We start from the raw sequence: 57671 nt of genomic DNA on the forward strand, positions 1-57671 counted from the left end.
GTCGGTGCCCGGCGCGGCTGTGCCTGCCGGGCAGCACGAGCGGCACGCCGCGGCAGGCGGCCCCGCGGCGGCGGTAAGCCCGGCGGCCGCAGGCCCTGCGGCGCTGCCGGATGTGCCCACGGCGGCTGCAGAGCCTGCCGCCGCGATTAAGGAGACGCTCAAGAGCATGCTCATGCAGGTGCTTGATTCAAGTGACCTGCCACCGCAGCTGCAGGATACCGCGAAGCAGCTGGTGAACCAGCTTACCGGACAGCAGCTATTGATGAACACCGATCGCACGGCTCCTTTTGCCCAGATGACGATGTTCCTGCCGTTTACCGGCCCGGACGGGGATCAGACGGCTTCCGTGCATATCCAGTCCAGACGCGGCAAGCGTGGGGAACTGGACGCCTCGAACTGCCGGCTATGGTTCGATCTGCAAATGAAGCACCTTGGCCAGGTCATGGTGGATGTTCAGGTTGCTGACAAGAAGGTCATCCTGAAGATACACAGTGAGCAGGAGATGGTAGGTGCTTTTATTGAAAACAGGCAGGAAGAGATCAAAGACGCCATCGAATCGGCTGGGTATAGGTTGTTGTCCTTGAAAGCAGAACCGATGGATACCTCATCCAAGAGGCCAGGGGCGGACAGCGTACCGCCACTTTATGTTCCCCCGGCTTATAAAGGAGTAGATTTCCGGATATGAAGGAGAAGTTTGAAGAACGGAATCTTTCTATGAAACGGGCCGTGGCTTTGAAATATGAGCCTTCGGAGCATGAAGCACCGGTCATTGCGGCCAAAGGGACGGGCCATCTGGCGGAACGGATTTTGGAGAAAGCGAAAGAGCACGGTATCCCGGTTCAGGAGGATGCTGCCCTGGTGGAGGTGCTATCTAAGCTAGATCTGGATCAGCAGATCCCGCCGGAGCTGTATGCTTTGGTAGCTGAAATACTCAGCTTCATCTACCGGTCGGACCGGGCTGCAGAGAAGGGACTCAGCCGTGGAGAATGAACTGAGGAGCAAAGGCAAATATAAGGATTTGCGGAAGGAAAGGGGGAGCTTTGCTGAGAATGAGGCGGCTTCCTATTTAATGAATAAGGGTTACCGGATTATTCAGCGGAACTGGCGCTGTCGAAGCGGCGAGATTGATATCATCGCCGAACTTGGCCGGGTAATCGTCTTTGTGGAGGTTCGCAGCCGCAGCAGCAGATCGCTGTCTTATGGGACTGCAATGGAATCGGTCACTCCCCGTAAAGTAAGCCAGGTTAGATCAACAGCTGCCGTGTATCTTCATAGCAGGAATTGTTCTGATGCGATCGTGAGGTTCGATGTTATCGCTGTTCTGCTGGGACATGACGGACGAGTTGAATCCATGGAGCATGTGGAAAATGCCTTTTAACAAAATATATTTTTATTAAGGAGCTGGTTGCTATGTTCACAACGCTTAAATCGTTTGAGGAATCTTGGAAACATGAAAGTGCAATGACTGAGAGCATTCTGGATGTGTTGACAGATGAATCCTTGTCCCAGGCTATTGTCCCAAATCATCGGACTTTAGGGCGGATTGCATGGCATATCGTCACTACGCTGCACGAGATGTTATCACGGACAGGTCTTGTGTTCGAAGCCCCGCATGAGGATGCACCTGTTCCAGCCACAGCGAGCGCTATTGCTGAAAGCTACCGTCAAGCCAGCAAGGCATTGAGTGAAGCCATTAGGCAGCAGTGGACCGACAGCACCCTGGCAGAGACGAACGAGATGTATGGCGACACATGGCCTAAAGGGCTCACACTTACGGTGCTGATCCGCCATCAGATCCATCACCGGGGACAGATGACGGTATTGATGCGTCAGGCAGGCCTTCCGGTTCCAGGCGTTTACGGGCCTTCCCTGGAAGAATGGAGTTCCATTGGAATGGAACCACCTGTGGTGTGATCTTTTATTAAGCAGGTTACATAACGAGGTACCTAAGAGACTCTAAAGAAGCTTATAGCTTTAGGGTCTCTTTTTTTGCTTATAACCTTCTTTCACTGGATAAGCCTGCTTTATCCCGGAATCCCAAGAGAGGTGTTATGAAAGGCATCGTTTATTTAATAAGAGCATCATAATTAATAGTATTTTGTTTCTTATAGTCTGCCAAAAGGGAATCTCCAAATGCATTCATTTCAGAAGATTCATTAATTTTCTTTTCCTCGATTAACTTTATACCGAGCTTACCGAGGAAGATTTCTTTTTCATATTCATATCTAGTTTCTTTGCTTTTCCAAAATTGTTCTTTTGTCAAACCTGTTATTTTTATTCGGTTTTTCATAAGTTCTTTGATTAGTTCGTTTCCTTTATCTGTGTCTGGATTGTCTATAGCCTCCTGATTTCGAGAAACTTCCTCACTGATCTCTTCTTCTGAAACAGTTATACCTAGTGTTTTAGCATAATTTACTGCAAGCTCTTCTTTAACCAGATTGTCTATAAGATCACTATCATTTAACTTAGACTGGGAGGTAATTCCTTGCTGGTTACTTGTGAGTTCACCTGTTAATTCATAATTTCTCTTATAAAACTTAAATTGTTTTTGACTGATTTCGATGTTCTTACCTATAACTAATTTAGGCATTGAGTCTTGTGGTTCATCAAGGCTCTTTTTTAAGTCGGCAAATTCTCGTTTTATCGTTTCCTTAGGAACCCACACATCATTTGAACCGGAGTAAATGATTGAAGAGGTGATTGCAGTAATAATTAGGGATGCGGTAAGTGCAAAGATGTATCTTATCTTCATATAACTCATCTCCTATTTGTTATGTATTTCTTGTACACCGTGCTTCCATTAGTTCAGTTGGCAATATGAGAGGGAACAAACCTTGGAATTTCAACACTTATCGAAAATGGAACTTTGCTATATATCCAATCATGCAAGTTGCTAGTAATCCAATTTTATCAATTATTCTCATTTATTGGTATATGTTGTGGTTAAATAATTTAGAGAGCCTTCGATTAACAAGTTAGTATGCCTGATGACAAATTCTGAATGCTATTGTCAGTAAGGGATTAAGGTTACTAGGTGGGCGAAAGAGCGATTTTGGGTACTGACGTCCTCTCTTCTTTTACATCACCGATCTTCCGACTTAATGCAGGCCTGCTACCCGAGCTACCCCATCAAATCCCGGCTGCGGCGGTCCAACTGCCTATACTGTATCGCCTCCGCCACATGAGAGGAAGTGATCTCATCAGAATCGTCTATATCTGCAATAGTCCGCGCCAATTTCAAAATACGGTCATAGGCTCTCATGCTCAATCCAAGAGCTTCGAAGGTGGCCCTCATCAATGTCTCGGCTTCCCCATTCAGCTGCGTGAACCGGCGCAGGGTTCTTCCTGACAACTCACTGTTCCAGGAGATGTTATAACTCTTGTAGCGCTCCTGCTGCCGCACCTGTGCCGCCTGGACTTTCTCACTCATGGCTGCCGATGTGAGAGGAGCTGGGTCATGAGGCCAATCCGCGGGCCGGGGGACTTCAACCTGCAGGTCAATCCGGTCAAGCAGGGGACCGGATATTTTGTCACGGTAGCGCATAATGCGGCCTGGACCGCAGGTGCACAGCGGGAGCGGAGGCTCGGCACCCAAGTATCCGCACGGACATGGATTCATCGAGGCCGCCAGAATGAAATGAGCCGGGAAGGTAAATGCCGCCCTAGTTCGGCTTATGGTTACAGCGCGATCTTCAAGTGGCTGCCTCAGTACTTCTAGGGCCCCGCGTGAGAACTCAGGCAGCTCGTCTAGAAATAGGATTCCCTTATGAGCAAGGCTGACCTCACCGGGTTTAGGAATGGTTCCTCCGCCAACGATGCCTGCTGCTGAGATTGTATGGTGTGGTGACCGAAAGGGTCTGGCACGAATAAGGCCGGCCTCCGGCTCCTTTAGTTTACCGGCAGCACTGAAGATCTTTGTAACTTCAAGAGATTCATCCTGGGACAGAGGTGGGAGAATAGTGGGTAGACGGCGGATAAGCATAGTTTTGCCGGTTCCCGGAGGGCCAATCAAAATGATGTTGTGCATGCCAGCGGCAGCGATCGTGAGAGCACGCTTTACATGCAACTGGCCGAGGACATCGCTGTAATCTTCTTGTGCGGCGGAGAAGTGATTCACCAATTTCTCCTTGGCAGTGGGCTCTATTTTCAAGTGGTGGAATGAACCGATATGAAGGGGACCTCCTTGAGAACCCTTTGACAGTTCGGCTTCAGGTGCAAGCTCTTTCAGATGGCTCAGTCCATATACTTTCACTCCATCAAGGAGGAGAGCTTCTTCCGCATTGCACTTTGGAAGCAGAACGGAGGTGAAGCCTTGTCTTCTCGCTAAATCTACCATGGATAGTACGCCAGACACGGGGCGCAGCCCGCCTTCGAGGGACAGCTCTCCTATGATCAGCATTTTCTCCTCATCAGGCAAAGTAATCTGTCCACTAGCGGTCAGAAGTCCCAGGGCAATAGCCAGGTCAAAGGCAGAGCCTTCCTTCCTTAAGTCTGCGGGAGCCAGATTAATCGTGATTCTCTGAATGGGGAAGGTATACCCGCAGTTTTTGATGGCTGAGCGCACTCGCTCTATGGACTCCCTGACGGCTGAGTCGGGCAGACCAATAATCGAAGTCTGCGGAATTCCGCTGGACAGATCCACTTCTACCTCGATCATTACACCGTCTATCCCATACAAGCACGAGCTGAACAATTTTCCATACATAACAAAAAAACACCCTTTCACTTTGGATTATTGGCATGCTAGCCAGGTACCGTGAGGAAAAAGGTGCTTCCTTATACATTCCTTCATATTCAAGACAGTATGATTAATTATTGGATGATTCTTCTAATAAGTCAAGCTGGGCATGATGTTTTTTGATAACTAACGTTCCCGCTGCTTTATCGTGAAGAGCTGAGTCTATTGTACTATGGATTAGAGAGGCGGGGTAGAAAAGTTTTCCAAATCCTAGTGAGAAGAAATGAATCATTCTCATCCCGCGATGAAAACGATATCAAAAAAAGTGTAGAATTACCGAACTTTTTAAGGAAAGCGTTTTAAAAACATGATACAATATTGTGGGTTTGAAATTATATGGAATTTCTTATACCCTTAATAACCGCCCGTTGATAGGAGGATTCTAGAATGAATATCCATGAATATCAAGGAAAAGAAGTCCTGAAGCAATATGGAGTGACCGTTCCGCAAGGACGGGTGGCATTTACGGTGGATGAAGCCGTGGAAGCAGCCGAAGCACTGGGCAGCCCAGTGGTCGTGGTGAAGGCTCAAATACATGCTGGTGGCCGCGGTAAGGCTGGCGGCGTCAAAGTAGCGAAGAATTTGGATGAAGTTCGTAACTATGCAAATGAAATCCTTGGCAAAGTACTGGTAACGCACCAGACTGGGCCAGAAGGCAAAGAAGTGAAACGCCTGCTGATCGAGCAGGGTTGTGACATCCGTAAGGAATATTACGTCGGTGTGGTTGTTGATCGTGCAACCGGACGTGTCGTGCTTATGGCTTCTGAGGAAGGCGGCACGGAGATTGAAGAAGTTGCGGCAGCAACGCCAGAGAAAATTTTCAAAGAAGTGGTGGATCCGGCTGTTGGGCTTCAAGTATTTCAGGCCCGCAGATTAGCATACGCGATCAACATTCCGAACGAACTGGTGAACAAAGCTGTAAAATTCATGCTGGCCCTATATACCGCTTTCATTGAGAAGGACTGCTCTATTGCAGAGATTAATCCGCTTGTAGTTACAGGAGATGGCGAAGTTATGGCGCTGGATGCCAAGCTTAACTTTGACTCCAATGCACTGTTCCGCCATAAGGATATTCTTGAACTTCGCGATCTGGAAGAAGAGGATGCGAAGGAGATTGAAGCGTCCAAATTTGATCTCAGCTACATCGCTCTTGATGGGAATATCGGCTGTATGGTTAACGGAGCTGGCCTTGCCATGGCTACAATGGATATTATCAAATACTATGGCGGCGACCCTGCCAACTTCCTCGACGTAGGGGGCGGTGCAACAGCAGAGAAAGTAACCGAAGCGTTCAAGATTATTCTGTCCGACAGCAAAGTTAAGGGTATCTTCGTTAATATATTCGGTGGAATCATGCGTTGTGATGTTATCGCTGAAGGGATTGTTGAAGCGGCTAAACAGGTTTCACTGGATCGTCCGCTCGTGGTTCGACTTGAAGGAACAAATGTCGAACTAGGTAAGAATATCTTGGCTGAATCGGGACTTGCTATTGTCTCTGCGGATTCCATGGCTGATGGTGCCCGCAAGATCGTAGAGCTCGTATCATAATACGGAATTTAGAAGGAGGCTTTGGATATGAGTATTTTGGTCGATAAAAATACGAAAGTCACCACCTCAGGTATTACGGGAGCAACCGGACTGTATCATACAAGAGGCGGGCTTGAATATGGCACGCAAATGGTCGGAGGTGTGACTCCGGGCAAAGGCGGTACAAGTATTGACATTACACTTGAGAACGGCGAGACCGTAACTCTGCCGATCTTCAACTCGATTCGTGAAGCCAAAGAAGCAACGGGTGCCACTGCACACGTCATCTATGTTCCGCCAGCTTATGCTGCGGACTCCATTATGGAAGCTGTGGATGCAGAGATGGAGCTTGTTATCTGTATTACAGAAGGTATTCCTGTACTGGATATGGTGAAAGTGAAACGCTACATGGAAGGCAAGAACACCGTACTGATCGGACCGAACTGTCCAGGAGTAATCACACCAGGCGAATGCAAAATCGGGATCATGCCAGGGTATATCCATACCCCAGGTCATGTGGGAGTTGTCTCCCGTAGTGGTACGCTTACCTATGAAGCGGTTCATCAATTGACGACTCGCGGTATTGGCCAGTCTTCTGCCGTGGGTATCGGCGGTGACCCGGTGAAAGGCTCCGAATTCATCGACATTCTATCTAGATTTAACGAAGATCCGGATACTCATGCCGTAATTATGATCGGTGAAATTGGCGGGACGGCCGAAGAAGAAGCGGCAGAATGGGTACGTGATAACATGAAAAAGCCAGTCGTTGGCTTTATTGGCGGCGTAACTGCTCCTCCAGGCAAACGTATGGGTCATGCGGGTGCGATTATTTCCGGTGGTAAAGGTACAGCCAAAGAAAAGATCGCCAAGCTTGAATCCTGCGGCATTAAAGTAGCTCCAACTCCAGCCGAAATGGGCTCAACGCTGGTGACTGTACTTGAAGAGCGCGGCATTCTTAGCCAGTGTACGACACATTAAGACAATCCTGTCCAATGTGTAATTTGAATTAGAATTGAACTTCCAATATATGCTATACTTTGTCTAAAGGTAAGCAACCTTCTTTCTCGATGACGGGAAGAAGGTTGCTTTTTTTGTTGCCCATATTTGGTGAACCAATGCTTATAGCTGTTTTAGTTCGGGAGCGAATCAATAGGTCTGGTGTGTTAATTAAAAAGGAGGAGTAAAAATTGGATATGATGAAGAGGAGAGTACTGATTGGACTTCACGAGAGCCCTGGGATCGGGTGGAAGAGCATAGAGCGAATTCTTGAAACGGGCAGCTGGGAGAATGCTGCCGAGTTTACAGCTTCAGACTGGGTGGACTGTGGCCTAACCGAGTCGCAAGCGATCAAAATGGCAGGTCCATTCACCGAGACCTGGCTGGAGCAAAGAGAGGAATTAATTCATAGAAAAGGGATACAAGTGATAACCCGTCTGGACGAGGATTATCCTCTATTAATGAAGGAAACCGTTCGCCCTCCCTGGGTAATGTACCTAATTGGACACAGGAGTCTGCTGACTTCGTTCTCGATTGCAATGGTTGGCACAAGAGTGCCTACAGCCTATGGGCGGAAAGTTGCAGAGCTGCTAACCGCTGAATTGTGCAGGCACAATGTGACTATTGTGAGCGGGATGGCTAGAGGGATTGATGGGGTCTGTCATGAAGCAGCCCTCCGCTGTGGTGGAGCAACGATCGCAGTACTTGGCACCGCAATTGATACAGCGTATCCTTCTGAGCATACGGCGTTATACCGTCAGATTTCTGCTGATGGGCTTATAGTGTCAGAATACCCTATCGGAACACCTGCACATCCGGGGCTATTTCCTCAGCGTAACCGGATTATTGCCGGACTTACCCGAGGGACACTGGTGGTTGAAGCTGATGTCCGGAGCGGCTCGCTAATTACTGCGGATTCAGCCATGGAAGCCAACCGGGATGTGTTCGCCGTTCCTGGACAGATAACCTCTCCAAAGAGCAGCGGCACCCTTGGCTTAATTAAGCAGGGGGCTAAGCTTGTGACCTCGGCAGAGGATATTTTAGAAGAGTACGGGGTTGCGATGGTTCAAGACACATCCATGAAAGAAATATCGTCAGAAGGAAACAAGTTGACAGAACAGGAGCAGCACATATACCATATGTTGGAGCAGAGCACCCTAAGCTTTGATGGACTGCTCTCAAGAACCGGATGGGATTTTGGACTTTTGCATTCAGTTCTGTTATCTTTAATCATAAAAAAGCAGGTCGTGCAATTACCTGGTTCTATTTACAAAATAATATAGTTCAGACACTGGCTAGATGAGTGACAAATCAAACTATAAATGCATTGCTAAAGTATACTGTAAAGTGTTTTGAGAGGAGGATGAACCTATGGCGGATTCACTAGTTATTGTCGAGTCTCCAGCGAAAGCGAAGACGATCGGCAAATATCTGGGCAGTAAATATATCGTGAAAGCGTCTATGGGTCACATTCGCGATTTGCCCAAGAGTCAAATTGGCGTTGAGGTTGAGAATGACTTCAATCCCAAATATATAACCATCCGCGGCAAGGGTTCTATATTGAAGGAACTGAAAAGTGCGAGCAAAAAAGTGAAGAATATTTATCTGGCGGCTGACCCCGATCGTGAAGGAGAGGCGATTGCCTGGCATCTGGCCCATCTGCTCGATGTAGATGCCAGCAAGAGCTGCCGAGTTGTGTTTAACGAGATTACCAAGGATGCGGTTAAGGATGCCTTCAAGACGCCCCGCAAAATTAATATGGATCTGGTTAATGCCCAGCAGGCTAGGCGTATACTAGACCGGTTGGTAGGATACAAAATCAGTCCTCTTTTATGGAAAAAGGTCAAGAAAGGATTGTCCGCCGGGCGTGTTCAATCTGTGGCGGTCAAGATTATACTCGACCGGGAGAACGAAATTTCTGAGTTTGTTCCGGAAGAATATTGGAGCATTACAGCTGCATTAAAGATTGAAGATACCTCATTCGAGGCTAAATTCCATAGGCTTAAGGGCGAGAAGATGGAGCTGCCAAATGAAGGCGCAGTCAAGCAGGTATTACAGGCGATAGAAGGAGCTTCATTCAAGGTCAGTGAGGTAAAGGAGAAGGAACGTCTTCGCCATCCTTCGGCTCCGTTCACAACGAGCTCGATGCAGCAGGAAGCTGCGAGAAAGCTAAATTTCCGAGCGGCCAAGACCATGTCAGTGGCTCAGCAGTTATACGAGGGCGTAGAACTTGGCAAGGAAGGTACCGTGGGTCTGATCACCTACATGCGTACAGACTCTACACGAATTGCTGTTTCTGCACAAGAAGAGGCAAAGGCCTACATTCTTGATAAATATGGCGATAAATTTGTGCCTGAATCACCGCGCCAATACTCCAAGAAAGCAGCCAATGCCCAGGAGGCTCACGAAGCCATTCGTCCAACTTCTGCGCTGCGCGATCCTGATTCTATTAAATCTTTCCTGAGCAGGGACCAATATAGACTCTATAAGCTGGTATGGGAACGGTTCATGGCCAGCCAGATGGCTTCTGCCGTTCTGGATACGCTTTCTGTGGATATTGCTGCTGGAGATGCGACTTTCCGGGCAGTAGGATCCAAGGTAAGATTTCATGGTTTCATGAAGGTCTACGTGGAAGGAAATGACGATGGAACAACAGATGACGACAAATTCCTCCCTCCACTGAAGACAGGGAATGTGCTGGAGACTGATCATATTGATCCGAAGCAGCATTTTACCCAGCCGCCTCCAAGGTACACAGAGGCCCGTCTGGTCAAGACGTTGGAAGAGCTTGGAATAGGACGCCCGAGTACGTATGCGCCAACTCTGGAGACCATCCAAAAACGTGGTTACGTAGCTATCGAAGAGAAGAAATTCATGCCTACGGAGCTTGGCGAACTGGTAATTGAACAAATGGAGCAGTTCTTCCCTGAAATTCTTGATGTGGAATTTACCGCACATATGGAAGGTGATCTTGACCATGTCGAGGAAGGCGAGGAAGACTGGGTCAAAGTGCTGAGTGAATTTTACGAGTCCTTCGAGAAGCGCCTTGAGGTAGCGGAAGAAGAGATGAAAGAAATTGAGATCGAGGATGAAGTCTCTGATGAGATTTGTGAGAAATGCGGCAAGCCGCTTGTCTACAAGCTCGGAAGATTTGGTAAATTCCTGGCTTGTTCGGGCTTCCCGGACTGCCGAAATACGAAGCCGATTATCAAGGATATTGGTGTGACCTGTCCGAAATGTAAAGAAGGGCATGTGGTGGAACGCCGCAGCAAAAAAGGGCGGGTATTCTACGGATGTGATCGTTATCCGGAATGCGATTTTGTATCTTGGGATAAGCCATCACCCAAGCCTTGTCCACAGTGTGGTTCTCTGCTGATTGAGAAACGCAATAAGCAAGGGACGAAGCTTCAGTGCACGGGGTGCGACTATACAGAAGCAGTTGAAGAAAATGACGACGATGCATCCGAGTGAACATTCATTTCTGAATGGCTTGGCAATATTGTAGGAGGTTATGAAATTGACAGATCAGGCAAGGGTTACCGTAATCGGAGCAGGTCTGGCAGGCAGTGAAGCAGCCTGGCAGATTGCAAGCCGCGGTATCCCGGTGACTTTATATGAAATGCGGCCGGTTGTGAAGACACCTGCGCACCATACCGACAAGTTCGCTGAATTGGTGTGCAGCAACTCACTTCGGGCGAACGGTCTTACCAATGCGGTGGGTGTTCTGAAAGAAGAAATGCGTAGGCTTAACTCCCTCGTACTTAGTTCAGCAGATAAGAACGCAGTTCCGGCTGGAGGAGCTCTCGCGGTAGACCGTGACGGGTTCTCCGGAGATATTACGCGAACACTTCACGAGCACCCTTTGGTTACCGTAGTTAATGAAGAATTAACGGAGATCCCTACTGAGGGGATCGTTGTCATTGCTACCGGCCCTCTAACCTCACCAGCGCTATCCGAACAAATTAAAGGGCTGACGGGTGAAGAATACTTCTACTTCTATGATGCGGCTGCTCCCATTGTTGAGAAAGACTCCATAGACATGGAGAAAGTGTATCTGGCTTCCCGGTATGACAAAGGTGAGGCCGCTTACCTTAACTGTCCGATGACCGAGCAAGAATTCGATGCCTTCTATGAGGCTCTGATTACTGCAGAAGTTGCCCAGGTAAAAGAGTTTGAGAAGGAAATCTATTTCGAGGGCTGCATGCCGATCGAAATTATGATGAGACGCGGCAAGCAGACTGCCTTGTTCGGACCGATGAAGCCGGTTGGTCTGAAGAATCCGCACACCGGAACACTGCCGCATGCGGTAGTTCAGCTGCGCCAGGATAATGCTGCTGGAACCTTGTATAACCTGGTCGGCTTCCAGACCCATTTGAAATGGGGAGAGCAGAAGCGGGTCTTCTCCATGATTCCGGGCCTGGAGAACGCAGAATTTGTTCGTTACGGAGTAATGCATCGTAATACGTTCATTAATTCTCCTACTCTGCTTGAGCCTACATATCAGACCAAGAAGCGTCCGAAGCTGTTTTTTGCAGGTCAAATGACTGGGGTAGAAGGCTATGTAGAGTCGGCGGCCTCAGGGCTGATTGCCGGAATTAATGCTGCGAGAGCAGCTAGGGAGCAGGAAGGCATTGTGTTCCCGGAGGATACCACCCTTGGAAGTATGGCCCGTTATATTACAACGGCTGATTTCAAACATTTTCAACCTATGAATGCGAACTTTGGACTTTTCCCTAAGCTAGAAGAGAGGTACAGGAAGAAAAGTGAGAAGAATGAGGCCCTTGCCCGGCGTGCGCTGAGCAGTCTCGAGAAGTTCATAAACAGTGAGTCTATATAACAACAACCAGTTGCCGTCCTAACTCATAGGGCGGTGTATCTGTTTTCAGTCTTGAAAATATATGTTCAATCATAAAGTAAGATGAGGTGATATCCATGGAAATGTCTTTTCATGCAACAACAATTTGTGCAGTTCGCCATAATGGCAAGGGAGCTATCGCAGGGGATGGTCAGGTAACCTTTGGTGAGAGTGTCATCATGAAGCAGACGGCTAAGAAGGTAAGAAGATTGTACAGAGGTCAGGTAGTTGCTGGATTTGCCGGATCCGTAGCGGATGCTATTACTTTGTTTGAGAAATTTGAGGGCAAGCTTGAAGAGCATCATGGGAATCTTCAGCGGGCAGCTGTTGAACTGGCTAAGGATTGGCGCCAAGACAGGGTGCTGCGCAAATTGGAAGCCCTGATGATTGTTATGGATAAGACGGGCATGCTGCTCATTTCGGGCCGAGGAGAGATTATTGAACCGGATGACGATGTCCTGGCCATTGGCTCAGGTGGTAACTTTGCCTTGTCGGCAGCCAGAGCACTCAAGCGTCATGCTTCCAACCTGGATGCGAAGGATATGGCCAGAGAGTCGCTGAAGGTAGCCTCTGAGATCTGTGTATACACGAACGGGAATATTATCGTAGAAGAACTGTAAGTAGATATAGAGAGCCAAGGAGGGACTTTAGATGACGAATCAGGCATTAACCCCCAGACAGATTGTTGCTGAGCTGGACAAATACATTGTGGGACAAAAGCAGGCAAAGAAATCGGTAGCTGTCGCGCTGCGTAATCGTTACCGCCGTAATCTTCTTGGCGACGAGGTCCGCGATGAAATTGTACCAAAGAATATCTTGATGATGGGTCCAACGGGTGTGGGAAAGACTGAAATTGCACGCAGGTTAGCCAAGCTGGTTGGTGCCCCTTTTGTCAAAGTCGAGGCTACAAAGTTCACAGAAGTAGGATATGTGGGTCGAGATGTAGAATCTATGGTTCGCGATCTGGTAGAGACTGCTATCCGCATGGTGAAGCAGGAACGTACAGAGAAAGTGAAGGATAAAGCCGAGGAGCTTGCCAATGAGCGTCTTGTTCACATTCTTGTCCCTTCTCCTAGCAAGAACAAGAGTCAGCGCAATCCTTTTGAAATGCTGTTCGGAAATCAGAATCAGGGCGCAAACCAGGTAAATGAAGATAACGCAGAGCAGGACAGCGAAATTACAGAGAAACGCCGGAAAGTAAGATTCAATCTGCTTGCCGGGCAGCTTGAGAATGAGACTGTAGAAATCGATGTAGAGGACAACGCGCCGAATATGCTCGACATGTTCGCCGGGCAGGGGAACGATCAGCTTGGGATGAATATGCAGGAGATGTTCGGAAGCTTCATGCCTAAGCGGACGAAGAGACGGAAGCTTACCGTAAAGGAAGCGCGTAAAGTGCTAATTCAGGAAGAGGCTAACAAGCTGATTGATCACGATGATGTCGTGCAGGAGTCAATCAGCAGAGCGGAGCAGTCCGGAATTATCTTTATCGATGAGATTGATAAAGTAGCGAGCCGGGGTCAAGGCTCCGGTCCCGATGTATCAAGAGAAGGGGTACAGCGCGATATCCTTCCGATTGTTGAAGGTTCAACCATAATGACCAAATATGGTCCGGTGAAGACCGACTATGTTCTGTTTATTGCCGCAGGGGCTTTTCATGTGGCTAAGCCATCGGATTTGATCCCTGAGCTGCAAGGCCGTTTTCCCATCCGCGTTGAACTCAGCAGTCTGACTTTAGAGGATTTTGTGTCGATATTAACGGAACCGCAGAATGCCTTAACCAAACAGTATATCGATCTTCTGCGTACAGAAGATATTGAAATTGAATTCTCAAGCGAAGCCATTCGAGAGATTGCCAATATTGCCGCAGCTGTGAATGCGAACACAGAGAACATAGGTGCCAGAAGACTGCACACTATACTCGAGAAACTGCTTGAGGATTTGTCTTTTGAGGCTCCCGAGCTCACGCTTGATAAAATGGTGATCACCCCACAATATGTAATCGAAAAGCTGGGTGATATTGCCAAGAACCGGGACTTAAGCCAATATATCTTATAGAATGAAGTAAATGAAGTTAGTTACCGACCAAGGTCCTGCTTTCCGGGACTTAAGGGTCGGTTTTTCTTTTGCCGAAATACCAAGGAATCTGAATGTCGATTTTTAGCGGTTTTGAAAGAAAGAAATTAGATTTTAGCTATAATTATAATAAATTACCAAATTTTTTAAAAAAATAGGGCTTTTTTCTCATTGTATTATAGGCCATTCTCTACGAAACTTAGGATATATGACATTATTAGTGTTTTTGCTATAATAGGCCAATGGAAAGAGATAGAAAGTAGAAAAAAATGTCGAAATTAGAGGATTTTTAGCGTAAGATATGGAAAGATGTATTACAGAATAATTAGGTCATATTTCATCTTTTTGGGGGGCATGGATGTGCAGTTATTAAATGGGGTAGGGTTTGATAGATTGGAAGGCGCATTGAAGGCTGCAAACACCAGACAAAGCGTCATTGCCAACAATATCGCGAATGTGGACACTCCATATTTTAAAAGATCAGAAGTTTCTTTCGAGAGCTTGCTGCAAAGTCAGGTAGAAGACGGTACAATAGTACTCCGGGGCAGGCAAACAGACCCCAAGCACTTTGCTATTGGGCCCGTTAATAACGTTCCAGATACATTGATAACCACAGATCAATCTACTGCCATGAACAACAATATGAACAATGTTGATATAGACTCCGAGATGTCGTCACTAGCAGAGAATCAACTTAGATATAACGCCTATATTGAGCAGATGAACAGCCGTATCAAAATGATGCGGACTGCAGTAGAAGGGAGAGCTTAAATTTGAGACTTAACAGCAGCTTTGATATTAGTTCTTCAGCACTAACTGCTCAAAGGCTTCGGATGGATGTGATCTCTTCTAACATTGCCAATGCAGAAACAACACGGGCTAAAGTGGAGAACGGACAGGCCGTTCCGTATCGACGGAAAATGGTAGTATTGAGTCCAAACGAAACCGAGTTCGGCAAGATGCTGAATTCAGCAGTAAGCGGGCAACCATCGGCTGGCCAGGGAGTGAAGGTTAGTGCGATCCAAGAAGATCAGACGGCTTTCAAGCCAGTATATAATCCTACGAGTCCTGATGCTGATAAAGACGGCTATGTATATATGCCAAATGTAGATGTGCTTAAAGAAATGGTGGACATGATCTCGGCAACCCGTTCTTATGAAGCTAACGTTACAGCATTGAACGCATCTAAATCTATGGAATCCAAAGCGCTGCAAATAGGGAAATAGACCAAATAGAACAGGTAAGGAGAGTGTCTTATGATTCAAAGTACAGTCGCAAGTGCGATAAAACCACTTGAATTGGTTCAAAACCAAGTCAAATCAACACCAGCCACCCCGTCAGAGACGGTCAAAGACTTTGGCTCTTTCCTCAAGGACGCTATTGACGGTGTCGCAAACCAGGAACAGAACGCCCAAAAAATGGGAGAAAAGTATTTAACCGGTCAGGTTGATATGGATCAAGTCATGGTCGCTTCTGAACAGGCTTTATTGAGTTTGCAGCTCACTTCGCAAGTCCGGAACAAGGTAATCGAAGCTTACCAGGAGATTATGCGAACGCAAATGTAATTCAATTTAGCAAAAGTTTCGGATGAGGTGACGATGTGAATGAGAGAATTGCCCAGTACAGAGAAAGAATAAGCCAGTACTGGAACCATTTTACGAAAAAACAAAAAACTTTATTAATATCCACCGTATCTATCATTCTGCTTGCCATCATTCTCTTAACAATGCAGTTCTCCAAGACACAATACGAAGTAGCTTTTACTAATCTGGATTCTACGGATGCTGCCGGAATTATTAACTATCTGGAAACGGGTAATATTCCATACCAATTAAGTGCAGATGGAAAAAGCATCTCGGTACCAAGTACACAGGCTGCCAGAGCAAAAGTAGATGTGGGTTCCCAGGGGATTGTTAAGAATGGCTCAATTGGTTTCGCGGGAACGTTCGGTACAACGTCTTCTCCAATTGGAATGACAGATAACGAATTTAATGTGAAGTACAAGACAGCCCTCAACGGGGAAGTAGAGCAGCTGCTTACAAATATGCAGGGTGTCAGTGGAGCGAAGGTGCTCATTAATCTGCCTGCTGAGAATGTATTTGCAAGTCCAGATGAGCAGGAGAAGGCTTCGGCCTCCGTGGTTCTGAGCTTCAAACCGGGATTTCGTCCTGATCAAGGCGCGATTGATGGATACTATAATCTGATTAAAACTGCTGTGCCAAATCTTCCAGTCGAGAATATTACGATCCAAAGCAGTGATGACAGTGAGTTACTTGCAACGGGAAAGAACGGAGGAAAGGCGGGAAGTCTAACCGGTGCTGTATCGGAGAATATGACACTTCAGAAGAAGTTCGAGAACGATGTGCGTCAGAGTGTCCAACAATTTCTCTCCAGGCTGACTGGCCCGGACAAGATAAATGTACTGGTAGCCTCCAAACTCAATTTCGATCAGGTAAGCCAGAAAGAAAACCTGGTAACGCCGGTTGATACTGAGAACATGAAAGGGATTGAGATCAGCGCTCAAAAGATCCAAAAAAGCTATACAGGTAAAGGAACACCTGCCAGCGGTGGAGTATCAGGTACAGGTCAAACGGATGTGCCTGGTTATCCGGGATCTACTTCTTCTTCGGACACCTCATCGGATGAAAGTACTTCTACAATCAACTACGAGGTCAACCGAATTAGCAAGGAAATTGTGCAAAGTCCCTATACAGTAAAAGATTTAACCATAAACGTGATGGTTGAACCACCTGCGGGAAAAAATTCTTTGGATCAGCCTACACAGGATGCTATCCAGAATGTGTTGAAGAACATTGTAGCTTCATATCTAGCGGATTCTGGCACTACTTATACGGATACTGACTTGGCTAAGAAAGTTTCGGTATTCTCCCAAGCCTTCCAGACAGACAGTGCATCACAAAGTGGTCTGAGCTTAGCCAGTCCGATGGTCTGGGGAATCGGTGCAGCGCTTCTGCTGGCCGGAGCGGGTATCGGATACTTAATTTATCGGCGCCGCCGCAATCAAGATGAAGAGATCGAAGAAGATGTTCCTCTGGCCATGCCAACAGAGTTTCCATCCATTAACCTGGATTCGATTACTAATGAAAATCAAGTACGCAAGCAGCTGGAAACGTTGGCTAAGAAAAAACCGGATGAGTTCGTTAACCTTCTTCGGACTTGGCTGGCTGATGAATAGAGGTGAACGTAGTGTCTAAAGGACTTAATCAAGGATTGAGCGGCCGGCAAAAAGCAGCACTCCTGCTAATCTCGCTTGGACCAGAGGTCTCAGCTCAAATATTCAAGCATCTTCGTGATGACGAGATCGAACAGCTTACATTAGAAATTGCCAACGTTCGCAATGTAAATAGTTCTGAGAAAGAAATGATTCTGGCCGAGTTTCATCAAATTTGTATGGCTCAGGAGTATATTTCTCAAGGCGGTATCAACTACGCCAAAGAAATATTGGAGAAAGCCCTGGGTACACAGAAGGCATTCGATATTATCAACAGACTGACGGCTACGCTGCAGGTGAGACCTTTCGATTTTGCCCGCAAGGCTGATCCGAATCAGATTCTAAACTTTATTCAGAACGAGAACGCCCAAACCATAGCGTTAGTGCTGTCTTACCTTCAATTTGAACAAGCGGCAGTCATTCTGTCTTCCCTGCCTCAAGAGAAGCAGGCGGAAGTTGCTAGAAGAATTGCAGTCATGGACAGCACTTCTCCTGAGGTTATCTCTCAGGTAGAGAGAGTACTAGAGCAGAAGCTATCCGCTACAGTAACTCAGGACTACACAAGTGCTGGTGGTATCGAGTCGATTGTGCAAATCCTGAACGGTGTAGACCGGGGAACAGAGCGCACCATTCTCGATTCACTCGAAATTCAGGATCCGGAGCTTGCCGAAGAGATCAAGAAGCGGATGTTTGTGTTCGAGGATATTGTCAATGTGGACAATCGTTCGATCCAACGTATCATCCGGGATATCGAGAATGCGGACCTCCAGCTTGCGCTTAAGGTGGCGAGTGAAGAAGTTCGTGAAGCTGTTTTCCGCAACATGTCAAAGCGGATGTCCGATACCTTCAAAGAAGAAATGGAATACATGGGTCCTGTAAGGCTTCGTGATGTAGAGGAAGCTCAGACCCGAATTGTTGCAACGATCCGCAGACTGGAAGAATCCGGTGAAATTATAATTGCCCGCGGCGGAGGAGATGACATCATTGTCTAATCTGATCAAATCTACTCAATACGTTCCTGTTGAGATGCTGAAACAACTGGATTTGTCCAAACACTATCCTTCTAACGCAGATCATGAATCTGGAGATCAGCAGCCATATTCCTATGCAGCTGAGCAAAACCGCTTGAAGAGCGAAGAGGCTGAAGAGACCAGACGTCAGATGCTTAGCGATGCGAAAGATTTTGCTGAGAGGCAGGTTAGGGAAGCTTCGGAAGAAGCGGAACGAATCCTAGCTGATGCCAGAGAGCAAATCGAACAGTGGTGGCAGGAGCGAAGAGAGCAGGATGAACATCTGATCGAGGCTGTGAAATCCGAAGGGTTCAATCAGGGTTACGAGGAAGGCAAGGATGAAGCACTTCGTACGCTTCAGACTGAGATTGATGAGATGATGCAGGAAGCCACTGCAGTACTTGAACAAGCATATAAGGCTAAAGACCAGATTATACAGGAGGCTGAACCATTTCTGGTGGATCTAAGTACTTCTATAGCTGAGAAAGTAATAGAACGTCAGCTTAGTCTGGAGCCCGAGTACACGCTTGATTTAATTAAACGCAACTTGGCGAGAAAGCGAGACCAAAGCATTTTAACGCTTTGTGTGGCTCCATCCCAATTCAACTTTGTGCAGGGAGCAAGAGAAGAACTGAGTCTAGTGATTGATTCACAGGCAGAGCTTCAGATTATTCCCGATTCAACCGTGAAGGATCGTGGGTGTGTGATTCGTTCTTCTTTTGGCAGTGTTGATGCAAGAATTGACACTCAGCTTACTGAGATTAAAAAGGAATTAATGCGGATTTCACTGCAGGGCGAAGAACGGGGACAGCACTATGAAGAAGCTTGATTCTGAACGATATGTGGAGCATCTGCGGCATCTTGATCCTGTCAGAGTCAATGGAAAGGTTACGCAGGTCATTGGCCTGATGGTGGAATCCGAAGGACCGGATGCAAGCATAGGAGATGTCTGCTATATCTATCCAACAAAGTCCTCGGTTCCTCTGCAAGCTGAAGTCGTTGGATTTAGAGATAACAAAGTTCTGCTGATGCCTCTCGGAGAGCTTCACTCCATAGGACCAGGCTGTGATGTAGTCGGAACCGGAAAGCCGCTTAGTGTGCAGGTGGGCTCAGAGCTTTTGGGTAAGGTTCTGGATGGACTCGGCCAGCCTCTGGACGGATCCATGCTGCCATCCCGGATGGGTCATTACTCAACTTACAGTAAGCCGGTGAATCCGCTAAGCAAACCGAGGGTCAAAGATCCAATAAGTATTGGCGTACGGGCTATAGACGGGCTTCTGACTATAGGTAAGGGACAGCGTGTGGGTATTTTTGCCGGATCAGGCGTAGGGAAAAGTACCTTGATGGGGATGATCGCTAGAAATACCTCTGCGGACGTGAACGTTATTGCCTTGATCGGAGAGCGCGGACGCGAAGTGCTGGACTTCATCGAAAGGGATCTGGGTCCTGAAGGCTTGGAGAGATCGGTAGTCATCGTTGCCACGTCTGACCAGCCGGCACTCATTCGGATGAAAGGGGCACTGATAGCCACTACGATCGCGGAGTATTTCCGGGACAGAGGCATGAATGTCATGCTGATGATGGACTCGGTAACCCGGTATGCCATGGCTCTACGTGAGGTTGGACTTGCAGTAGGCGAGCCCCCTGCTATGAGAGGATATACGCCTTCCGTGTTCGCGGCGCTGCCTAAGCTGCTGGAACGGGCTGGGACAGGCCCGGTGGGTTCGATCACCGCCTTTTATACCGTTCTGGTCGATGGTGACGATATGAATGAGCCGATTGCGGATGCGGTTAGAGGGATTCTGGACGGTCACATTGTACTTAACCGGAATATTGCGAACAAGGGGCATTTTCCTGCGATTGATATTCTTGCGAGTATCAGCCGGGTTATGAAAGATATTGCTCCGGAGGATCAAATAGAAGCTGCAGATAACTTGAAACGCTTAATGTCCGTATATAAGGATTCCGAGGATTTGATTAATATTGGAGCCTACCAAAGAGGGTCGAATCCAGAGATCGATGAGTCCATTGAGGCGATCCAGCGGATATGGAATTTCACCAAACAGAAGGTTCACGAGAAAGTGACGCTTGAGGAATCTAAAGAGTATTTGATTTCAGAGTTTATGGGGAGCTGACCTTAGAGAATGAAATTCAAGTATATGTATCAAAAAGTGGTCGATTTGAAATCGAATGAGAAGACTCAAGCGGAATGGATGCTTTCTGCAGCAATAGGTGAACTGCAAGCCGAGCAGCGCACGCTCGAGAACTTGATTGAAGACAAAGCCAGAGCGAGTGCAGCGATGCTCTCTGAGGGTGCCTCATCCATGCTTAGACTTCAAGAGCTTCAACGCTATGTTGATCATTTGGATCGCTGCATCAAAAGCAAGCTTGGAGATATTGAAAGTGCTGAGATGAATGTGGAACACAAGCAATCCCAGCTGAGTACAAGAATGCTGGATGAGAAGGTTTGGTTGAAAGCGAAAGAAAAAGCAAAAGCAGGCTTTGAGCAGCAAATACTTCTCCGCGAACAAAATGAACTGGATGAGATGGCTACGATCCGGTTTGCCATGAAGGCCCAAAGAGCATAGAAGGGCAGGCAGTTTTGAGGTAAAGGAGGGTTAGAATTGGCAAAAGTGATCATCGAGGAAGAGGAAAAAGAATCCGGGGGCAAGGGATTTGCACGTTTCTTGTTCATAGTTACACCCATCCTGTTCACGGTAGTACTCGTTGGCGTACTGCTCACGCTGTTTAATGTGAACTTCAAGAATGAGTTTCTAAAGATCGGTAATAACATTCCGATTGTGAAAGATTGGCTTCCTGATCCGGCAGCTTCAACCAAGCAGGCAGAAAGTTCAGAAGCGACAATCAAAGGCTTGAAGGATCAAGTCTCTGAGCAGGATGCAAACCTTAAGAAAGCTAATGAAGCAGCCAAGGCTCAAGCTGATAAAGTTAAGGAGCTTCAAGCCAAGCTGGATGAAGCGAACAAAGCTGTTAGTGATCAGAAATCTCAAGATGCAGTGAAGCAGGAAAGTGATTATCAAAAAGAAGTGAAGAAATTAGCTAACCTGTACGGCTCCATGAACCCGGGTAAGGCAGCAGCAATCTTGGGTAACTTGACCACCGAAGAAACGGTCCAGATGTTGAATGCGATGAGCAATGAGAGCAAGGCGGCAATTCTGGAGAAAATGGACCCCAAGAAAGCAGCTGATGTGTCTATCCTGCTTAAAGATGCCAAACCTTCAGAGGATATGGCTATCGCAGCCCTGCAATCCCGGTTGAACAAAGGTGCAACGACAACACCGGCAGCAACAAGTTCATCAACAGGACTAAGCGATCAGGAGATCGGTCAGACATTTGCGGCAATGACTCCTGAAAATGCGGCCAAGCTGCTGCTTGAGACTAATAAGACGAGTCCGGACAAAACGTTGAAAATATTGAAATCGGTAGATGATACATCAAGATCGGAAATCCTATCAGCGATGAACGATAAGGAGCCTGCGACAGCGGCTAAAATCCTTAATAAAATGCTCAGTAAATAAAATTACGATGTTGACTCTATTGAAAGGAGGTGAAAAAGAAAATGAGCTTAATTGTGAACTCATCAGCAGGAAATGGAACATCAGCTGTGTCTGTGAACCCGAGTGGAGCCAAAACTGCACAAGCAACAACTACCCAGACGGCCCAAGGAGTACCTACTTTCAATCAGACCTTGGTCCAAATGCTGTTAAGTACTTTAGGCGGTCAAGCTACTCCTGCTCAGGCAACTGCGTCAAACGGTCAGACTACTGTAGCTGGAACAGGAACACAACCAACTATAGATCAGTCTTCAGGTGACACAACAGACCCACAAACATCCACTGTACTGGAGGATTTGGTGCAGGGAGTGAACTCACTGGATAATGCTATCGCAGCTGATCCATCCTTAATTGCAGTTTTGCAGAATTGGCTTCAGCAAATGCAGGCTTTTTTGAATCAAGCTCAGTCTGCGGATGGAAGTGAAGCAAGCGAAGGTGCTGAGGGTAATAGCCAGGAACTTCCGCTTATTGCTCAGAATGCCGACACACTTAGATTTGCGGTACAAGATGGAGTGCAGCAGCTGCTCAGCCAGCTACAAGCTCAACCTGCTCAAGTCGCTCAAACCCTGCCGCAGATTGCAGAGCTTCTTCAGTCCTTACAAACTGTAATTGCACCGGCAACTGACCTAGGCAAACAGGTTGGTAAAATGGCTGAAGATATAACTGCAATTCCAACCTCTATGGATACGGGTGCGAAATCAGGACTTCTCAAAGACCTTCTGAAATTAGCAGGTAGTCAAGCACAAACTCAAACACAGCAAGAAGATAATTCAACAGCAGCTCCGATTCTAGTATCCAAAACGTTTAAAGGGCAGCATACTCCGGCTGAAGGTGTGAAGTCTGTAAGTAGTCTATTGCAGACAGGTGAGGCGGCAGAAGAAATTACGGGACAGGATAACGGGGTTAAACCTGCGGATTCATCCTCAATCGTGACTGCTGGGCAGCTTCAAATCAGAGATTCAGGTCTGGTTCCTGCCAAGCCTCTGTCGACAGCAGTGCCTGTAGAGAAGTTTGCCAAGGAAATGAGTGGTTTTGTCGTAAGCAAGCTGGACATTGTCAAGCTTCAGGGAATGACAGAAGCTACAATCTCGCTATTCCCGGAGCATTTGGGACAGGTTGATGTCAAAATTACGATGCAAAACGGACATCTGGTCGCTCAATTTGCTACAGAACATGCTTTTGCGAAGGATTCACTTGAACAACAAATGAATCAGCTTCGGTCAGCGCTTCAATCCCAAGGCATCCAAGTTGAAAGACTCGAAGTGACGCAGAATACTTCGTTGTCCTCACATATGTACCATGATGGACGCCAACCAGGAAGCGGAGCAGGCCAAGGTGAGCAAAAGAAAAATGGCAGACAGCGTAATCTCAGTAGTGAAGATGCGGTTGCCGCAGCGGATATGACTGAGGAATGGAATGAATGGATACGTGAAGTCCGCTCGAAAGAGGAGGATTACGGAAGTTCCTTTGTAGCCAAAGCTTAGTGAAACAAACAATTCTTTTTATAAATATAAAAGGAAGGAGGCATAAACATGGCGGATATTACACCAACGAATGTAGCCTGGCCCAATTACTCTACACAGAATGTGGCCAAAGCATCATCAAAAGATAACCAGACGATGGGTAAGGATCAGTTTCTCAAAATCCTAGTTACCCAGCTCGGTAATCAAGACCCAATGCAGCCGCTTGAGGATAAGGAATTCATCGCCCAGATGGCGCAGTTCACTTCTGTAGAGCAGTTAATGAACATTTCTGGCCAATTGACAGCGATGAATCAGAATCTCGGTAACCTCTCGGGCCTTATCGGTAAGCAGGTATCCTGGATCGATACAACAGAAACCAGCGGATTTGATTTTAATACCGGAAAGCCTGTTACAACGACTACGACAGCTAATGGAATCGTGGATTCCATCGTCATCCGCGGAGGTGTTCAATACGCCAAAGTGGGCAGCAGGGAAGTTGCAATCGATAAGATTACCCAGATTAACAATGTACAAGATACCAAGGCAGCAGATGCCAATGGGGCTGGAACCATATGAGTGATCCCATCTCAGTAGGCCGCTTATATCCTGGTAAAATTCCCCCGGCTGCATCGCAGCGAAGCGTAACTGCCCCTCAAGGCGGACAGCAGGGAGCATCCTTTCAGAATATTCTGAATAACCAAATGGTGAAATTCAGTAACCACGCGGTGAAAAGGCTAGAGCAACGAGGCATTCAGCTAATGCCAGAGCAGCTGAAGAAAATCGGTTCGGCCATAGACAGTGCAGCTGCCAAAGGCTCCAAGGATTCATTAATCCTAATGAAGGACATGGCGCTCATAGTTAATGTAAATAACAGAACTGTAGTCACCGCAATGGATGGCAGCAGTATGAAGAACAATGTCTTCACTCAAATTGATAGTGCCGTAGTCATTCAATAATTCGATTATCTTGGCTGGCCCGGATTCGGAAGCCAAGCACAGCTGTGGATCGACTGAAGCAGCTTACGAGGTTCAACACTTAAGGAGGAATTTATTCATGTTAAAGTCCATGTATTCGGGTGTATCAGGTATGCGCGGTTTCCAAACCAAGCTGGATGTAATTGGTAACAACATTGCTAACGTTAATACTGTAGGTTTTAAGTCTGGACGCGTTATGTTTAAGGATATTATGAGCCAGACGGTTTCTGGGGTTACTACACCGGTTGAAGGGACCAATGGCGGAGTTAACTCCAAACAAATCGGTCTGGGAACTTCGATTGGCTCTGTAGATACACTGCACACGGGCGGAAGCGCAATGACAACGAACAATCCGCTTGATCTGCGGATTGATGGCGACGGATTCTTTGCCGTCAAGTTATCTCCAGACCAAGAGGCTCCGTTCCTTACACGTGCCGGCGACTTCCATATGGATGCAGCGCGCAACCTGGTTACTTCCGACGGTATGCTCGTACTGAGTTCCGAAGGAGCTCCTATTACGCTGGATCCTGCAACTACGGCATTTACCATCTCACAAGATGGCACGATCATTCAGAAACTGGGCGATGGAACCACGAACTCAGATATCAAAATTGGAGTAGTTAAGGTAACTAACCCTGAAGGCCTTGAGAAAGTTGGAGGCAGCTTGTACCGCTCGACGCCTAATGCCAACTTGGATGATCTTGTATACACAACAGCGAACAATGTGACTGATGGTACAGGCGCCATGGTCGCTGGACAGCTAGAAATGTCAAATGTTGATTTGACAGGAGAATTTACAGAGATGATCGTGGCTCAGCGTGGTTTCCAAGCTAACTCACGGATTATTACAACTTCTGACGAAGTTCTGCAGGAAGTTGTTAACTTGAAACGTTAATTTTAAGAACCGGGGGAGGTGAGCCCTCCTCCGGAACTTTTACTGGAGGGTCGCCATGATTGCTGTCACGCGTTTAAACGGTTCACCGATGTGGCTTAACGCACTACTGATCGAGACCGTTGAGGAAACCCCGGATACTTATGTAACTTTGGTTACAGGGAAACGGTTCATCGTATTGGAAAAGTCTGCCGAGATCATGATGCGGGTGAAGCAATATTACACTGAAATCGGCATTCATGCGGCAACTATTAAAGTGCAACAAACGGAGGAATTATTATGAAGAAAATGGCGCCATGGATAATCACGATTCTGTTGGCATTAATCCTGGTCGTGATGGCCGCCTACCTGGTAATGACAATGAATAACAAGAGTAGTTCAACAACGAGCGAGAAGCCAAAGGTAGAAGAGAAAAAGCTGAGTGCGGATGAACTCGTGAAAGTGACAAGCACCATGGAACAGGTAAAGACAAACCTGTCGGATCCGAATTATGTCGTGATTATGGACTTTGCCTTTCAATTGAATGACTCCTCGTCCAAAGAGGCATTTGATAAGATCATGAATTTCAACGCAAAATCGATCATTATCAAAACCCTTGCCGATACGAAGCCTAACGATTTAACTGGAGCTAAAGGCAAGGACCAGCTGGCCAACAAGCTGAAGAACCTGATTAATCAGACACTCCCGGAAGGGAATATTGTTCAGATCGATATTACTAACTTTATCATGTCTACTATTTAGCATATCGTGAAAGAATATAGATCCTTTTAAGGGGGTGAGATAGTTGGTAGATGTACTATCGCAGAATGAGATTGATGCCCTTCTTGCGGCACTCTCGTCCGGTGAGATGGATGCTGAAGAACTTAAAAAAGAAGACACACAGAAGAAGATCAGGGCCTATGATTTCAAAAGAGCCGTCCGGTTCTCTAAAGATCACATTCGGAGTTTGACAAGAATTCATGAGAACTTTGCCAGGTACCTTACCACCTATTTCTCCGCTCAGCTAAGAACCTTTGTCCAAATTAATGTCGTGCAGGTCGAGCAGCTGCCTTATGACGAATTCATTCGTTCCATTCCGAAAATGACAATTCTGAACATTTTCGAGGCAGAGCCGCTTGAAGGCAGAATGGTTCTGGAGGTTCATCCTAACGTGGCATATGCCATGCTGGACAGGCTGCTTGGTGGAATTGGCACCGCTCCTTCCAAGATCGCAAACCTGACAGAAATTGAGACGATCATTATGGAGCGTATTTTCAGCAGAGCTTTTGAAAGTCTGCAGGAAGCTTGGAAGACGGTCATAGATATTTCTCCGCGAATGGAAGCTCTTGAGACCAACCCGCAGTTTATGCAGATTGTGTCACCCAATGAGACAATAGCTCTTATTTCGCTCAGTACCAAAATCGGGGATACCTCGGGAATGATTAACCTTTGTATTCCTCATGTAGTAATTGAGCCAATTATGCCTAAGCTTTCCGTTCATCACTGGTTTGTCTCCCAGAAGAAATCCCGTGCACCTGAAGAAGTGGAAGCGCTGAAGCATCGAGTTAACAAAGCGAAACTGCCAATCATTGCAGAACTTGGGGAATCTCAATTGTCTATCCGCGAGTTCCTGGGACTTACGGTAGGTGACGTTATCGCACTGAACAAGCCGGTGCAGGAGGGACTTTCCATCCGGGTTGGTGAGAGATTGAAGTATATCGGCAGTCCGGGTACGATGAAAGACCGTGTCGCCATTCAAATTGATGAAATTGTCAATGAAGGAGTTGAAGGATTTGACGAGTAAAGACTATTTGTCCCAGGAAGAAATTGATGCCCTGCTGAAACAGGCTGGACAGAGTGGATCTGAATCTGATGAAAAGACGGTTGATGATTATCTGTCCGCACTGGAACAAGACGCCTTGGGTGAGATCGGGAATATCACCTTTGGAAGTGCCGCAACCGCATTGTCCACACTGCTCAGCATGAAAGTGGATATCACGACTCCGAAAGTTTCAATTATTACCAGAGAACGTTTTGAAGCTGAGTTTCCCAAGCCTCATGTAGCAGTTCATGTCACTTATGTGGCTGGATTTGAAGGGATCAACTCTTTGGTTATCAAGACTAGAGATGCCCAAGTTATTGCGGATCTGATGCTTGGAGGCAATGGAAATCCTGCCGACGAGGAACTCAACGAGATTCATGTCAGTGCCGTGCAAGAAGCGATGAATCAAATGATGGGATCCTCCGCGACATCCATGTCGACGATCTTCAACCGGTTCGTTAATATTTCGCCTCCGGGAATCGACATTCTGAACACGTCAAGTGGAGATGGGGTAAGCAACCTTCCGCCCGATGAAACGCTTATAAAAATATCATTTAGGCTAACCATCGGAGATTTGATTGATTCGACGATCATGCAGCTTCTTCCGGTACAATTTGCTAAAGATATGGTCAACAGCCTTATTGGTGGTGGAGCGCAAGAACCTGCACCTGCTCAAAAGGAAAGTGCACCTGCCGCGGAAGCAGCACCTGCGCCTGTACATCAGCCGCCTGTCCAACAGCAGCCGCCAGCACCTATGCATCCGCCTGCCCAGCAGCAGCCTATGCATCAGCAGCAGCCGCCAGTTCAGCCGCCTTACCAGGCTCCATATCAGCAGGGAATGCCGCCTCAGCAGGATTACTACCCAGGGCCGCATTACCCGCAGGAAAGGCCTTATGCAGAGCCTCAGCATTATGGAGGTGTACCGAACCGGAATTATAATGTGCAGCCAGTTCAATTCTCAAACCTACAAGCCCCTTCAATGGCGCATGTAGATGAAAATAATTTGAACTTACTGATGGACATTCCCCTTAAAGTCACCGTAGAATTAGGTAGGACCCAAAAACAAATAAAGGATATCCTAGAACTCTCACAAGGATCCATTATAGAACTAGACAAACTAGCTGGTGAACCTGTCGACATCCTGGTAAACAACAAACTAATTGCCAAAGGTGAAGTAGTCGTAATTGATGAGAATTTCGGCGTACGCGTCACAGATATAGTAAGCCAGTGGGACCGCATTCAAAAATTACAATAGAGAAGGTTAGGGAGGATTTAAATCAATGGCAAATCGAATTCTTATCGTGGACGATGCTGCATTTATGCGTATGATGATCAGAGACATTCTGACTAAAAATGGTTTTGAGGTAGTGGGTGAAGCACAAGATGGAGCACAAGCGATTGAAAAATATAAAGAGCTTCGTCCTGATCTAATTACTATGGACATCACCATGCCTGAAATGGATGGAATTGCTGCTCTTAAAGAAATCAAAAAAATGGACGCCGGAGCTAAGGTTATTATGTGTTCCGCAATGGGCCAGCAGGCAATGGTTATTGACGCTATCCAAGCGGGTGCAAAAGACTTTATCGTTAAGCCGTTCCAATCGGACCGTGTTGTTGAAGCAATCAACAAAACGCTGGGTGTGTAGGATAGGCCTATGAACCTGGCCATTTCAGACCAGAAAGGCTTCGACAGCAGTAATTTCTATTCCAGCCTAATTACGGTTATTGTTGTTCTGGCTGTCATTATTGTTCTGATTGTTCTTTTAATCCGCTTTTTAGGAAGACGCAACCGATTTTTCTCCAAGACCCGCTCTATAAGAACGGTGGGAGCCGTTGGACTTGGTCCCAATAAATCTCTTCAGGTAATTGAGATCGGAAACACCGTTTATCTGATCGGCGTGGGCGAAGATATTTCCCTGCTGGATAAGATTTCTGATCCTGATGAGGTTGAAGTTCTGCTTAGCTCCTTTGAAGAGGAGACGCCGGAATTCGGAAACCTCACATCCGCCCTGTCCGGCTTAGTATCCCGGTTCCGCAAGGAGCCTCCATCCGAGGGTGAGGAACTGGTAGAGACGCCTTTTCATGAGGTGTTCGAATCCAAGCTTCGCAAGCTGCCCAATCGGAAGCAGCAAATGGAAGAATTGCTGCAGGACGAACAAACTAAAGATCGGTAGAGGGTTCAATGAAGAAAAAGGTCATTATTGTCGCTTTACTTATGATGCTTCTAAGTATCTTTTCCACTACGATAGCTTCTGCAGCTGATCCGATACCTAATATCAGTGTCCAAGTCGGAAATTCAGACGGGAGCAAACCTAGCACAAGTTCTCTATCTATCTTATTGCTCATTACTATACTCAGTGTGGCTCCGGCCATACTGGTATTAATGACAAGCTTCACCCGGATTGTCATTGTCCTAGGATTTGTAAGAAGTGCGTTAGGTACTCAGCAGATGCCGCCGAACCAGGTGCTTGTAGGTCTTGCGTTATTCTTGACGCTGTTTGTTATGAGCCCGACGCTGTCTCAGATTAATGATGTAGCGCTTCAACCGTATTTAAAGGGTGAGATTACCCAGACGGCAGCCCTTGAGAAAGCGGCTGTACCGATGAAGAAGTTCATGTATTCTCATACAAGGAACAAGGATTTACAGTTATTTATGAGCTATACGAAGACTGAAAAGCCTAAAAGCTACGAAGATATTCCGATAACAGTTCTTGTTCCGGCCTACGCGATCAGCGAACTGAAAACAGCTTTTCAAATGGGATTCATGATATTTATACCTTTTCTAATTATAGATATGGTAGTTTCAAGTACGCTCATGGCGATGGGAATGATGATGCTCCCTCCAGTAATGATATCACTGCCATTTAAGATCCTGCTCTTTGTGCTTGTTGACGGATGGTATTTGGTCGTCAAGTCTCTGCTTATGAGCTTTGGCACATGACAAACAAGGCAGTCTTTCGGCGTATATCACACTAAGTAAACAAGGGGGACGGTTATGAGTTCGGAGTTTATTATAGGATTGGCCGGACAAGCCGTTTATACCGTTTTGGAAGTCAGCGCACCTATGCTGATTTTAGGTTTGGTGGTAGGTTTGATTATTAGTATATTTCAAGCTACTACTCAGATCCAAGAGCAGACGCTTGCCTTTGTTCCAAAAATTGTTGCTGTCCTGTTGGCACTCTTGTTGTTCGGTCCTTGGATTTTAACTACACTGGTTGACTTTACCTCTGGAATACTAAGTAATTTGTCCAGTTATATCGGTTAACCAGCATGAACATGGATATGTTGCTGCAGGGGTTTTCTGTTTTTTTGCTAATCTTTTGTCGAATTGCATCGTTTTTTGTGGTAGCTCCGATCTTTGCTTCACGGTCGGTGCCAGGGACGTTCAAAATCGGCTTATCTGCTATGGTCGCTTTAATTGTCTATTTAGTAAGTGGATTTAATCAGACGGTTCCTGTGGACTTAACCTTTTTTCTCTTTATTGTCCGGGAAATACTGATCGGTTTATTAATGGGGTATGTGGCTTCTCTTATGTTTTCAGTCATTCAAATGGCAGGGGCCTTTATTGATATCCAAATTGGATTCAGTATTGCCAATGTCATAGATCCAATGACGGGGGCTTCTGCCCCAATGATCAGTAATTTTAAATACATGGTGGCCACGCTGCTTTTTCTAAGTATTAACGGACACCATTATCTGCTTCAAGCCATCATGCGAAGTTATGATTGGATTCCGCTGAACAATGATTTTTTTAGCAGGATATACAGCGGTAGTTTGTCCGAGTTCTTACTCAGAACATTTAGCGAGTCTTTCATTCTGGCATTTCAGATGTCGGCACCGCTTGTAGTTGCGTTGTTTCTGACAGATGTAGCCTTGGGATTTCTGGCAAGAACAGCACCGCAGTTTAACGTTTTTGTTATTGGCGTTCCCCTGAAGATTATTGTGGGTTTGCTGCTGCTATTACTGCTCATGCCCAGCCTTATCTATGCATTTGAGTATTTGTTTCAGGTGATGTTCAAGTCGCTTGAGAATCTGATGGCCGCAATTGGCCAGAGACCGGGTTAAGCAAGGAGGGAGTTACTTGCAGTTCAGGTACGCACTCGACCTGCAGCTATTCGCTGACGACAAAACAGAGAAGGCAACGCCGAAGAAACGGCAGGATGCCCGCAAAAAGGGTCAGGTAGCCAAAAGCATGGATATTTCGGGGGCGATGATCCTGCTTACTTCCTTTCTATGTTTAATGGCCTTTGGAGGATTTCTCAAAACTAGAATTATTGCGTTATACACCGATGTATTCATTAACCGGTTGACCATGGATGTAACGAAAGAGAATGTTATGACCCTGCTCGGCGATTATGGTGTGCAGATTCTGCTAATGCTTGCGCCGGTGTTTGTGGTTGTTATTATAGTTGGATTGGTCGCGAACTATGCCCAAATTGGTTTTATGCTAAATGGAGAAGGCTTGAAGATGAAATTTAACAAGCTGGATCCGATAAAAGGTTTTAAAAATATTTTCTCTATGAAATCTTTCGTAGAGTTCCTCAAATCGATACTTAAACTAACCGTAATCTGCTATCTGGTCTACACGACTATCTGGGGAGCCAGAGGCGATATTGCCAAGCTTGGCCAGCTTCCAGTGGAAGATACCTTTTCATTTGCAGTTAAATTAACACTTGAATTAGGAATTAAGACCGCAGTAGGGTTGTTTGTTCTAGCAATCCTGGATTTTATTTATCAGAAATACGAGCATGAGAAGAGCTTGAAGATGTCAAAACAGGACATCAAGGATGAGTATAAGAAAATGGAAGGCGATCCGCAGATCAAAGGGAAGATCCGTGAAAGACAGCGCCATATGGCGATGCAGCGTATGATGCAGGAAGTACCCAAAGCGGACGTTATTATCACAAACCCGACTCACTTCGCGGTAGCGTTGAAGTATGACGGTACTCAGATGGAGGCGCCTCAAGTTGTTGCTAAAGGACAGGATTTTGTCGCACTTCGAATCAGGGAGATCGCGAAAGATAATGGGGTTACAATTATGGAAAACAAGCCGCTGGCACGAGCTTTGTTTCAACGATCAGAGATCGGGGACAGTATTCCCGCAGATTTGTTCCAAGCCGTTGCTGAAGTATTGGCCTATGTATATAAGCTTAAAGGGAAAGTCAAATAAACCAGAATGGGAGGCGGGGAGAGCATGAAAATAAAAGATATTTCGGTATTGCTCGGTATTATCGGTATCGTACTTATGATGATCCTCCCGATCCCGACCTGGCTGCTTGATGTTCTTCTAGTGATCAACATTTCACTGGCTATGATGATTCTTCTTGTAGCCATGAATACCAAAGAGGCTTTGCAGTTCTCCATCTTCCCGGCCATGCTGCTGATTACCACCTTGTTCCGCTTGGCTCTTAACGTTTCGACAACCAAGTTGATTCTTGGACAAGCCGAGGCGGGCCATGTGGTTGCCACTTTCGGCAGCTGGGTATCTCAAGGTCAGCCCGTAGTCGGCTTTATCGTGTTCCTGATTCTCGTTGTCGTACAGTTCATAGTTATTACTAAAGGTTCTGAACGTGTCGCTGAGGTAGGAGCACGCTTCACCTTGGATGCGATGCCAGGTAAGCAGATGAGTATTGACGCCGATTTGAATGCGGGTCTTATCAATGAACAGCAGGCTAGAGAACGCCGCCGCAAAATCGAACGTGAAGCTGACTTTTACGGGGCTATGGACGGGGCGAGTAAGTTCGTAAAAGGGGATGCCATTGCAGGCATCATCATTCTCGTCATTAACCTGATTGGTGGTTTCATTATTGGAGTTGCGATGCACGGAATGTCTTTTATGGACGCCCTCTCAACGTATTCTCTCCTTACCATCGGGGATGGTCTTGTCAGTCAAATCCCGGCTCTGCTTATTTCCACTTCAGCGGGTCTTATCGTAACCCGTGCTTCTTCAGAAGGGAACTTGGCAGATGATATTACCGGACAGCTCTTTATTTATCCGAAATTAATCTATATTGTTGCAGGAACCATTACTGCACTTGGATTATTCACACCGATTGGGATTTTCTCCACCGTGCCCCTTGCAGGTCTTCTGGCTTATGCCGCATGGCGAATGCAGAACAATATGAATCAGCGCCAGGTTGCTCAAGAACAGCAAGAGGAGGAACAGCAGATCGAAGAGGTGCGCAGTCCAGAAAGTGTGATCAACCTTCTTCAAGTAGATCCTATTGAATTTGAATTCGGATATGGCCTTATACCGCTGGCAGACACTCAGCAGGGCGGGGATTTGCTTGACCGGATAATTATGATCCGCAGACAGTGTGCGCTGGAAATGGGACTTGTAGTGCCTGTTATTCGGATCCGTGACAATATTCAGCTTAGACCTAACGAATATGTGATTAAGATAAAAGGAAATACCGTGGGAGGCGGCGAGCTGCTGCTTAATCATTACCTGGCGATGAGTCCAGGCTATGATGATGATACCATCACCGGTATAGAGACACAGGAGCCAGCGTTTGGGCTGCCGGCTCTCTGGATTGATGAACCTACCAAGGAACGTGCCGAGTTATCCGGCTATACTGTCGTTGACCCGCCTTCGGTAGTTGCTACTCACTTAACGGAAATGATCAAGAGACATGCACATGAGCTGCTTGGCCGTCAGGAGACGAAGACTCTTATCGACAATCTCAAGGACAATTATCCTATTCTTGTGGATGATCTTATCCCATCTGTTCTCTCTGTGGGAGATGTTCAGAAGGTTCTGGCCAAGCTGCTTAGAGAGAAGATTTCTATACGTGATATGGTGACGATATTTGAGACCCTTGCGGATTACGGTACCTACACGAAGGATCCAGATGTGCTCACAGAATATGTAAGACAGGCACTCTCCAGGCAGATCACCCAGCAGTTCACCCAGAATGGAGAGACCATGCGGGTGATCACCGTAGGACCTACTCTTGAGAAAAAGATTGCTGAAAGTGTTCAGCAGTCGGATCAAGGCAGCTACCTGGCTCTAGATCCGCTATCTACACAGACGGTATACCAGAAGCTGACTGAACAGATAAATAGACTGATTCAGTCAGGTCAACAGCCGATTGTTCTTACATCTCCAACGATTCGAATGTATTTGCGCCAGGTTATTGAGCGGACGATGCAGGACATCCCCGTCCTGTCGTATAGCGAACTGGAGCCGAATGTTGAAATTCAAAGTGTCGGAGTGGTGAATCTATGAGAGTAAAGAGATATATCGTCGAGACAATGCCCGATGCGATGCAGAAGATTAGAACTGAGCTTGGTAAGGATGCAGTGATTTTAAGTACCAAGGAGATGAAGATTGGCGGGTTCCTTGGCATGTTTCAGAAGAAAAGGATCGAGGTTATTGCAGCTACTGAATCGGGTGAATCAGCCCAACAGTCAGACAGCAAGCCCCGTCAAGCCGCCTATCCTGCCACTGTAGCAAGCCCAGCGCCTGTAGCGAGGGCTAGTGTACCTGCTGCTTATCGGAAATCTGCACAGATTATCACGGATGAACGTAAAGATCAGCTTGTCCATGTCGCCGCGCCCGTCCGCACGGCCGACTCACCAGCTGTAAGGAATCAGCTTGAGAGACAGGAAGTCTCGCCCGAAGAGTTAATGGATACCCAGATTAACGTAGCCTCCGAGGAAATGACTGGAACGAAGTTAGCAGTATCCCAGTCAGCCAAAGAGACCGCTGCAGCAGGTTACAAGGATGATCGTCTATTCGAGGAAATCCAGCAGATGAAAGCGATGATGAGTAAGCTGGCTTCCCGTGATCATGGCGAGCAGGAGCTTCCAGAAGCCTTGATCGAAATTCAGCATCGTTTGACGGAGCAGGGTGTTTCTTCGGAACTAGTGGAGGAATGGATCTCTAACGCGTTCCTGCAGTGGACGGATGAGGGACCCATAGACGAAGAGGCGGCCGTAAGACTTGTTCGGGAGCAAATCCTCAACTTTTTAGACGGGAGAATTGGCTCAGGCATTTCAGACAGCAGCCGAATCGTATATATTGCCGGCCCTACGGGGGTAGGCAAGACGACCACCATTGCGAAGCTTGCCGCCGACCAAATTTTCCGCCGACAAAAGAAGGTTGGATTTATCACTGCTGATACTTACCGGATCTCCGCGATCGAGCAGCTTAGGACGTACGCTTCGATTTTGAATGTACCTATTGAAGTGGTTCAGTCTCCCGGTGATGTACACCGCGCTGTTCAGAGGTTCCAGCATTGCGACCTCATCTTTATGGACACAGCCGGACGTAATTACTTGAATGAGCTGTTCGTAGCCGAGCTTCACAGCCTGCTGAGCCGGGATGAACAAAGTGAAACCTACTTGGTGCTAAGCCTAACTTCCAAGAGTCGGGATATGAAGAAAATCACAGATAACTTCAGCCGTTATGGATTAGATAAAGTTATATTCACTAAATTGGATGAAACGGATACCTGCGGTCCTATGTTTAACCTGATTCGCGAGTATCCGCTTGAGCTTACTTATTTGACCAATGGGCAGAATGTTCCGGATGACCTACTTACCGCCACACCTGAGTTGTTGGTTCAAGAGCTCCTGGGAGAGCGAAGACAATGAACGATCAGGCCGAATCTCTCAGACAATTAGTATCGTCCATGGAGCAGCAGGAACAACAGAGGACCCCAAGAAGTGCGCGAATTATTACAGTCAGCAGTGGAAAAGGGGGAGTTGGCAAGTCCAATTTCACGTTGAACTTCTGCCTTGCCTTAAAAGCTCTTAACAAGAAGGTTCTACTATTTGACGCAGACATCGGAATGGCGAATATTGATGTGTTGATGGGGGTAAGGCCAAGATATAATCTCTACCATTTATTAAAAGGTGAGAAGAATATCCGTGAGATCATGGAGCATGGAATGGACTCTCTTCCTTTTATTCCTGGAGGATCCGGCCTGGCCGATCTGTTCACGTTATCTGACTCAGATCTGAACTATTTTACAGAGCAGATTGAAGAAATTTCCGATGAAATGGATTACATTGTTTTTGATACGGGTGCGGGATTGTCGAAAGAAACTTTGAAATTTATAACTGCTGCTGATGAGTGCCTTGTTGTAACAACGCCGGAGCCAACTTCCATAACGGATGCATATGCGCTGATTAAAGTAGTTGGCGGTATGGAAGAGGCAGTTCCATTCCAATTGATGATTAACCGGGTTGAGAATGAGAAGGAAGCTCGGCAGGTTGCTGACAAAATATCTCTGGTCGCCCGTAAGTTCCTGGATATTGAAATACCGATGCTCGGATTTATGAGTGATGATAACCATGTGGTACAAGCCGTAAAAAAACAAGTTCCTTTTTCTGTAGCTTATCCTAACTGTAACGCCTCTCGTGATATACAAAGGCTTGCCGCCAATTATATTGCGAATGGCACAATGCAAGATGCAGGTACCTTGACTGGAATCAAAGGATTTTTACACAAATGGCTAAAACGGACAAAATGATTCTTCATGATGGGAACAGGAGGAACAAGACATGAGGCCTTATCGCATTTTAGTAGTTGACGATTCGGCATTTATGCGAAAGATTATCTCGGATTTGATTGAGCAGGACCCTCAGCTTAAAGTAGAGGGCACAGCTCAAAACGGGCAAGAGGCAATTAAACGCATTGCAGAATTACAGCCTGATCTTGTCACCATGGACGTGGAAATGCCGGAGATGAACGGGCTTGAGGCACTTCGGCAAATAATGGCAGACAAGCCACTTCCGGTTATTATGCTGTCTGGTATTAATGAAGAAGGCATGCGGGAGACGATCATGGCACTTGAGCTTGGCGCATTCGACTTCATCCGTAAACCTTCAATGACAACAAGTTCACAAGGTGTTGATGAAGTCGGAAAGGCGCTTCGGGAGCAGATCGTAACCGCTATGCAAGCGCAAGAACGCAGGGAAGCAAGAATTGCCGCAGACTTAGCGATATTGGCGAAGCCATTAACCACCCAAGAACCTTTAAAGTCTCCGCCTACCTCATCTGGCAAGTCTGTCTCTAGGAACGAGACCGTCAAAGAGAGGCCGCTTAAAGATAGCCCGGAACAAGTAGCGAATCCGCTGCTGGGCAAATCCCAGACCAAGGCGCAGCCGGGGACTAGATCGGGAGGTCTGGCGAATCTGGGCAAGAGGGGACAGAATCGTGAGCAAACCGGGTTGTCTGGCACACCTGCAAATAACCCTGCTCAAAACCATGCAACAAACTTAAAGCCTATGCCGTCTAAAGAGGCGCATGAACGGATATCGGCAATAAGCAGGCCACCAGCTGCAGGCGATGTGGCAAACGTTAGAGGGAATACGAATTCCCATGACGGTAAGAAGGCTGAGCGTGAAGCAGTCGGAAGACAAGAACACAGATCAACAATTCACCAAAGTTCCAGCGGCTATACCGATATCGTAGCAATCGGATGTTCAACCGGCGGCCCTAAGGCATTAAAGACACTGCTGGAAATGATACCAGCTGACTTCCCGGCTCCCATAGTGATTGTTCAGCATATGCCGCCCAATTTTACTCACTCTCTGGCACAGCGTCTAAACAGCCTGAGCCCGCTTCATGTAGTTGAAGCTGAGGAAGGAATGGAGCTTCAAAAAGGGTGGGCATATATTGCCCCCGGCGGCTTTCATATCACAGTTAAGCCATCAAGTGGCGACGGATACCGGATAGCTCTGAATAAAGATGACTTACGCAATGGTCACAGGCCGTCTGCTGATGTCTTGTACGAGTCACTTCAGCCACTGGAGTCCCTTAAGCGGCATATTGTTCTAATGACAGGTATGGGAAGCGATGGAGCGAGAGTCATGAAACAGTTATATGACGCGGGAGTGACTTCTACATTTGCAGAGAGTGAAGAAACTTGTGTCGTGTATGGAATGCCGCGGTCCGCGGTGGAATTGAAGTGCGTGAGTCATGTATTACCGCTGTATGATATAGCTCCGAAGCTTATACAAGTAGTGAAATAACGGGAAGTTATCCTTGAGGAGGTGTCTCACCATGGACATGAATCAATATTTATCCATGTTTATTGATGAGTCAAATGATCATCTGCAATCGCTAAACGAGAAAATGATGGAACTGGAAGAGAATCCGGAGGATATATCGATCGTCCAGGTAATCTTTAGATCTGCCCATACCCTGAAAGGTATGGCTGCAACCATGGGATTCGAGGATCTTGCATCCCTTACACACCAAATGGAGAACGTGCTTGACCTCGTTCGTAATAACAAGCTGAAGATGCAGGATTTCATCTTTGACACCTTGTTTAAAGGCTTGGATGCGCTGCAATCCATGGTTCAGGATATTACTCAGGGCGGGGAAGGCAAGGAGGATGTTACTTCAATCGTTGCTAACCTCCAAGCCATAGTTAGAGGAGAGAATCCGTTGGCCTCCTCTGCTCCTGCAGCTGCATCATCAGCTAAGACAAGCGGAGCCGATAATTCGCTTCAGCTGGACGAGTTCCAGTATTCCGTATTGGAACAATCGATAGCAGAAGGCCACCAAGTTCTTTATATTGAGGTGGCTATCCGTGAGGACTGCCAGCTTAAAGCAGTCCGAGCTTATATGGTATTTGACCTTCTTGAACGATTTGGTGAAGTCGTGAAATCGCATCCAACCGTACAGGATATTGAACAAGAGAAGTTTGATCGTAGTTTCTCGCTCTATTACATAACACAAAAAGATGCATCTGAGCTGGAAAGTATGATTTTGAATGTTTCCGAAATTGGTAGTGCCAAGGTAATAGCACTAGATGCGGAATCTCTTCGACAGATGTCCCAGACCGGTGCTTCAGAAGCTGCAGCTGCTGTAGAGGCGCCATCAGCTCCGGCCGCTGTGGCTCCAGCACCAGCTGCATCCACTGAACCGGCTCCCAAATCAGCACAATCCGGAGATGCTCCCGCTCGTAAAGCAGCTGCTCCTTCGAGAACGATTCGGGTAGATATCGATAGACTTGATGTTCTCATGAACCTCTTCAGTGAGCTTCTGATTGACCGGGTTAGACTAGAGCAGCTTGCAGGTGAAATTAAGAGAACGGAATTGACCGAGACGGTAGAGCATATGAGCCGGGTCAGTACAGACCTACAGAATATTGTTCTCAAGCTTCGAATGGTTCCGGTTGACACCGTATTTAACCGCTTCCCGCGCATGGTTAGAGACTTGGCTAAGTCACTCAACAAGAAGATTGATCTTGTCGTGTTGGGTGCGGAGACGGAACTGGATCGTACGGTAATCGATGAGATCGGCGATCCGCTGGTTCACCTTTTGCGTAATGCCGTTGACCATGGTGTAGAGACAACTGCAGACCGCGCTGCTGCTGGGAAATCGGAGACCGGTACTGTTCAGCTTCGTGCCTTCCACAGTGGTAACCATGTCTTTATTGAGATCGAAGATGACGGGTACGGGGTGAACCGCGAGAAGGTTGCTGCCAAAGCCGTGAAGAACGGGGTTGTCTCGGCCGAGGAGGCGAAGTCCCTTACCGATGACGAAGTGGCTCAGCTGCTATTCGCTCCCGGTTTCAGTACGGCAGAGGTCATCTCAGACATTTCCGGCCGCGGCGTAGGCCTTGATGTCGTTAAGACCAAGATTGAATCTCTCGGTGGTACAGTTCTTATTACTTCCAAGTTTGGGCAGGGCACGAAGTTCTCGGTACAGCTGCCGCTTACACTCTCGATTATTTCGGCTATGCTGATTAAGCTTGGCAGTGAGAAATATGCGATTCCATTGTCCTCTATTGTAGAGACAGGTATGATCAAGCGTGATCAGATTCGCTCTCTGCATGGATACACCATGATTCCGTACCGAGATGCCCACATTCCACTGCTTTCACTTGCTAAGATATTCGATGTGCCAGATTTTGATGAGGCAGCCGAAGAAGAAACCGAGATTGTTGTTATTCGCAAGGGTGATCGCCTGGCAGCATTAACGGTAGAGGAATTTATTGGCCAGAACGAAATCGTAATCAAGAATCTTGGAAAGTATCTTCCTTCAATTCCGGGTGTTGCTGGTGCAACCATCCTGGGTGATGGACAGGTTGCTCTTATCATAGATCCTAATACTTTTATCAAGTAATAGGTAGTTAAGCCAGAATTACAGCGGACAACCATTAAGGAGGAATTACAATGGGACAAGACATCAAAGTTATTGTTTTCAAGCTCGGGGAAGAAGAGTACGGAATAGAAGTAGATAAAGTGCAGACCATCGAACGGATTTTGCCGATTACGCGGGTACCTAAGACCTTTGCTTTCGTAAAAGGGGTCATAAATCTTCGTGGTGTCGTTATTCCTGTCATCGATCTGCGAGGACGTTTTGGACTTCCTGAAGCGGAATTTACGGAGCAAAGCCGTATTATCATCGTGGCAGCCGAGGAATTGGAAGTCGGCTTCATTGTGGATTCGGCCAATGATGTTATCGATTTAAATACAGATATTATTGATTCACCACCTGAAGTTGTAGGGGGCATCAAAGCTAAGTATCTGGATGGAGTTGCACGTATCTCTGAAGAGCGGCTGCTGATTATGCTTAATCTATCCGAAGTGCTCAACAGAAATGAAATCATTCAATTGGAAAGTTTAGAGGGCTAAGCGGTGGACTTGTTTAAGGACTATGCGGAATTTAAAATGGATATTTTGAAGGAGATCGGCAATATCGGAGCTGGTAACGCCGCTACCGCATTGTCCTGTTTGCTGGACAAGCCGATCGACATGGCCGTGCCTAAAGTTCAAATGCTTCCCTTCGAAGCTATTGCGGAGAGGGTAGGCGGCGCAGAGAAAATTGTGCTCGCTATCTTTTTCCGGGTGGAGGGAGACGCACCTGGCAACCTGTTCTTCATTCTGAGTCCCGAAGCGGCGAAGAAGCTGCTTAGACGATTTGCCTATCTTACGGTAGAAGATGAGGAAGAATTCAGCGAAATGGAGTGGTCGGCAATGTCTGAAATCGGCAATATTCTTGCCGGTTCCTACCTATCCTCTCTTGCTGATTTCACCAGTCTGTCCATGTCTCCTACAGTGCCGGCGCTTGCGATAGACATGGCTGGAGCGATTTTGAGCTATGGACTTCTACAGTTCGGTGAAATGGGTGATGATGCTCTATTAATAGATACAACCTTCATAGAGGGACAACAGGAAGTCGAGGGTCAATTCTTCCTTATCCCGGATCCTGAATCGTTTGACCAAATTTTCACCGCCCTGGGAGTGCCAAAGAATCATGATTGATCAACAGCGCATTATTAAAGTAGGGATGGCCGAGCTCGATGTGATTGAGAAAGAAGGCCTGATACGCACGACAGGACTTGGCTCCTGCGTAGGGGTGACTCTCTATGATCCGTACGTTAAGGTGGGGGCGCTTGCCCATGTCATGCTGCCTTCTTCTGATATAGCTCGCGATGGAGTCCTTAATATAGCGAAATATGCAGATACGGCTGTTCCTACGATCTATCAGAAAGTTATAGCACTTGGGGCATCTCCTAAACGCCTGGTGGCCAAGATGGCTGGCGGTTCCCAGATGTTCAGCTTTGCCGGAAAAGGGGACGCATTGCGGATTGGACCCAGAAATGTAGAGTCCTGCAAATTGAAGCTTGAAGAGCTTGGAGTACCTCTCATTGGGGAAGATACGGGAGGGAATTACGGCCGCACGATAGAAATGGATTGCGAAACGGGTATATTATTCATACGAAGTGTACAAATGGGTAAAAAGGAATTGTAGCCATGGCTGGAAAAATAGGGTTTAACTGGTTGTTTGGAGCAATAGGTTTTATAATTACTTTTATAGTATCTTTCAGCAACAATATATTATCGACTAGCTTAATACGAAGCTGTATAGCATTTGCAGTTTGGTTTGTACTGGCTTTTGCCCTCAGATGGTTGCTCGGATTCTTGCGAACTTCTCCCTCGGACCCTGTTATTCCCGAGATGGAGGCTGCGGCAGAGGATGAGGACCTGGGAACCATGTTGGATTTGACAACGCCGGATGAGAGTGAAGAATTGAATGATCTCCTGAAGCAAAAACCTGATGTACCCAGCGAGCCAAGTGGATTCTCACCGCTCAATCCGCCGAAACTGGTCAAGACATCCGAGCAGGATCCTGAAGAGATGGTTAAAGCCCTTCGTCACCTGACAGAAAAATAAGGAGGGTGAGGTAATTGAACGAGCGTAAATCAATGCCTCTTAATTATGCTGAGTTCTGGGAAAGATGGAAGGAACACGGCGATATCGAGGCAAAAAAGACACTGATTGAGAAGCATCTTCCGATCGTGGATTACGTGTCAGGCCGGTTAGCTGTGGGACTTCCCAAAAATGTATCCAAAGATGATTTAGCCAGTAATGGTGTAATGGGACTCATTGACGCAGTTGAGAAATTTGATTACAAACGCGGGTTGCAATTTGAGACATATGCGTCTTGGAGAGTCCGCGGTGCAATATTGGACGGGCTTCGCCAGGGTGACTGGGTTCCCCGTTCTGTAAGAGAGAAAGCTAAGAAAATCGAAGAAGGTTACCAGCAGTTGGAACAGCAGTATCTTCGTACAGTATCCGATGAGGAAATGAGTAAGCATCTAGATGTTTCAATAAAAGAGTTTCAGCACATGCTTCAGGAAGTAGCAGTTATGACCCTCTGTTCCTTGGAGGACCCAATACGGGAAGAAGAATCAGAGACTAGACTCTCTGTTCTCGTTGATGACAAAGCCAAGAATCCGGACTATAAAGTCCGTGAATTTCATTTAAAAGAATCACTGACTAAGGGAATCGAGAAATTGACTGAAAAAGAACGTACGGTCGTTTCTTTACTTTATTATGAAGACTTATCACTAAGCGAAATTGCGGAGGTCATGTCACTTTCCCCTTCGAGAATTTCTCAGTTGCATTCCAAAGCGATCCTAAGGCTTCGTGGCAGCTTGGATAAACAGCGGGATCTGTTAATGCAAGATGACTAGAGTTTTAGATGAATTTAAGGAATGAGGGAGTTTGGGATGGGTGAGCATGTAGATTTGGATTTAAAGCAATATTTAAGCATAACATTCTCAGAGGATAAGAGTGCGGCCTTCCTCAAATTGATTAAGGATGAAGAGGGCTTCACATGCAGTATCGAACAGCTGCAGAACTTTTTATCAGTCAACGGAATTAATTACGGGATTCAGCTGGATGCCTTGAATCGCTTTATAGCTAACCCTGCTGGCTCTGCATTCCAGCCCACTCAGATTGCGGAGGGCGTAGCTCCTGTCAAAGGAGAGGATGGATTCATTAGATATGCGATACCTCTTGATCAGGAGCAGCACGGTCCTAATGAGAATGAAGACGGAAGTGTGGACTACAAGGATGTAGTCCGCCTAAATAACTTGCAGCGGGGACAGATTATTGCAGAGCTTGTTCCACCTGTCCCTGGCAAAGCGGGGGTGGCTGTTACCGGGGAAGAGATTCCTTTTAAGCCAGGTAAAGAGGCTAGATTCAAGATCGGTAAAAATGTTGTGCTTAACCCGGAACAGACAGCTTTATATGCAGCTATTGACGGGCTCGTAACCCGAACGGACAAAGGGAAAATCAACGTTTTTCCTATCTACGAGATTAACGGGGACGTCGACTATAACACAGGTAACATCAACTTTGTAGGGACGGTTATCGTTCGTGGTAACGTGTTAACCGGATTCCGAATCACAGCTGCAGGAGACATTCGTGTAATTGGCGGGGTTGAGGGAGCTGAATTGGAAGCCGGGGGATCGATTGAAATTACGAGCGGAATTATCGGTTATAACAAGGGACATATCAAGGCCGGCCATAACGTTAAAAGCGGTTTCATCCAAGACGGCAATGTCTATGCCGGTGAAGATGTGCTGGTAACTCAAAGCATAATGCACTCCAATATTCGGGCAGGCCGGGATGTGATCTGCAGCGGTTCAAAGGGACTTATTGTAGGCGGTAACATTCAAGCCGGTGAGAAAGTGATTGCCAGGATTATAGGTAATCCCATGTCTACGACCACAACAGTGGAAGTAGGTGTTCTGCCTGAGCTTCGCAACGAGCTGGCTGAGCTAAGAAATCACTTTAAGGAGAATTTGGCGAGCCTGGACAAGACCGATAAAGCTCTTACTCTCCTTGATCAGCTGGCATCCGTAGGGAAGCTAAATATGGAGAAGATGCAAATGAGAGCCAAACTCGGCTTAACCAAGAAACAGCATTTAAGGGAGCAGGCTGAGATCAAAGAGCGAATGCTTGAAATCGAGAAATCACTCGAGGACACCAGCAAAGCTAAAGTCCATGTGCTGAAAATGATTTATGGCGGCTCCAAAATTGTGATCGGACGCTATACTAAATTTATTAAAGACCCGATATCCCGCATGACTTTTTATTATAGTGAAGGCGATATATCAATGTCTGCGTACGTCTAATTCCTTATCTCCGGGTGGAGGGATCTCATGGATTTCAAATCGGTTGAATTGCAAATTGCAGTGCCACGGACGAGCGAAGCCGGCCGGATCCAGCAGGATGCCATGCATAGACCTATGCATCATCAACACGCTTTAGAGGATCACAACATCAAGAGCAGTGATCGGGAGCGGAGGCGTAGTGCACAGGTGGATGAATCCACTCATGCTTCCATTAGAGATGATCACCAACATCCTTCCCGTGAAGATAGGAACCGTCAGCAGGGGGAGGATACACCTGAACAGGAGAAAGATAGAGCAGCCGAGCATCCTTTTAAAGGACATCATCTAGATCTCTCTTTATAATGGCGGTAACAACAGCCGTAAAGTTTGAATTCTTTCATTTAACAAGAAAAGCACCTATAGGTGCTTTTCTTATAACTACAAACAGTAAATTGGGTGAGAAATATGCCAATGGGAAGTCCATGGTTCTATATTGTTCTGCTGGGAGCGGCCGTTATTGGTTATGCTTTGTTTCTTCCATCACGCAAGTCAGGTGGGGCGCAAGTATCAAGTGGAGCCGCTGACGTAGAGGCTACATTAGAACACTATATGACCGAGATCGAAAAGGAAAATACAGAAATTATTGAGCTTATGGCTGAGCTCAAACAAGATACAACCTCAAAGCAGTTATCACTGCAGGAGCAGGTTGCCGAGCTGCGTTCCAGATTGCTTGAAGTGGAGAAAATCACGTCATTGCAAGAATCCAGGGTGGGAAAGCTGGAATCTATGCCTACGCACTTGGGGAACAGCAAGGAAGCAGCTGCCAGCAAGGAAGCATTTGCTACTCCAGTAGTGGAATCACCAGCCCAGGAGGAGATCGTTGCTCCGCGTAATAGGGTTCGAGATCGTTACCCCGAGCTATTCGATCTATATGATCAAGGTAAATCTATTGATGGCATCGCCAAGGCACTTAAGTTGCAGCGCGGTGAAGTTCAGCTTATCCTGCAGCTTGCAAGCAAGGAGGAGTCTCCCTCATGAAGAACCGAACATTTATGGTTGGTTTGGGTGTAGGGCTGATTCTAGGCGCCCTCTTGCTGCAAATCATGCTAATCGGTCAGGGGAATGAGGCTACCCAGCTTCTGACCAAGCAGCAGGTCCAAGAGGCTGCTGAGCGACTTGGCATGAAGGTCTATGCTGGAACGGAGCAGGTACTAACCCAACAGGAGTGGGAGGCTAAGACCAAAGAAGAAAGCCAGAAGAAAGATCAGACGGAGACGAACACGCCGACAGATCCGAAAACTCCTTCATCGTCCAAGACTCCTGCAGCGCCAGAATCCACTTCATCACCTAAAACACCGGCTGATCCGGATAAGACGGATTCTGCCAGTACGCCCAGCACTCCCAAAGTGAATATTCCAAAGACGACTAAGGCGGCTGAACCTAGTAAGCCGGAACAGATTCCTTTTAAAATCTCATCCGGAGATAATCTGTCCAAGGTAGCAGACGGCCTCAAGAGCGCGGGAGTCATCTCTGACAAGAGTGCCTTCATTCAGACTGCGATCGATAGCAAAGCGAATTACAGCCTGCAGACAGGGTCTTATACTTTTAAACCAGGTGAAAGTTTGTCATCGATTATATCCAAAATTACATCAAAGCCTTTCGGGAAATAACCTTCCTGGAACGGCTTTTTTTGATTATCGAGATTATATTGCAAGGCGAATTCAATTATGTTATATTAAATGACGGTGTTAAAACACACGCTGACTGATTTCGTTAACGGTGCTTCCATTATGGAAGTTTTAACGGGAGATGACATCAGCGGAGGGCATCATACAAAAAACCAATTAGGAGGTGTGTGAAGATGGGAGTTATCTCCATGAAACAACTGCTTGAGGCAGGCGTTCATTTCGGTCACCAGACACGTCGCTGGAACCCAAAAATGGATCGTTATATCTTCACTGAAAGAAACGGTATTTACATTATTGACTTGCAAAAAACAGTCAAAAAGGTAGAGGAAGCGTACAACTTTGTGAAAAGTGTGGCTGAAGAGAATGGAACAATTCTTTTCGTCGGCACTAAGAAGCAAGCTCAAGATTCTGTTAAAGAAGAAGCTGAGCGCGCTGGTCAATTCTACATTAACCAACGTTGGCTCGGGGGTACTCTGACTAACTTCCAAACTATTCAAAAACGTATTGATCGTTTGAAGACTTTGGAAAGATGGGAAGAGGACGGCACTTTCGCAGTTCTTCCTAAGAAAGAAGTTATCATTCTTCGTAAGGAGAAAGATCGTCTTGAGAAATTCCTCGGCGGAATCAAGAACATGAAGGGTCTGCCTAGTGCACTCTTTATCATTGATCCTCGCAAAGAGCGTATCGCGGTTGCTGAAGCCCGCAAACTGGGTATCCCAATCGTTGGTATCGTTGATACGAACTGTGATCCAGACGAAATCGACTATGTTATCCCAGGTAATGATGACGCGATCCGCGCTGTTAAATTGCTGACAGGTAAAATGGCTGATGCTGTGATCGAAGCGAACCAAGGCGAACAAACTACAGCTTAATTAGCTTCAATAAATGTTGAATTAAATGAAAAAGGGTGGTTGGTAGGTGCTAAAACCTCTCACTACCCTTTTTTTAAAGGATAAAATTAAGATTTACTCCCACTAAAATTGATGGAGGTTATACTCATGGCAGTAGATGCAAAAGCGGTAAAAGAACTACGCGAAAAAACAGGCGCGGGTATGCTTGATTGCAAGAAAGCTTTGGAAGAAGCTAACGGTGATCTTACGAAGGCAATGGAGATTCTTCGTGAGAAAGGTCTTTCTGCTGCAGGAAACAAAGCAGGCCGTATCGCAACAGAAGGTGTTGTTCAATCTTACATTCACGCTGGCGGACGTATCGGTGTGCTTGTGGAAATTAACTGCGAAACAGACTTCGTAGCTATGACTGATCAATTTAAAGAGTTCGCACGCGACATCGCTATGCACATTGCAGCATCTAACCCTAAATTCATTCGTCGTGAAGAAGTGCCGGCTGAAGAGCTTGAGAAAGAAAAGGAAATTTTGAAAGCACAAGCGCTTAACGAAGGCAAACCTGAGAAGATCGTAGAAAAAATGGTTGAAGGCCGTATTGGTAAATATTACGAAGAATATTGCTTGCTTGAGCAATCTTTCGTCAAAGATCCGGACAAAACTATCTCTCAATTGCTTAACGAGAAAATCAGCACGATTGGTGAGAACATCTCGATCCGTCGTTTTGCACGCTATGAGCTTGGTGAAGGCCTTGAGAAGAAAGTCGACAACTTCGTAGAAGAAGTATTGTCCCAAGTTAAAAACTAACCATTCTATCTTTGCTGGAGGACTGAAATATTTATATTTTAGATCCATTCGCAAAAGCGTATAATATAACTAAATGGATTCTAAAAAAGACTGGAACACGCCGTGTTCCTTCTTTTTTAACTAAAAGGCCTTTAGAAATCGGTGATTTAAAGTGGAGGGTTTGCAATTGGAACAGCCTGTATTTAAACGTGTTGTCTTAAAGGTCAGCGGAGAGTCTTTAGCCGGACAGAACGGCTACGGTATAGATGCCGAAACCATTACCTCCATTGCAGAGCAGGTCAAAGAGGTCGTTGAGCTTGGTGTGGAAGTTGCCATTGTCTGCGGAGGCGGTAACATCTGGAGAGGTATTGCAGGCAGCGCCAAAGGGATTGACCGTGCAACTGCGGACTACATGGGGATGCTGGCTACTCTGATGAACTCGCTTGCCCTGCAGGACGCATTAGAACAGATTGACGTACCTACACGGGTTCAGACATCGATCGCCATGCAGCAGATTGCTGAACCTTATATTCGGCGGAGAGCGATCCGTCATCTTGAGAAGGGACGCGTCGTTATTTTTGCAGCAGGAACCGGTAACCCGTTCTTCTCAACGGATACGACTGCAGCTCTTCGTGCAGCAGAGATTGAAGCCGAAGTTATACTGATGGCTAAGAACAAGGTAGACGGTGTCTACTCTGCTGATCCATTTGTAGATCCGACTGCTGAGAAATTCGAGCAGCTGACTTATATGGAAGTACTCAGCAAGAACCTGGGTGTAATGGATTCAACAGCATCCTCGCTGTGTATGGACAACAACATCCCGCTTATCGTATTCGCGATAACGGAGCAAGGCAACATTAAACGTGTCGTTCTTGGTGAGAGAATTGGCACAATCGTTAAAGGGAGTGTAGACTAATGCCACAATCGGTTAAGAAGAATGCCGAAGAACGCATGGATAAAGCTATTCAATCCTTGAAGAGAGATTTGCTGACTCTTCGTGCCGGACGTGCTACTCCAGCTCTGCTTGATCGGGTGCATGTGGAATATTACGGCGCTTCTACTCCACTCAATCAATTGGCTAACATTAACACGCCGGATTCCCGTACACTGCTGATTCAACCTTGGGATAAATCATCCCTGGCTGATATTGAGCGTGCGATTCAAAAGTCTGATCTCGGTCTTACACCGGCTAACGATGGTGTCACCATTCGCTTGTCGATCCCTCCTCTTACAGAAGAGCGCCGGATTGAACTTGTAAAGACAACGAAGAAGTACGGTGAAGAAGCTAAGGTGGCTATTCGTAATATCCGCCGGGATGCCAATGATGATATTAAGAAGCTCGAGAAGACGGATATTTCTGAGGACGAGTCCCGTCGTCATCAGGACGATATTCAGAAAACGACTGACAAATTTATCGCGGAAGTTGACAAAGTGCTCGCTGCGAAAGAAAAAGAGATTATGGAAGTTTAAGAGACGTGAGCGGCCCCTCCTTATATGGTGGGGTTTGTCTCTTTTTCATCACCGCTTGGAGGAAAAGGAATGATTAAAGTATTTCAATCCTGGTGGAAAAAAGAACAAAAGCAGACTCTTCCGAGCTTGTCAAAGGACAACGTTCCAAGTCATGTTGCCATCATTATGGATGGCAATGGACGTTGGGCCAATCGTCGCGGCTTGCCGCGAATTGTTGGACACCAGAACGGAATGAAAGCTGTCAAACGCGCTGCGATCGCAGCGGACGAAATAGGTATTAAATTTTTGACGCTGTATGCTTTTTCAACAGAAAATTGGAAAAGACCCAAGGATGAAGTGGACTTCCTGATGCGTCTTCCTGAGGAATTTCTGGCGATTGAGCTGGAAGAACTAATTGAGAAGAACGTACGAATTCAAATGATGGGACATCCCGAAGAGCTTCCCAAGCATACGATTGCGGCTATGGAAGAAGCTATGAGACGTACCAAACATAATACAGGTCTGGTTCTTAACTTCGCACTGAACTACGGCAGCCGACGCGAAATTAATGATGCATTTAAGGAAGCTGCCAAGGGGATAGCCGCGGGAACACTCTCTCCCGATGATGTCACAGAAGAATGGATAGGGGCCCATCTTCACTCCTCTGAGCTTCCTGATCCGGATTTGTTAATTCGTACAAGTGGCGAGCTCCGGCTCAGCAACTTCATGTTATGGCAGCTGGCATACAGTGAGCTTTGGTTCACGGACATCTATTGGCCGGAGTTCACCAAAGATCATTTATTTCAAGCTGTCGCTGAGTTCCAGAGAAGAACGCGGCGGTACGGCGGGTTATCTTAAGCAGGACGGAGGTGGACATCTTTGAAGCAGCGAATCATTACAGGCCTAATTGCGGGCGTGTTATTTCTGGGGCCTTGCCTCGCCGGTGGACTTTGGTATCATGGTTTAATTCTGATCATGTCAGTTATTGGTTACTATGAATTTATTCGTATGACCAAAACGCTGCCTTGGAGCGGAACAGCATTACTTGGCTTCATCGGTGTCATTATGCTCGTATTTCCGTGGAAGCTGCTGGGTAGTCCTTTCCTGCCTGAGCCGCTCCAAGTTATATGGCTGTTAATGCTTTTATTTTTGTTTGTTACCGTATTTACAAAGAATTCTACTAATATTAACCATGTAGCGATGCACTTCCTAGGTGCAGTCTATGTGGGTGTTGGATTCTCCTATATAGCGGAATCCCGTAATACGCCTGATGGACATGGGTTATTCTGGACCTTTCTTTTGCTGCTCTCCATTTGGGCGAGTGATGCGGGGGCTTATTTTACAGGGCGCAAATGGGGGAAGAATAAATTGTGGCCGGCTATCAGTCCTAACAAAACGGTGGAAGGGGCGCTTGGTGGTGTCCTTATCGCTATTATAACGGCTTCCTTATTCGCCGTATTCTCTGGCGGACTATTATCCATTGGTCTTGCTGTCGTGATTGGTGCCTCGGCAGCTGTGGTTGGCCAGCTGGGAGACTTGGTACAGTCCGCATACAAGCGAGTATATGGAATAAAGGATTCAGGAACATTGCTTCCTGGTCACGGCGGGATTTTGGACAGGTGTGACAGCTGGATCACGGTGTTTCCGTTTGTACATATTCTAATGCTGCTTCCCTTCAACTAAAAATGTTACTTTGGCAAAGAGATGAGAGGTATGTTATGAAGAAACTGTCAGTCATCGGTTCAACCGGCTCTATTGGTACACAAACGCTGGACGTCGTTTCCGCATACCCGGATCGTTTCCAAATTGAAGGTTTGGCTGCCGGCACTAATCTGGAGTTGTTCCTAGACCAGGTGAAACGCTTTAATCCGAAGAAAGCTTCTGTTGGAAGCAAAGCGCTTGCAGATGAGATTAGACCTTTTCTGCCTCAGGGTGTGCAGCTATTCTATGGACCCGAAGGGCTTATTGAAATCGCAGCGGGGACGGATGCCGATACGGTAGTCACTGCAGTTGTCGGCAGTACAGGTCTTCCGGCTACCATTGCTGCTATTCAAGAAGGGAAAACTATTGGCCTTGCCAACAAGGAGACACTTGTCACAGCAGGTCATTTGGTTACCTCGTTGGCAAGAGACAAAGGGGTCTCTCTACTGCCGATCGACAGCGAGCATTCGGCTATTTTTCAATGTCTCAATGGGGAGAATAAGTCCGATATCGCACAAATCACATTAACCGCTTCCGGAGGCTCGTTCCGTGAAATGACTAGAGAACAGCTCTCTAACGTAACTGTTGAGGACGCGCTTAAGCATCCCAATTGGTCTATGGGAGCAAAAATCACAATTGATTCAGCAACCATGGTCAATAAGGGTCTCGAAGTGATTGAAGCTCACTGGTTATTTGATCTTCCCTATGAGCAGATCGGCGTTTTGCTTCATCCGGAAAGTATTATTCATTCCTATGTTGAGTTCCAAGACAGCAGCATCATTGCACAGCTGGGTAATCCGGATATGCGCGTACCTATTCAGTATGCTCTAACCTATCCTGATCGTTGGGTGTCCAAGACTCCGCGGTTATCCCTCGCCGAGATCGGCAGTCTGAACTTTCGCGAAATGGATTTCATCCGATTCCCATGTTTAAGACTGGCCTTCGAATGTGGTAAAATAGGTGGTACGGCTCCATCTGTATTTAATGCAGCAAATGAGATTGCAGTTGCCCGCTTTTTGAACCGGGAAATTTCGTTTCTGAAGATTGAATCTATCATCGAAGAAACCTTGTCACGTCATAAGGTGGTGGCAAGCCCTGATCTTGAAGCGATCCATGAGACGGATCGTTGGGCCAGGGAGACAGCTTCCCTTTTATAGGGACTGGTCTGGTAGTAGAGAGTCTTGGATACTCCGGTCCGGAAGTAGTATGAATGGTGAAGAATTAGCAGGGTAATCATACACAGCGACCTGATAACAAAGGAGGATGCTCTCGATTGGAAATGCTGCAGATTATATTTCTGACGGTACTGATGTTTTTTCTCATCGTTACTGTTCACGAGTGGGGACACTATTACTTTGCGAAACGCGCCGGTATACTGGTGCGCGAATTTGCGATTGGTTTTGGCCCCAAACTTTTTTCTTATAAGCGGGATGAGACTCAGTTCACACTTAGACTTCTGCCTTTTGGGGGTTATGCCCGTATGGCAGGTGAAGATCCGGAGCTGGTAGGCGTGCAGCCTGGTCAGACTATTGCACTTCGGCTTTCGGGTCAAACGGTGACCAAGATTTATCTGGACAGGCTGGATAACCGAAAGAACGTAATTCGAGGTGAAGTTCAGTCTGCAGATCTGGAAGATAAGCTTCAGATTATTCTTGATGTGGATGGGGATAGTCAGACCTATCAAGTGGACCCCAAGGCTGTGTTAATTGCAAAAGGGAAGGAAACACAGATTGCCCCAAGGGATCGGCAGTATGGCAGCAAAACCGTTGGACAGCGTGCACTCTCCATCTTTGCTGGACCTTTAATGAATTTTATTCTGGCGTTTATTTTGTTCGCTCTGCATACACAGATGGCGGGAATTCAAATTGAGAATCCCACCTATCTGGAAATTGGTGAAGTATCCAAAGGTATGCCGGCAGATGAAGCTCATTTGCAGAAGGGTGATATTATAGACACAATCAATGGAGTTAAGGTTGGGGCAGATCGGGAGAACATGATCAAACTAATCTCCGCCTCCAAAGATAAACCCATGAACTGGACTGTAATCAGAAATGGTGGACCTATAAGTGTAACCCTTACACCTAGGGAAATGGCAGGTCAGGAAGGTGGGAAAGTAGGCGTTACTCCAGTATTTCCGACCCGAAGTGCTTCTTTTGGAGAAACCTTCAAAACGGCTGGTGAGGATATGGTAAATACAACAGATGCGATCTTTCTCGGCTTCAAGCAGCTGATTAACAAATTCAACATGAATGATCTAGGCGGACCCGTTCGTACATTCGAAGTTACAGGTCAAATCGCCAAGCAAGGGATTGTACAGTTGACTTACTGGGCGGCCATTCTTAGCTTATATCTGGGAATCTTCAACCTTCTGCCTATTCCGGCACTGGACGGAAGTCGTCTGGTCTTCCTGGGAGTTGAGGCACTTCGCGGCAAGCCGGTCGATCCGAGCCGGGAGGGCATGGTGCATTTCATTGGCTTCGCGATGCTGTTCCTGTTGATGATTGCAGTGACATACAATGATATTTTGCGTTTGATTAATGGATAGACTTATGGAATTGAACTAAAGGAATCGATCAAGCAGTCTTTAGTTCAATCCATATTGAAATTATGGGTTATTTAATGGGAGGACAACGTTTCTTATGGCGAACGATGATAAACAGTTTGTGACCGAAATTACGCCCCAGCAGGAGGACTTCTCGCGCTGGTATATTGATGTAATCAAGAAAGCGGATCTTATGGACTATTCACCTGTCCGCGGCTGTATTGTATTTAAGCCGGACGGTTATGAGATCTGGGAACATATTCAGCAGGAGCTGGATCGCCGGTTCAAAGAGACTGGGCACCGGAATGCATATTTCCCTTTGTTCATCCCGGAGAGCTTTTTCCAGAAAGAGAAAGAGCATGTGGAAGGGTTTAACCCTGAACTGCCTTGGGTAACTGAAGCTGCGGGCGAGAAGCTGGAAGAGCGTCTTGCTATCCGTCCGACTTCGGAAACCATGATCGGGCATATGTATGAAAGATGGATTCAGTCTTATCGTGATCTTCCGGTTCTGATTAATCAATGGGCGAATGTAGTTCGCTGGGAGAAACGTACCCTTCCATTCCTTCGCACAAGTGAATTCCTCTGGCAGGAAGGACATACGGCGCATGAGAATGAAGAGGAAGCTCGTGAGGAAACGATGAAGATTCTGGAGATCTATCGTGACTTTGTAGAGAATTATCTTGCAATTCCGGTTATTGTAGGTCAGAAGACTCCATCAGAGAAGTTTGCAGGTGCAGTAGATACTTTCTCGATTGAAGCAATGATGAAGGATGGTCGCGCCGTTCAGGCAGGCACCTCTCATTATCTCGGTACTAACTTTGCCAAAGCATTTGAGATCAAATATCTGAATCGTGAAAATGTACAGGAGTATGTTCACACCACATCATGGGGTGTCAGCACACGACTAATTGGATCTTTGATCATGGTCCACGGGGATGACAGAGGCCTTGCTCTCCCACCTAAAGTGGCTCCTAAGCAAGTTATGATCATTCCGATCGGTCCTCCTAAGACTCGTGATCTGGTTGTGGGCAAAGCGGATGAGTTGTTCAGTGAGCTGAAGAAAGCCGGTATCCGTGTAGGTATTGATGACCGTGCTGATGTACGTCCTGGTTGGAAGTTCAATGAATATGAAATGCGCGGAGTTCCGATCCGTCTTGAAATTGGACCTCGTGATATGGAGAACGGAGTATGTGTTCTAGTATCCAGAATCAGCGGCGAGAAGAAGGTAGTTGAGCAAGCTAATCTTGTAGAGGAAGTTCAAGCTATGTTGGAGCAGGTTCATCAAGAGATGTATAATCGCGCCAAATCCTTCCGGGAGGAGAATTTCTATTCGGTAGATTCTCTGGATGAGATGAAAGCCAAAGTGGAAGAACAACGCGGCTTCACCCTTGCTGGCTGGTGCGGGTCGGAAGCTTGTGAGGACACCGTGAAGAGTGAGACTGGAGCAACGAGCCGCAACATTCCTTTCAAGACAGAGGTACAGAAGCATACGTGTCTCGTGTGCGGCGAGCAAGCTAAGCATACCGTATTATTTGCCAGAGCCTACTAAAAAAATAAGCGTCCTGAATAGAGGAGCTTATTAAGTTGGCAGGTCATCTGCATTGCACATATTACAAAGGGGGCTTCCGGCAGTATGTTGATTGGGCAAGTATGCCCGCAACTCTCGGTCTGGGGGCCTCTTTTATTCCCTCAATCGAATTGATGGAGAAAGCACTAGATCAAGCTTTTATGAGTGTAAGCCTGTTAAAGAGTTAAAAGTACATTGTGGTAAGAAGGGGAGGGGAACATGAGCCAAGCGGGGGACAAAAGAACACGGTTTGAGCTCTTGATGAAGCAGACGGAAATTCCAGGCGCTTTAATTGATGCCCATTTCCTGGATGGATGGATTGAGAAAGTAGAAGTAAGTCGAAGTAATAAAGAATGGAAGATCGTTATTCATAAAGAAACACTGGTGCCTGGCCAGGTCTATCGGACATTTTGTCTGCAGGTTCAGGAGAGGATGCAGCATATCTCAAAAATTAATTTTGAGTTTAAATATGCCAGTATGATCACAAGCACACAGATCGTTGAGGAGTATTGGAAGCTATTTCTGGAGTGGGTTCAACGAGAGGTCCCTTCAGTTAACGGATGGATGACAAGAGCGACTTTTGAGGTTGAGCAGGACCTGGTTGTTATCTCCATGAGTGATGCGACTTCACTTGAGCTTGCCAAGAAGAAGGGGATAGACCGGGCGGTAGTGACCTTTTATGAGACTTATTTTGCACTTCCTTTAAGGGTAAAGCTTCAGACAGGTGAAGGTCGTAATGAAGCATTTGAAGAATTCCAGCAGCGGATTGTCGAGGAAGAGCGTGAAGTTATTCAGCAGATGATGACCAGTATGGAACCTGAGCCAGAGCCTGACGATGATAGTGGGGAAGTGGTCAAACTTCAGGTTGGTTATGAAATCAAGGAACAGCCAACACCTCTTAAGGACATTCAGGATGAAGAGAAAAAGATTACGATTCAGGGTACCATCTTTGGTCTGGAGAGCAAAGAGCTTCGTAATGGAAGCACACTCTTTACTTATTACCTGACTGATTTTAGTGACTCTTTGCAGATGAAGATGTTCGCCAAGAACAAGGAAGATCTTAAGATCATGAGCCAGCTGGCTAATGGTAAATGGGTGAAGGCACGTGGACGAATCGAATATGATCGTTTCATGCAGATTCCCGAGCTTGTGATGATCCCTTCAGATCTAACGGAAGTTGGAGCGCCTGCCGGACGCAAGGATAATGCTCCTGAGAAGCGGGTTGAGTTCCATCTTCATACAACGATGAGTACTATGGATGCTGTAACTCCAATTGATCAATATGTCAAAATGGCTGCAAAATGGGGCCACAAAGCAATAGCTGTTACCGACCACGGTGGCGTTCAGTGTTATCCTGATGCTGCGAAGGCGGCGAAGAAGAACGGAATTAAGATGATTTATGGCGTTGAAGCCAATGTAGTCAATGATAATGTGGCTGTTGTGCTTGAACCACGTCCGTTAGAGCTGAAGACAGCAACGTATATCGTATTTGACATAGAGACTACGGGTCTCTCAGTTACACAGAACAACATTATCGAGATCGCTGCGATCAAGATGGTAGAAGGCAAAGAAATTGACCGCTACGCGACGTTCGTCAACCCTCATGAACGTATTCCTTATAACATACAGCAGCTGACCAACATTAATGATGACATGGTTAAGGATGCCCCAGATGTGGAGCCTGTACTGAAGGAATTTATCGAGTTTGCCGGAGATGGCGTTCTTGTGGCCCATAATGCCAGATTTGACGTTGGCTTTATCAATGCGAAGCTTAAAGATTTGAATATGGAGCCTCTGAGCAACTCTGTATTGGATACACTTGAACTTGCCAGATTGCTGTACCCAACTTTGAAAAATCACCGCCTCAATACGCTGGCGGCCAAATATAAAGTCTCCCTTGAGAATCATCACCGGGCCATTGATGATACGGTTGCGCTTGGTGAGATCCTGATTGGCTTGCTCGAAGATGCCGCTAAGATTCAGGGGATTACGATGCTGGATCGCCTGAATGATCATGTCGGTAAAGATTTGTCCAATGTACGTCCATTTCACTGCAGCATTTATGCGCTGAATGCGGTAGGTAAGAAGAACCTATTTAAGCTTATCTCCTTGTCCCACACTCAGTATTTCAAACGTGTGCCCTGCATTCCAAAGTCCAAACTGGTGGAAATGCGTGAGGGTCTCCTGATTATATCCGGATGTGAAAAGGGCGAGTTCTTCGAAGCCGTGCTTAATAAGTCGGTGGAAGAAGCTGAGGAGGTCGCTCAGTTCTATGACGTGCTGGAGATTCAGCCGCTTACCATGTATATGCATCTCGTGGAGAAAGGACTTGTTGGCAGCCCAGCAGAACTCGAAACTGCCGTTCGTAAAGTGTGTGAGATCGGGATGAAGCTGAGCAAGCCGGTTATTGCTACAGGTAATGTGCATTATCTGGAGCCCCGAGACAAGCTGTATAGAGATATTGCAATTCACGGAATCACTGGCTTTAGCCCGCTTAAGGATATCCGTAAGCCAGATGCCCATCTGCGCACGACGGAAGAGATGTTGAAGGAATTCGAGTTCCTTGGAACAGAGAAAGCCCTTGA

The 57671-nt window shown here is 46.6% G+C and carries 59 protein-coding genes and 1 pseudogene (1 of these 60 running past the window's edge); 58 read left to right on the forward strand and 2 right to left on the reverse strand.

What is annotated here, in order from left to right; all coding sequences use genetic code 11:
* From EJP77_RS20690 to EJP77_RS12790, 4 genes and pseudogenes are all read left to right on the forward strand, one after another.
* Nucleotides 1-685: pseudogene (locus tag EJP77_RS20690) on the forward strand (flagellar hook-length control protein FliK); the annotation flags it as partial.
* Nucleotides 682-990, forward strand: coding sequence for an EscU/YscU/HrcU family type III secretion system export apparatus switch protein (locus tag EJP77_RS12780; RefSeq protein ID WP_127199641.1), 309 nt, complete (start codon nt 682-684; stop codon nt 988-990). The pseudogene EJP77_RS20690 and the gene EJP77_RS12780, both read left to right, overlap by 4 nt.
* Nucleotides 980-1378: a YraN family protein gene (locus tag EJP77_RS12785; RefSeq protein ID WP_127199642.1), complete on the forward strand. Its 399-nt coding sequence runs from the start codon at nt 980-982 to the stop codon at nt 1376-1378. The genes EJP77_RS12780 and EJP77_RS12785 overlap by 11 nt, the downstream gene beginning before the upstream one ends.
* Before the next feature lie 32 nt (nt 1379-1410).
* Nucleotides 1411-1914 carry a DinB family protein gene (locus EJP77_RS12790; protein ID WP_127199643.1) on the forward strand — a complete coding sequence of 168 codons (504 nt, stop codon included), beginning with the start codon at nt 1411-1413 and terminating at the stop codon, nt 1912-1914.
* A gap of 151 nt (nt 1915-2065) precedes the next feature.
* Here EJP77_RS12790 and EJP77_RS12795 read toward each other — a convergent pair whose 3' ends face one another.
* Both EJP77_RS12795 and EJP77_RS12800 read right to left on the reverse strand, forming a co-directional pair.
* A complete protein-coding gene (locus tag EJP77_RS12795; protein ID WP_127199644.1) occupies nt 2066-2752 on the reverse strand; it encodes a hypothetical protein in 687 nt (228 codons plus the stop codon).
* 369 nt (nt 2753-3121) lie between these two features.
* A complete protein-coding gene (locus EJP77_RS12800; RefSeq protein ID WP_127199645.1) occupies nt 3122-4705 on the reverse strand; it encodes a YifB family Mg chelatase-like AAA ATPase in 1584 nt (527 codons plus the stop codon).
* A 420-nt stretch (nt 4706-5125) separates the two neighbouring features.
* On the opposite strand from EJP77_RS12800, the gene sucC reads away from it, so the two are divergent.
* The 54 genes from sucC to EJP77_RS13070 form a co-directional block, all read left to right on the forward strand.
* Nucleotides 5126-6286 carry an ADP-forming succinate--CoA ligase subunit beta gene (gene sucC, locus EJP77_RS12805; protein WP_127199646.1) on the forward strand — a complete coding sequence of 387 codons (1161 nt, stop codon included), beginning with the start codon at nt 5126-5128 and terminating at the stop codon, nt 6284-6286.
* A gap of 27 nt (nt 6287-6313) precedes the next feature.
* Nucleotides 6314-7243: a succinate--CoA ligase subunit alpha gene (gene sucD, locus EJP77_RS12810; protein ID WP_127199647.1), complete on the forward strand. Its 930-nt coding sequence runs from the start codon at nt 6314-6316 to the stop codon at nt 7241-7243.
* A gap of 215 nt (nt 7244-7458) precedes the next feature.
* The gene (gene dprA, locus EJP77_RS12815; protein WP_127199648.1) at nt 7459-8544 is read left to right on the forward strand and encodes a DNA-processing protein DprA; all 1086 of its coding nucleotides are present in this window, start codon (nt 7459-7461) and stop codon (nt 8542-8544) included.
* Nucleotides 8545-8632: 88 nt separating this feature from the next.
* A complete protein-coding gene (topA, locus tag EJP77_RS12820; protein ID WP_127199649.1) occupies nt 8633-10732 on the forward strand; it encodes a type I DNA topoisomerase in 2100 nt (699 codons plus the stop codon).
* 40 nt (nt 10733-10772) lie between these two features.
* Complete coding sequence (gene trmFO / locus EJP77_RS12825) at nt 10773-12098, forward strand: methylenetetrahydrofolate--tRNA-(uracil(54)-C(5))-methyltransferase (FADH(2)-oxidizing) TrmFO (protein WP_425464240.1); 1326 nt, start codon at nt 10773-10775, stop codon at nt 12096-12098.
* A 95-nt stretch (nt 12099-12193) separates the two neighbouring features.
* A complete protein-coding gene (gene hslV / locus EJP77_RS12830) occupies nt 12194-12736 on the forward strand; it encodes an ATP-dependent protease subunit HslV (RefSeq protein WP_127199650.1) in 543 nt (180 codons plus the stop codon).
* Nucleotides 12737-12767: 31 nt separating this feature from the next.
* The gene (hslU, locus tag EJP77_RS12835) at nt 12768-14174 is read left to right on the forward strand and encodes an ATP-dependent protease ATPase subunit HslU (RefSeq protein ID WP_127199651.1); all 1407 of its coding nucleotides are present in this window, start codon (nt 12768-12770) and stop codon (nt 14172-14174) included.
* 378 nt (nt 14175-14552) lie between these two features.
* Nucleotides 14553-14963: a flagellar basal body rod protein FlgB gene (flgB, locus tag EJP77_RS12840; RefSeq protein ID WP_127199652.1), complete on the forward strand. Its 411-nt coding sequence runs from the start codon at nt 14553-14555 to the stop codon at nt 14961-14963.
* Nucleotides 14964-14965: 2 nt separating this feature from the next.
* Entirely contained in the window at nt 14966-15418 is a 453-nt protein-coding gene (flgC, locus tag EJP77_RS12845) for a flagellar basal body rod protein FlgC (protein ID WP_127199653.1), read from the forward strand.
* A gap of 30 nt (nt 15419-15448) precedes the next feature.
* Nucleotides 15449-15757, forward strand: coding sequence for a flagellar hook-basal body complex protein FliE (gene fliE / locus EJP77_RS12850; protein WP_127199654.1), 309 nt, complete (start codon nt 15449-15451; stop codon nt 15755-15757).
* Between the two features lie 35 nt (nt 15758-15792).
* Nucleotides 15793-17388 (forward strand): flagellar basal-body MS-ring/collar protein FliF, encoded by a 1596-nt coding sequence (gene fliF, locus EJP77_RS12855; RefSeq protein WP_127199655.1) that lies wholly within the window; start codon nt 15793-15795, stop codon nt 17386-17388.
* Nucleotides 17389-17399: 11 nt separating this feature from the next.
* Nucleotides 17400-18416 carry a flagellar motor switch protein FliG gene (fliG, locus tag EJP77_RS12860; RefSeq protein WP_127199656.1) on the forward strand — a complete coding sequence of 339 codons (1017 nt, stop codon included), beginning with the start codon at nt 17400-17402 and terminating at the stop codon, nt 18414-18416.
* On the forward strand, nt 18409-19263 hold the full coding sequence (locus tag EJP77_RS12865) for a FliH/SctL family protein (RefSeq protein ID WP_127199657.1): 855 nt from the start codon (nt 18409-18411) through the stop codon (nt 19261-19263). The genes fliG and EJP77_RS12865 overlap by 8 nt, the downstream gene beginning before the upstream one ends.
* Nucleotides 19250-20569 (forward strand): flagellar protein export ATPase FliI, encoded by a 1320-nt coding sequence (gene fliI / locus EJP77_RS12870; RefSeq protein WP_127199658.1) that lies wholly within the window; start codon nt 19250-19252, stop codon nt 20567-20569. The genes EJP77_RS12865 and fliI overlap by 14 nt, the downstream gene beginning before the upstream one ends.
* A 9-nt stretch (nt 20570-20578) precedes the next feature.
* Nucleotides 20579-21022, forward strand: a complete 444-nt coding sequence (gene fliJ / locus EJP77_RS12875) for a flagellar export protein FliJ (protein WP_127199659.1) — start codon at nt 20579-20581, stop codon at nt 21020-21022.
* 45 nt (nt 21023-21067) lie between these two features.
* A complete protein-coding gene (locus tag EJP77_RS12880) occupies nt 21068-21973 on the forward strand; it encodes a MotE family protein (protein WP_342773016.1) in 906 nt (301 codons plus the stop codon).
* Between the two features lie 41 nt (nt 21974-22014).
* On the forward strand, nt 22015-23493 hold the full coding sequence (locus tag EJP77_RS12885) for a flagellar hook-length control protein FliK (RefSeq protein WP_127199661.1): 1479 nt from the start codon (nt 22015-22017) through the stop codon (nt 23491-23493).
* 48 nt (nt 23494-23541) lie between these two features.
* On the forward strand, nt 23542-24048 hold the full coding sequence (locus EJP77_RS12890; RefSeq protein ID WP_127199662.1) for a flagellar hook capping FlgD N-terminal domain-containing protein: 507 nt from the start codon (nt 23542-23544) through the stop codon (nt 24046-24048).
* Nucleotides 24045-24428: a TIGR02530 family flagellar biosynthesis protein gene (locus EJP77_RS12895; protein WP_127199663.1), complete on the forward strand. Its 384-nt coding sequence runs from the start codon at nt 24045-24047 to the stop codon at nt 24426-24428. Before EJP77_RS12890 ends, EJP77_RS12895 begins: the two co-directional genes overlap by 4 nt.
* 97 nt (nt 24429-24525) lie before the next feature.
* Nucleotides 24526-25341, forward strand: a complete 816-nt coding sequence (locus EJP77_RS12900) for a flagellar hook-basal body complex protein (protein ID WP_127199664.1) — start codon at nt 24526-24528, stop codon at nt 25339-25341.
* Between the two features lie 55 nt (nt 25342-25396).
* Nucleotides 25397-25621 carry a flagellar FlbD family protein gene (locus EJP77_RS12905; RefSeq protein ID WP_127199665.1) on the forward strand — a complete coding sequence of 75 codons (225 nt, stop codon included), beginning with the start codon at nt 25397-25399 and terminating at the stop codon, nt 25619-25621.
* Nucleotides 25618-26079: a flagellar basal body-associated FliL family protein gene (locus tag EJP77_RS12910; protein WP_127199666.1), complete on the forward strand. Its 462-nt coding sequence runs from the start codon at nt 25618-25620 to the stop codon at nt 26077-26079. The genes EJP77_RS12905 and EJP77_RS12910 overlap by 4 nt, the downstream gene beginning before the upstream one ends.
* A 43-nt stretch (nt 26080-26122) precedes the next feature.
* The gene (fliM, locus tag EJP77_RS12915; protein WP_127199667.1) at nt 26123-27121 is read left to right on the forward strand and encodes a flagellar motor switch protein FliM; all 999 of its coding nucleotides are present in this window, start codon (nt 26123-26125) and stop codon (nt 27119-27121) included.
* Nucleotides 27111-28394 carry a flagellar motor switch phosphatase FliY gene (fliY, locus tag EJP77_RS12920; protein ID WP_127199668.1) on the forward strand — a complete coding sequence of 428 codons (1284 nt, stop codon included), beginning with the start codon at nt 27111-27113 and terminating at the stop codon, nt 28392-28394. The genes fliM and fliY overlap by 11 nt, the downstream gene beginning before the upstream one ends.
* A 25-nt stretch (nt 28395-28419) precedes the next feature.
* Nucleotides 28420-28785, forward strand: coding sequence for a response regulator (locus tag EJP77_RS12925; RefSeq protein ID WP_068619324.1), 366 nt, complete (start codon nt 28420-28422; stop codon nt 28783-28785).
* Between the two features lie 9 nt (nt 28786-28794).
* A complete protein-coding gene (locus EJP77_RS12930) occupies nt 28795-29313 on the forward strand; it encodes a flagellar biosynthetic protein FliO (protein ID WP_127199669.1) in 519 nt (172 codons plus the stop codon).
* An 8-nt stretch (nt 29314-29321) separates the two neighbouring features.
* Nucleotides 29322-30080 (forward strand): flagellar type III secretion system pore protein FliP, encoded by a 759-nt coding sequence (gene fliP, locus EJP77_RS12935; protein ID WP_127199670.1) that lies wholly within the window; start codon nt 29322-29324, stop codon nt 30078-30080.
* Between the two features lie 54 nt (nt 30081-30134).
* On the forward strand, nt 30135-30404 hold the full coding sequence (gene fliQ, locus EJP77_RS12940) for a flagellar biosynthesis protein FliQ (RefSeq protein ID WP_127199671.1): 270 nt from the start codon (nt 30135-30137) through the stop codon (nt 30402-30404).
* 11 nt (nt 30405-30415) lie between these two features.
* Nucleotides 30416-31204: a flagellar biosynthetic protein FliR gene (gene fliR, locus EJP77_RS12945; protein WP_127199862.1), complete on the forward strand. Its 789-nt coding sequence runs from the start codon at nt 30416-30418 to the stop codon at nt 31202-31204.
* A gap of 16 nt (nt 31205-31220) precedes the next feature.
* Complete coding sequence (gene flhB, locus EJP77_RS12950) at nt 31221-32309, forward strand: flagellar biosynthesis protein FlhB (RefSeq protein WP_127199672.1); 1089 nt, start codon at nt 31221-31223, stop codon at nt 32307-32309.
* A 24-nt stretch (nt 32310-32333) separates the two neighbouring features.
* Complete coding sequence (flhA, locus tag EJP77_RS12955) at nt 32334-34367, forward strand: flagellar biosynthesis protein FlhA (protein ID WP_127199673.1); 2034 nt, start codon at nt 32334-32336, stop codon at nt 34365-34367.
* Nucleotides 34364-35737, forward strand: a complete 1374-nt coding sequence (flhF, locus tag EJP77_RS12960; protein WP_127199674.1) for a flagellar biosynthesis GTPase FlhF — start codon at nt 34364-34366, stop codon at nt 35735-35737. Before flhA ends, flhF begins: the two co-directional genes overlap by 4 nt.
* Nucleotides 35734-36618 carry a MinD/ParA family protein gene (locus EJP77_RS12965; protein ID WP_127199675.1) on the forward strand — a complete coding sequence of 295 codons (885 nt, stop codon included), beginning with the start codon at nt 35734-35736 and terminating at the stop codon, nt 36616-36618. Before flhF ends, EJP77_RS12965 begins: the two co-directional genes overlap by 4 nt.
* Nucleotides 36619-36649: 31 nt before the next feature.
* Complete coding sequence (locus EJP77_RS12970) at nt 36650-38122, forward strand: protein-glutamate methylesterase/protein-glutamine glutaminase (protein WP_127199676.1); 1473 nt, start codon at nt 36650-36652, stop codon at nt 38120-38122.
* 31 nt (nt 38123-38153) lie between these two features.
* Entirely contained in the window at nt 38154-40226 is a 2073-nt protein-coding gene (locus EJP77_RS12975) for a chemotaxis protein CheA (protein WP_127199677.1), read from the forward strand.
* 50 nt (nt 40227-40276) lie between these two features.
* Nucleotides 40277-40738 (forward strand): chemotaxis protein CheW, encoded by a 462-nt coding sequence (locus EJP77_RS12980; protein WP_127199678.1) that lies wholly within the window; start codon nt 40277-40279, stop codon nt 40736-40738.
* A gap of 36 nt (nt 40739-40774) precedes the next feature.
* Nucleotides 40775-41368 (forward strand): chemotaxis protein CheC, encoded by a 594-nt coding sequence (locus EJP77_RS12985; RefSeq protein ID WP_425464248.1) that lies wholly within the window; start codon nt 40775-40777, stop codon nt 41366-41368.
* On the forward strand, nt 41361-41858 hold the full coding sequence (locus tag EJP77_RS12990) for a chemotaxis protein CheD (protein ID WP_127199680.1): 498 nt from the start codon (nt 41361-41363) through the stop codon (nt 41856-41858). Before EJP77_RS12985 ends, EJP77_RS12990 begins: the two co-directional genes overlap by 8 nt.
* A gap of 170 nt (nt 41859-42028) precedes the next feature.
* Nucleotides 42029-42280 (forward strand): hypothetical protein, encoded by a 252-nt coding sequence (locus EJP77_RS21055; protein ID WP_342773013.1) that lies wholly within the window; start codon nt 42029-42031, stop codon nt 42278-42280.
* A gap of 14 nt (nt 42281-42294) precedes the next feature.
* Nucleotides 42295-43083, forward strand: a complete 789-nt coding sequence (locus tag EJP77_RS13000; RefSeq protein WP_127199682.1) for a FliA/WhiG family RNA polymerase sigma factor — start codon at nt 42295-42297, stop codon at nt 43081-43083.
* Nucleotides 43084-43119: 36 nt separating this feature from the next.
* Nucleotides 43120-44532, forward strand: a complete 1413-nt coding sequence (locus EJP77_RS13005) for a flagellar assembly protein A (RefSeq protein WP_127199683.1) — start codon at nt 43120-43122, stop codon at nt 44530-44532.
* A gap of 27 nt (nt 44533-44559) precedes the next feature.
* Nucleotides 44560-44874, forward strand: coding sequence for a hypothetical protein (locus EJP77_RS13010; protein ID WP_127199684.1), 315 nt, complete (start codon nt 44560-44562; stop codon nt 44872-44874).
* A gap of 108 nt (nt 44875-44982) precedes the next feature.
* The gene (locus EJP77_RS13015; protein ID WP_127199685.1) at nt 44983-45549 is read left to right on the forward strand and encodes a DUF6115 domain-containing protein; all 567 of its coding nucleotides are present in this window, start codon (nt 44983-44985) and stop codon (nt 45547-45549) included.
* Nucleotides 45546-46181, forward strand: a complete 636-nt coding sequence (locus tag EJP77_RS13020; protein ID WP_127199686.1) for an endolytic transglycosylase MltG — start codon at nt 45546-45548, stop codon at nt 46179-46181. The genes EJP77_RS13015 and EJP77_RS13020 overlap by 4 nt, the downstream gene beginning before the upstream one ends.
* A 191-nt stretch (nt 46182-46372) precedes the next feature.
* Nucleotides 46373-47071 carry a 30S ribosomal protein S2 gene (gene rpsB / locus EJP77_RS13025; RefSeq protein ID WP_127199687.1) on the forward strand — a complete coding sequence of 233 codons (699 nt, stop codon included), beginning with the start codon at nt 46373-46375 and terminating at the stop codon, nt 47069-47071.
* Nucleotides 47072-47197: 126 nt separating this feature from the next.
* Nucleotides 47198-47848: a translation elongation factor Ts gene (tsf, locus tag EJP77_RS13030; protein ID WP_127199688.1), complete on the forward strand. Its 651-nt coding sequence runs from the start codon at nt 47198-47200 to the stop codon at nt 47846-47848.
* Nucleotides 47849-48014: 166 nt separating this feature from the next.
* On the forward strand, nt 48015-48743 hold the full coding sequence (gene pyrH, locus EJP77_RS13035) for a UMP kinase (protein WP_068619280.1): 729 nt from the start codon (nt 48015-48017) through the stop codon (nt 48741-48743).
* Nucleotides 48743-49297, forward strand: coding sequence for a ribosome recycling factor (frr, locus tag EJP77_RS13040; protein ID WP_127199689.1), 555 nt, complete (start codon nt 48743-48745; stop codon nt 49295-49297). The genes pyrH and frr overlap by 1 nt, the downstream gene beginning before the upstream one ends.
* 69 nt (nt 49298-49366) lie before the next feature.
* Nucleotides 49367-50134, forward strand: a complete 768-nt coding sequence (locus EJP77_RS13045; RefSeq protein ID WP_127199690.1) for an undecaprenyl pyrophosphate synthase — start codon at nt 49367-49369, stop codon at nt 50132-50134.
* 21 nt (nt 50135-50155) lie between these two features.
* Nucleotides 50156-50959 (forward strand): phosphatidate cytidylyltransferase, encoded by an 804-nt coding sequence (locus tag EJP77_RS13050; protein WP_127199691.1) that lies wholly within the window; start codon nt 50156-50158, stop codon nt 50957-50959.
* A gap of 35 nt (nt 50960-50994) precedes the next feature.
* Complete coding sequence (locus EJP77_RS13055; protein ID WP_127199692.1) at nt 50995-52134, forward strand: 1-deoxy-D-xylulose-5-phosphate reductoisomerase; 1140 nt, start codon at nt 50995-50997, stop codon at nt 52132-52134.
* 116 nt (nt 52135-52250) lie between these two features.
* Nucleotides 52251-53522: an RIP metalloprotease RseP gene (gene rseP, locus EJP77_RS13060; RefSeq protein WP_127199693.1), complete on the forward strand. Its 1272-nt coding sequence runs from the start codon at nt 52251-52253 to the stop codon at nt 53520-53522.
* A 94-nt stretch (nt 53523-53616) separates the two neighbouring features.
* Nucleotides 53617-55068, forward strand: coding sequence for a proline--tRNA ligase (gene proS / locus EJP77_RS13065; RefSeq protein ID WP_127199694.1), 1452 nt, complete (start codon nt 53617-53619; stop codon nt 55066-55068).
* 237 nt (nt 55069-55305) lie between these two features.
* Nucleotides 55306-57671, forward strand: partial view of a PolC-type DNA polymerase III gene (locus EJP77_RS13070; protein WP_127199695.1) — the 5' portion only. Its footprint extends 1951 nt past the window's final position; 2366 of the gene's 4317 nt are visible here — the first part of the coding sequence; its start codon is at nt 55306-55308; its stop codon lies off the right edge, out of view.

This window comes from Paenibacillus zeisoli, assembly GCF_003994465.1.
GTDB lineage: Bacteria > Bacillota > Bacilli > Paenibacillales > Paenibacillaceae > Fontibacillus > Fontibacillus zeisoli.

Bases quoted from the DNA above. Each gene is read 5' to 3' on its own strand.
- sucC (WP_127199646.1), top strand. From the start codon at position 5,126: ATGAATATCCATGAATATCAAGGAAAAGAAGTCCTGAAGCAATATGGA.
- EJP77_RS12905 (WP_127199665.1), top strand. From the start codon at position 25,397: ATGATTGCTGTCACGCGTTTAAACGGTTCACCGATGTGGCTTAACGCA.
- fliI (WP_127199658.1), top strand. From the start codon at position 19,250: ATGAAGAAGCTTGATTCTGAACGATATGTGGAGCATCTGCGGCATCTT.
- proS (WP_127199694.1), top strand. From the start codon at position 53,617: ATGGCGAACGATGATAAACAGTTTGTGACCGAAATTACGCCCCAGCAG.
- EJP77_RS13055 (WP_127199692.1), top strand. From the start codon at position 50,995: ATGAAGAAACTGTCAGTCATCGGTTCAACCGGCTCTATTGGTACACAA.
- EJP77_RS12925 (WP_068619324.1), top strand. From the start codon at position 28,420: ATGGCAAATCGAATTCTTATCGTGGACGATGCTGCATTTATGCGTATG.
- flhF (WP_127199674.1), top strand. From the start codon at position 34,364: ATGAGAGTAAAGAGATATATCGTCGAGACAATGCCCGATGCGATGCAG.
- EJP77_RS13010 (WP_127199684.1), top strand. From the start codon at position 44,560: ATGGATTTCAAATCGGTTGAATTGCAAATTGCAGTGCCACGGACGAGC.
- EJP77_RS12900 (WP_127199664.1), top strand. From the start codon at position 24,526: ATGTTAAAGTCCATGTATTCGGGTGTATCAGGTATGCGCGGTTTCCAA.
- EJP77_RS12970 (WP_127199676.1), top strand. From the start codon at position 36,650: ATGAGGCCTTATCGCATTTTAGTAGTTGACGATTCGGCATTTATGCGA.
- fliE (WP_127199654.1), top strand. From the start codon at position 15,449: ATGATTCAAAGTACAGTCGCAAGTGCGATAAAACCACTTGAATTGGTT.
- tsf (WP_127199688.1), top strand. From the start codon at position 47,198: ATGGCAGTAGATGCAAAAGCGGTAAAAGAACTACGCGAAAAAACAGGC.
- fliJ (WP_127199659.1), top strand. From the start codon at position 20,579: ATGAAATTCAAGTATATGTATCAAAAAGTGGTCGATTTGAAATCGAAT.
- EJP77_RS13020 (WP_127199686.1), top strand. From the start codon at position 45,546: ATGAAGAACCGAACATTTATGGTTGGTTTGGGTGTAGGGCTGATTCTA.
- EJP77_RS12800 (WP_127199645.1), bottom strand. From the start codon at position 4,705: ATGTATGGAAAATTGTTCAGCTCGTGCTTGTATGGGATAGACGGTGTA.
- EJP77_RS13045 (WP_127199690.1), top strand. From the start codon at position 49,367: ATGATTAAAGTATTTCAATCCTGGTGGAAAAAAGAACAAAAGCAGACT.
- frr (WP_127199689.1), top strand. From the start codon at position 48,743: ATGCCACAATCGGTTAAGAAGAATGCCGAAGAACGCATGGATAAAGCT.
- EJP77_RS12980 (WP_127199678.1), top strand. From the start codon at position 40,277: ATGGGACAAGACATCAAAGTTATTGTTTTCAAGCTCGGGGAAGAAGAG.
- rpsB (WP_127199687.1), top strand. From the start codon at position 46,373: ATGGGAGTTATCTCCATGAAACAACTGCTTGAGGCAGGCGTTCATTTC.
- fliQ (WP_127199671.1), top strand. From the start codon at position 30,135: ATGAGTTCGGAGTTTATTATAGGATTGGCCGGACAAGCCGTTTATACC.
- topA (WP_127199649.1), top strand. From the start codon at position 8,633: ATGGCGGATTCACTAGTTATTGTCGAGTCTCCAGCGAAAGCGAAGACG.
- EJP77_RS12985 (WP_425464248.1), top strand. From the start codon at position 40,775: ATGGATATTTTGAAGGAGATCGGCAATATCGGAGCTGGTAACGCCGCT.
- dprA (WP_127199648.1), top strand. From the start codon at position 7,459: ATGATGAAGAGGAGAGTACTGATTGGACTTCACGAGAGCCCTGGGATC.
- fliR (WP_127199862.1), top strand. From the start codon at position 30,416: ATGGATATGTTGCTGCAGGGGTTTTCTGTTTTTTTGCTAATCTTTTGT.
- EJP77_RS12930 (WP_127199669.1), top strand. From the start codon at position 28,795: ATGAACCTGGCCATTTCAGACCAGAAAGGCTTCGACAGCAGTAATTTC.
- EJP77_RS12790 (WP_127199643.1), top strand. From the start codon at position 1,411: ATGTTCACAACGCTTAAATCGTTTGAGGAATCTTGGAAACATGAAAGT.
- sucD (WP_127199647.1), top strand. From the start codon at position 6,314: ATGAGTATTTTGGTCGATAAAAATACGAAAGTCACCACCTCAGGTATT.
- hslU (WP_127199651.1), top strand. From the start codon at position 12,768: ATGACGAATCAGGCATTAACCCCCAGACAGATTGTTGCTGAGCTGGAC.
- EJP77_RS12990 (WP_127199680.1), top strand. From the start codon at position 41,361: ATGATTGATCAACAGCGCATTATTAAAGTAGGGATGGCCGAGCTCGAT.
- flhA (WP_127199673.1), top strand. From the start codon at position 32,334: ATGAAAATAAAAGATATTTCGGTATTGCTCGGTATTATCGGTATCGTA.
- EJP77_RS12780 (WP_127199641.1), top strand. From the start codon at position 682: ATGAAGGAGAAGTTTGAAGAACGGAATCTTTCTATGAAACGGGCCGTG.
- EJP77_RS12795 (WP_127199644.1), bottom strand. From the start codon at position 2,752: ATGAAGATAAGATACATCTTTGCACTTACCGCATCCCTAATTATTACT.
- EJP77_RS12975 (WP_127199677.1), top strand. From the start codon at position 38,154: ATGGACATGAATCAATATTTATCCATGTTTATTGATGAGTCAAATGAT.
- EJP77_RS12910 (WP_127199666.1), top strand. From the start codon at position 25,618: ATGAAGAAAATGGCGCCATGGATAATCACGATTCTGTTGGCATTAATC.
- EJP77_RS13015 (WP_127199685.1), top strand. From the start codon at position 44,983: ATGGGAAGTCCATGGTTCTATATTGTTCTGCTGGGAGCGGCCGTTATT.
- EJP77_RS13005 (WP_127199683.1), top strand. From the start codon at position 43,120: ATGGGTGAGCATGTAGATTTGGATTTAAAGCAATATTTAAGCATAACA.
- trmFO (WP_425464240.1), top strand. From the start codon at position 10,773: ATGAAATTGACAGATCAGGCAAGGGTTACCGTAATCGGAGCAGGTCTG.
- fliP (WP_127199670.1), top strand. From the start codon at position 29,322: ATGAAGAAAAAGGTCATTATTGTCGCTTTACTTATGATGCTTCTAAGT.
- hslV (WP_127199650.1), top strand. From the start codon at position 12,194: ATGGAAATGTCTTTTCATGCAACAACAATTTGTGCAGTTCGCCATAAT.
- EJP77_RS12890 (WP_127199662.1), top strand. From the start codon at position 23,542: ATGGCGGATATTACACCAACGAATGTAGCCTGGCCCAATTACTCTACA.
- EJP77_RS12965 (WP_127199675.1), top strand. From the start codon at position 35,734: ATGAACGATCAGGCCGAATCTCTCAGACAATTAGTATCGTCCATGGAG.
- EJP77_RS12895 (WP_127199663.1), top strand. From the start codon at position 24,045: ATGAGTGATCCCATCTCAGTAGGCCGCTTATATCCTGGTAAAATTCCC.
- EJP77_RS12885 (WP_127199661.1), top strand. From the start codon at position 22,015: ATGAGCTTAATTGTGAACTCATCAGCAGGAAATGGAACATCAGCTGTG.